Origin of the sequence: Pseudomonas sp. NPDC089752 (assembly GCF_044748725.1) — a bacterium.
Lineage (GTDB): Bacteria > Pseudomonadota > Gammaproteobacteria > Pseudomonadales > Pseudomonadaceae > Aquipseudomonas.
The window spans coordinates 57672-106908 of the sequence record NZ_JBIVGP010000017.1; the positions used below are offsets into that span (position 1 = coordinate 57672).

The 49237-nt window shown below is 62.6% G+C and carries 42 protein-coding genes and 1 other RNA gene (1 of these 43 running past the window's edge); 29 read left to right on the top strand and 14 right to left on the bottom strand.

Annotated features, from left to right (window positions below):
* The 6 genes from ACIPZF_RS22970 to ACIPZF_RS22995 form a co-directional block, all read left to right on the top strand.
* Window positions 1-836, top strand: the final stretch of a protein-coding gene (locus ACIPZF_RS22970) for a heavy metal translocating P-type ATPase (RefSeq protein WP_400803598.1). The gene continues 1609 nt to the left of window position 1, outside the view; only the last 836 of its 2445 coding nucleotides appear in the window; its start codon lies off the left edge, out of view; its stop codon occupies window positions 834-836.
* A gap of 13 nt (window positions 837-849) precedes the next feature.
* Window positions 850-1062, top strand: a complete 213-nt coding sequence (ccoS, locus tag ACIPZF_RS22975) for a cbb3-type cytochrome oxidase assembly protein CcoS (protein ID WP_400803600.1) — start codon at window positions 850-852, stop codon at window positions 1060-1062.
* Window positions 1055-1738, top strand: coding sequence for a sulfite exporter TauE/SafE family protein (locus ACIPZF_RS22980; RefSeq protein WP_400803603.1), 684 nt, complete (start codon window positions 1055-1057; stop codon window positions 1736-1738). Before ccoS ends, ACIPZF_RS22980 begins: the two co-directional genes overlap by 8 nt.
* Before the next feature lie 95 nt (window positions 1739-1833).
* Entirely contained in the window at window positions 1834-3216 is a 1383-nt protein-coding gene (hemN, locus tag ACIPZF_RS22985) for an oxygen-independent coproporphyrinogen III oxidase (protein ID WP_400803605.1), read from the top strand.
* Between the two features lie 187 nt (window positions 3217-3403).
* The gene (gene fnrA, locus ACIPZF_RS22990; RefSeq protein ID WP_400803607.1) at window positions 3404-4138 is read left to right on the top strand and encodes a Crp/Fnr family transcriptional regulator FnrA; all 735 of its coding nucleotides are present in this window, start codon (window positions 3404-3406) and stop codon (window positions 4136-4138) included.
* Between the two features lie 56 nt (window positions 4139-4194).
* A complete protein-coding gene (locus ACIPZF_RS22995; RefSeq protein ID WP_400803609.1) occupies window positions 4195-4743 on the top strand; it encodes an adenine phosphoribosyltransferase in 549 nt (182 codons plus the stop codon).
* A gap of 125 nt (window positions 4744-4868) precedes the next feature.
* On the opposite strand, the gene recR is transcribed toward ACIPZF_RS22995, so the two are convergent.
* Both recR and ACIPZF_RS23005 read right to left on the bottom strand, forming a co-directional pair.
* Window positions 4869-5471, bottom strand: a complete 603-nt coding sequence (recR, locus tag ACIPZF_RS23000) for a recombination mediator RecR (protein WP_400803610.1) — start codon at window positions 5469-5471, stop codon at window positions 4869-4871.
* A gap of 56 nt (window positions 5472-5527) precedes the next feature.
* Entirely contained in the window at window positions 5528-6841 is a 1314-nt protein-coding gene (locus ACIPZF_RS23005) for an MFS transporter (RefSeq protein WP_400803613.1), read from the bottom strand.
* A 349-nt stretch (window positions 6842-7190) separates the two neighbouring features.
* Between ACIPZF_RS23005 and proC the strand changes: the two genes are divergently transcribed.
* A complete protein-coding gene (gene proC / locus ACIPZF_RS23010) occupies window positions 7191-7985 on the top strand; it encodes a pyrroline-5-carboxylate reductase (RefSeq protein WP_400803615.1) in 795 nt (264 codons plus the stop codon).
* An 80-nt stretch (window positions 7986-8065) separates the two neighbouring features.
* On the opposite strand, the gene ACIPZF_RS23015 is transcribed toward proC, so the two are convergent.
* Complete coding sequence (locus ACIPZF_RS23015; protein ID WP_008093501.1) at window positions 8066-8401, bottom strand: YbaB/EbfC family nucleoid-associated protein; 336 nt, start codon at window positions 8399-8401, stop codon at window positions 8066-8068.
* Window positions 8402-8464: 63 nt separating this feature from the next.
* Window positions 8465-10486: a DNA polymerase III subunit gamma/tau gene (gene dnaX, locus ACIPZF_RS23020; RefSeq protein ID WP_400803618.1), complete on the bottom strand. Its 2022-nt coding sequence runs from the start codon at window positions 10484-10486 to the stop codon at window positions 8465-8467.
* A gap of 125 nt (window positions 10487-10611) precedes the next feature.
* Between dnaX and ACIPZF_RS23025 the strand changes: the two genes are divergently transcribed.
* Window positions 10612-11379, top strand: a complete 768-nt coding sequence (locus ACIPZF_RS23025; RefSeq protein WP_400803620.1) for a substrate-binding periplasmic protein — start codon at window positions 10612-10614, stop codon at window positions 11377-11379.
* A gap of 351 nt (window positions 11380-11730) precedes the next feature.
* Here ACIPZF_RS23025 and ACIPZF_RS23030 read toward each other — a convergent pair whose 3' ends face one another.
* The 6 genes from ACIPZF_RS23030 to ACIPZF_RS23055 all read right to left on the bottom strand — a co-directional run bounded on the left by ACIPZF_RS23030 (window position 11731) and on the right by ACIPZF_RS23055 (window position 20312).
* Entirely contained in the window at window positions 11731-12009 is a 279-nt protein-coding gene (locus ACIPZF_RS23030) for a hypothetical protein (protein WP_400803622.1), read from the bottom strand.
* A gap of 346 nt (window positions 12010-12355) precedes the next feature.
* Window positions 12356-12452: signal recognition particle sRNA small type (gene ffs / locus ACIPZF_RS23035), an RNA gene on the bottom strand.
* A gap of 188 nt (window positions 12453-12640) precedes the next feature.
* A complete protein-coding gene (gene ligA, locus ACIPZF_RS23040) occupies window positions 12641-14971 on the bottom strand; it encodes an NAD-dependent DNA ligase LigA (RefSeq protein WP_400803625.1) in 2331 nt (776 codons plus the stop codon).
* 100 nt (window positions 14972-15071) lie between these two features.
* Window positions 15072-15956 (bottom strand): cell division protein ZipA, encoded by an 885-nt coding sequence (zipA, locus tag ACIPZF_RS23045; RefSeq protein WP_400803627.1) that lies wholly within the window; start codon window positions 15954-15956, stop codon window positions 15072-15074.
* A 204-nt stretch (window positions 15957-16160) separates the two neighbouring features.
* Window positions 16161-19649 carry a chromosome segregation protein SMC gene (gene smc, locus ACIPZF_RS23050; protein ID WP_400803630.1) on the bottom strand — a complete coding sequence of 1163 codons (3489 nt, stop codon included), beginning with the start codon at window positions 19647-19649 and terminating at the stop codon, window positions 16161-16163.
* 3 nt (window positions 19650-19652) lie between these two features.
* A complete protein-coding gene (locus tag ACIPZF_RS23055; protein ID WP_400803633.1) occupies window positions 19653-20312 on the bottom strand; it encodes a GntR family transcriptional regulator in 660 nt (219 codons plus the stop codon).
* A 267-nt stretch (window positions 20313-20579) separates the two neighbouring features.
* On the opposite strand from ACIPZF_RS23055, the gene xdhA reads away from it, so the two are divergent.
* From xdhA to guaD, 4 genes are all read left to right on the top strand, one after another.
* Window positions 20580-22034 (top strand): xanthine dehydrogenase small subunit, encoded by a 1455-nt coding sequence (gene xdhA / locus ACIPZF_RS23060; protein ID WP_400803635.1) that lies wholly within the window; start codon window positions 20580-20582, stop codon window positions 22032-22034.
* Window positions 22027-24426: a xanthine dehydrogenase molybdopterin binding subunit gene (xdhB, locus tag ACIPZF_RS23065; RefSeq protein WP_400803637.1), complete on the top strand. Its 2400-nt coding sequence runs from the start codon at window positions 22027-22029 to the stop codon at window positions 24424-24426. Before xdhA ends, xdhB begins: the two co-directional genes overlap by 8 nt.
* Window positions 24427-24564: 138 nt before the next feature.
* Window positions 24565-25410, top strand: coding sequence for a xanthine dehydrogenase accessory protein XdhC (gene xdhC / locus ACIPZF_RS23070; RefSeq protein WP_400803640.1), 846 nt, complete (start codon window positions 24565-24567; stop codon window positions 25408-25410).
* Window positions 25411-25420: 10 nt separating this feature from the next.
* Window positions 25421-26725 (top strand): guanine deaminase, encoded by a 1305-nt coding sequence (gene guaD / locus ACIPZF_RS23075; protein WP_400803642.1) that lies wholly within the window; start codon window positions 25421-25423, stop codon window positions 26723-26725.
* Between the two features lie 49 nt (window positions 26726-26774).
* On the opposite strand, the gene ACIPZF_RS23080 is transcribed toward guaD, so the two are convergent.
* Window positions 26775-27530, bottom strand: a complete 756-nt coding sequence (locus tag ACIPZF_RS23080; protein ID WP_400803644.1) for a GntR family transcriptional regulator — start codon at window positions 27528-27530, stop codon at window positions 26775-26777.
* Between the two features lie 284 nt (window positions 27531-27814).
* On the opposite strand from ACIPZF_RS23080, the gene ACIPZF_RS23085 reads away from it, so the two are divergent.
* Entirely contained in the window at window positions 27815-29164 is a 1350-nt protein-coding gene (locus tag ACIPZF_RS23085; RefSeq protein WP_400803646.1) for an NCS2 family permease, read from the top strand.
* A 229-nt stretch (window positions 29165-29393) separates the two neighbouring features.
* On the opposite strand, the gene uraH is transcribed toward ACIPZF_RS23085, so the two are convergent.
* Window positions 29394-29747 (bottom strand): hydroxyisourate hydrolase, encoded by a 354-nt coding sequence (gene uraH, locus ACIPZF_RS23090; protein WP_400803648.1) that lies wholly within the window; start codon window positions 29745-29747, stop codon window positions 29394-29396.
* Between the two features lie 376 nt (window positions 29748-30123).
* On the opposite strand from uraH, the gene puuE reads away from it, so the two are divergent.
* From puuE to ACIPZF_RS23125, 7 genes are all read left to right on the top strand, one after another.
* The gene (gene puuE, locus ACIPZF_RS23095) at window positions 30124-31050 is read left to right on the top strand and encodes an allantoinase PuuE (RefSeq protein WP_060508235.1); all 927 of its coding nucleotides are present in this window, start codon (window positions 30124-30126) and stop codon (window positions 31048-31050) included.
* Window positions 31050-31565, top strand: coding sequence for a 2-oxo-4-hydroxy-4-carboxy-5-ureidoimidazoline decarboxylase (uraD, locus tag ACIPZF_RS23100; protein WP_400803650.1), 516 nt, complete (start codon window positions 31050-31052; stop codon window positions 31563-31565). Before puuE ends, uraD begins: the two co-directional genes overlap by 1 nt.
* 49 nt (window positions 31566-31614) lie before the next feature.
* Window positions 31615-32118, top strand: coding sequence for an ureidoglycolate lyase (locus ACIPZF_RS23105; protein WP_027592958.1), 504 nt, complete (start codon window positions 31615-31617; stop codon window positions 32116-32118).
* 43 nt (window positions 32119-32161) lie between these two features.
* Window positions 32162-33490, top strand: coding sequence for a urate hydroxylase PuuD (locus tag ACIPZF_RS23110; RefSeq protein WP_400803652.1), 1329 nt, complete (start codon window positions 32162-32164; stop codon window positions 33488-33490).
* Between the two features lie 151 nt (window positions 33491-33641).
* The gene (locus tag ACIPZF_RS23115) at window positions 33642-34997 is read left to right on the top strand and encodes a nucleobase:cation symporter-2 family protein (RefSeq protein ID WP_400803653.1); all 1356 of its coding nucleotides are present in this window, start codon (window positions 33642-33644) and stop codon (window positions 34995-34997) included.
* 138 nt (window positions 34998-35135) lie between these two features.
* Window positions 35136-35921, top strand: a complete 786-nt coding sequence (locus ACIPZF_RS23120) for an outer membrane protein OmpK (protein WP_400803655.1) — start codon at window positions 35136-35138, stop codon at window positions 35919-35921.
* Between the two features lie 355 nt (window positions 35922-36276).
* Entirely contained in the window at window positions 36277-37059 is a 783-nt protein-coding gene (locus tag ACIPZF_RS23125; protein WP_400803657.1) for an outer membrane protein OmpK, read from the top strand.
* 65 nt (window positions 37060-37124) lie between these two features.
* On the opposite strand, the gene ACIPZF_RS23130 is transcribed toward ACIPZF_RS23125, so the two are convergent.
* Window positions 37125-38033 (bottom strand): DUF808 domain-containing protein, encoded by a 909-nt coding sequence (locus ACIPZF_RS23130; protein WP_400803660.1) that lies wholly within the window; start codon window positions 38031-38033, stop codon window positions 37125-37127.
* Window positions 38034-38165: 132 nt separating this feature from the next.
* Between ACIPZF_RS23130 and ACIPZF_RS23135 the strand changes: the two genes are divergently transcribed.
* Window positions 38166-38777 carry a TetR/AcrR family transcriptional regulator gene (locus ACIPZF_RS23135; protein ID WP_400803662.1) on the top strand — a complete coding sequence of 204 codons (612 nt, stop codon included), beginning with the start codon at window positions 38166-38168 and terminating at the stop codon, window positions 38775-38777.
* Between the two features lie 97 nt (window positions 38778-38874).
* Here ACIPZF_RS23135 and ACIPZF_RS23140 read toward each other — a convergent pair whose 3' ends face one another.
* Complete coding sequence (locus ACIPZF_RS23140; protein WP_400803664.1) at window positions 38875-39315, bottom strand: heme-binding protein; 441 nt, start codon at window positions 39313-39315, stop codon at window positions 38875-38877.
* Window positions 39316-39572: 257 nt separating this feature from the next.
* On the opposite strand from ACIPZF_RS23140, the gene gcl reads away from it, so the two are divergent.
* From gcl to ACIPZF_RS23180, 8 genes are all read left to right on the top strand, one after another.
* Entirely contained in the window at window positions 39573-41348 is a 1776-nt protein-coding gene (gene gcl, locus ACIPZF_RS23145) for a glyoxylate carboligase (RefSeq protein WP_400803666.1), read from the top strand.
* A 53-nt stretch (window positions 41349-41401) separates the two neighbouring features.
* Window positions 41402-42184 (top strand): hydroxypyruvate isomerase, encoded by a 783-nt coding sequence (hyi, locus tag ACIPZF_RS23150; protein ID WP_400803668.1) that lies wholly within the window; start codon window positions 41402-41404, stop codon window positions 42182-42184.
* A 138-nt stretch (window positions 42185-42322) separates the two neighbouring features.
* Window positions 42323-43216 carry a 2-hydroxy-3-oxopropionate reductase gene (locus ACIPZF_RS23155; protein WP_400803670.1) on the top strand — a complete coding sequence of 298 codons (894 nt, stop codon included), beginning with the start codon at window positions 42323-42325 and terminating at the stop codon, window positions 43214-43216.
* A 200-nt stretch (window positions 43217-43416) separates the two neighbouring features.
* Complete coding sequence (locus ACIPZF_RS23160) at window positions 43417-44691, top strand: glycerate kinase (RefSeq protein WP_400803672.1); 1275 nt, start codon at window positions 43417-43419, stop codon at window positions 44689-44691.
* Window positions 44688-46103, top strand: coding sequence for a pyruvate kinase (gene pyk / locus ACIPZF_RS23165; protein ID WP_400803674.1), 1416 nt, complete (start codon window positions 44688-44690; stop codon window positions 46101-46103). The genes ACIPZF_RS23160 and pyk overlap by 4 nt, the downstream gene beginning before the upstream one ends.
* 170 nt (window positions 46104-46273) lie before the next feature.
* Window positions 46274-47149, top strand: coding sequence for an urea transporter (locus tag ACIPZF_RS23170; RefSeq protein ID WP_400803676.1), 876 nt, complete (start codon window positions 46274-46276; stop codon window positions 47147-47149).
* Window positions 47150-47193: 44 nt separating this feature from the next.
* Window positions 47194-48018 carry an ion transporter gene (locus tag ACIPZF_RS23175; protein ID WP_400803679.1) on the top strand — a complete coding sequence of 275 codons (825 nt, stop codon included), beginning with the start codon at window positions 47194-47196 and terminating at the stop codon, window positions 48016-48018.
* 92 nt (window positions 48019-48110) lie between these two features.
* Entirely contained in the window at window positions 48111-49109 is a 999-nt protein-coding gene (locus ACIPZF_RS23180) for a sulfate ABC transporter substrate-binding protein (protein ID WP_400803681.1), read from the top strand.
* Window positions 49110-49237 lie beyond the last annotated feature (128 nt).

The following is a 49237-nucleotide window of genomic DNA, read 5'->3' on the forward strand; positions in this document are numbered from 1 at the left end:
TGGCCCTGGCCGCCGCACTGGAAAACCGCTCCGAACACCCCATCGCCCGCGCCTTCGGCCGCAACGCCGCACCTGCGGACGATGTGCAGACGGTGCCGGGCCTGGGATTGGAAGGCCTGGTAGAAGGCGAGCGCCTACGCATTGGCCAAGCCACGTTCGTCTGCGCCCTGAGCGGCGCCGAAATCCCCGGCGTCCCGGAACCGCGCGGCCAGTGGCTGCTGCTGGGTGACCGCCAGGGCCCATTGGCCTGGTTCGGCCTGGACGACCGCCTGCGCGAAGACGCCCCAGCCCTGCTCGCGGCCTGCAAGGCCCGTGGTTGGCGCACGCTGCTACTGTCGGGCGACAGCTCGCCGATGGTCGCCGAAGTGGCCGCGCAACTGGGCATCGATCAAGCCATCGGCGGCCTGCGCCCGGACGACAAGCTGGACCGGCTCAAGGCGCTGCAAGCAGCCGGACGCAAGGTGCTGATGCTCGGCGACGGGGTCAACGATGTGCCGGTGCTGGCCGCCGCCGACATCAGCATCGCCATGGGCAGCGCCACGGATCTTGCCAAGACCAGCGCCGACGCCGTGCTGCTCAGCAACCGCCTGCAGGCGCTGGTCCAGGCCTTCGACCTGGCCCGCCGCACCCGCCGCAACATCCTCGAGAACCTGCTCTGGGCGACCCTGTATAATGGCCTCATGCTGCCGTTTGCGGCGCTTGGCTGGATTACCCCGGTGTGGGCCGCCGTCGGCATGTCGGTCAGCTCGCTGATCGTGGTGCTCAATGCCCTGCGCCTTACCCGGCTCAAGGGCGCTGCGACCACCAGCAGCCCCCCACAACCCGTCATCGCCTGATCAGGAGCCGCCCATGCCAGCCCTCTATGTCATGATTCCGGCCGCCCTGCTGCTTGTCGGCGTGGCCGTGTACATCTTCTTCTGGGCGGTGGACAGCGGCCAGTACGACGACCTCGAAGGCCCTGCCCACAGCATCCTGTTCGATGACCAGGACCCGCGTCACCAGGCGGCGGTAAAACCCGAAGACGCCAAACCGCAAGACAAGGACCCTACCCCCCGTGCCTGACCTGCTGCCCCTGCTCGGCTCGGCGCTGGTCCTCGGTTTGCTCGGTGGCGGCCACTGCCTGGGCATGTGCGGCGGCCTGATGGGCGCGCTGACCCTGGCCATCCCCCCCGAACAACGCGGCCGGCGTGCGCGCTTGCTGTTGGCCTACAACCTTGGGCGAATCCTCAGCTATGCCTGCGCCGGCCTGCTGCTGGGCCTGGCCGGCTGGGCCGTGGCCAGCAGCCCGGCGGCACTGGCGTTGCGAGTGGTGGCGGCGCTGTTGCTGATTGCCATGGGGCTGTACCTGGCCGGTTGGTGGAGTGGGCTGACCCGGATCGAAGCACTGGGCCGAGGCTTGTGGCGGCATATTCAGCCGGTGGCCTCGCGGTTGCTGCCGGTGTCCAGCGTGCCCCGTGCGCTGCTGCTGGGGGCGCTGTGGGGGTGGCTGCCGTGTGGGTTGGTTTACAGCACCTTGCTGTGGGCGGCGAGCCAGGGGAATGCGGGGTACAGCGCGGCGCTGATGCTGGCGTTTGGACTGGGAACCTGGCCGGTGTTATTGGCCACAGGGTTGGCTGCTGAGCGAGTCAACAGCCTGCTACGTCGGCGTAGCGTGCGGATGGCGGGCGGGTTGCTGGTGATCCTGTTCGGCATCTGGACCTTGCCTGGGCCACACCAGCACTGGTTGATGGGCCACTGACAGCGGCCCCTGTCGCTCTTGATACAAATCAACACAGTTTCCTACAGACAGCCCTAGACTCCGGACCATTGCTGCTCATTCCGGGGACCGCCCACATGCTCGAAGATCTACGCTGGGATGCCGACCTGATCCGCCGCTACGATCTGGCCGGCCCGCGCTACACCTCCTACCCGACCGCAGTGCAACTGCACAGCGAAGTGGGGTCGTTCGACCTGCTCCACGCCCTGCGCGAAAGCCGCCGGGCCGTGCGCCCGCTGTCGCTGTACGTGCACGTGCCGTTCTGCGCGAACATCTGCTACTACTGCGCCTGCAACAAGGTCATCACCAAGGACCGCGGCCGCGCCGCGCCTTACCTGCAGCGCCTGGAGCAGGAAATCCAGCTGATCGCCTGCCACCTGGACCCTAAACAGCGTGTTGAACAGCTGCATTTCGGCGGCGGTACGCCGACGTTCCTCAGCCACGTGGAACTGCGCCAGTTGATGGCCACCTTGCGCCAGCACTTCAACCTGCTGGATGACGATTCCGGCGACTACGGCATCGAGCTCGACCCGCGTGAGGCCGACTGGTCGACCATGGGCCTTTTGCGGGAACTGGGCTTCAACCGCGTCAGCCTTGGCGTGCAGGACCTGGACCCGGCCGTGCAGCGCGCAGTCAACCGCCTGCAGAGCCTGGAACAGACCCGTACCCTGATCGAGGCGGCGCGCACCCTGCAGTTCCGCTCGGTCAACCTGGACCTGATCTACGGTCTACCCAAGCAGACCCCGGAAGGCTTCGCGCGCACCGTCGAGGAGGTGATTCGCCTGCAGCCCGATCGCCTGTCAGTGTTCAACTACGCCCACCTGCCGGAGCGCTTCATGCCGCAACGGCGCATCGACAGCAGCGACCTGCCGGCCCCGGCAGCCAAGCTGGAAATGCTCCACGCCACCATCGAACAACTCACCGCCGCCGGCTACCGCTACATCGGCATGGACCATTTCGCCCTGCCTGACGACGAGCTGGCCGTGGCCCAGGAGGAAGGCACCCTGCAACGCAACTTCCAGGGCTACACCACCCACGGCCATTGCGACCTGATCGGCCTCGGGGTTTCGGCGATCAGCCAGATCGGCGACCTGTACTGCCAGAACAGCAGCGACCTCAACACCTATCAGGACACGTTATCCACCGCCCAGCTGGCGACCCAACGTGGCCTGGTATGCAATCACGATGACCGCCTGCGTCGGGCCGTGATTCAGCAGCTGATCTGCCACTTCGAGCTTGAGTTCGAGCCGATCGAAGAGGTTTTCACGATCGATTTTCGTGGGTATTTCAACGATCTGTGGCCCGAATTATTGACCATGCAACGCGACGGCCTGATCCGCCTCGACGACAAAGGTATCCGCATCCTGCCTGCCGGGAGGCTGCTGGCGCGTTCGGTATGCATGGTATTCGACGCCTATCTGGCGATGCACAACCGCCAGCGCTTCTCCCGCGTTATCTAACCCGGCGAGTCGTTTGACCGCATGGACAACTTTCCTTGGCAGGCACATTATTGGGACGAACGTACCCCCGGCATCACGCAGCTTGGGGTTCGGCCAGAGCGCACCACAATAGCGCACGCTGGCCTACACCCTATGCCGTAGGTTACCCTTACGACTTATGTGTGCTTTCCCACAAGGATCGATGAATATGTCCGAGCCAGTCAAACTGCGCGCTCACAGCCAGGCCCATTGCAAGGACTGCAGCCTGGCCCCCCTGTGCCTGCCTCTTTCGCTCAACCTGGAAGACATGGATGCACTGGATGAAATCGTCAAACGGGGACGACCGCTGAAAAAAGGCGAGTTCCTGTTCCGCCAGGGTGACAATTTCGGCTCGGTCTACGCGGTACGTTCCGGCGCGCTCAAGACGTTCAGCCTGAGCGACAGCGGCGAAGAACAGATCACCGGCTTCCACCTGCCCAGCGAACTGGTCGGGTTGTCCGGCATGGACACCGAAGCCTACCCGGTCTCGGCCCAGGCCCAGGAAACCACCTCGGTCTGCGAAATCCCCTTCGAGCGCCTCGACGAGCTGTCGGTGCAACTGCCACAGCTGCGTCGACAGCTGATGCGGGTGATGAGCCGGGAAATCCGCGACGATCAGCAGATGATGCTGCTGCTGTCGAAGAAAACCGCCGACGAGCGCATCGCCACCTTCCTGGTCAATCTGTCCGCGCGGTTCCGCGCCCGAGGCTACTCGGCCAATCAGTTCCGCCTGAGCATGTCGCGCAACGAAATCGGCAACTACCTGGGCCTGGCGGTTGAGACGGTGTCGCGGGTATTCACCCGCTTCCAGCAGAACGGCCTGATCCGTGCCGAAGGCAAGGAAGTGCACATCCTCGACCCGATCCAGCTGTGTGCGCTGGCCGGTGGTGCAATGGAGGCCTGAAAGGCTGGCTGAAACAGGTATACTGGCGCATTCGTTTTTCCAGGATATCTGCACCCATGCACAGCGAAGCCTTCGACCTCAAAGCCCTGATCCGCCCGGTAGTGGACTTCCCCAAACCGGGTGTGATCTTTCGCGATATCACCCCGCTGTTCCAGTCGCCGCGCGGGCTGCGCTACGTCGCCGACCAGTTCATCGAGCGTTACGTGGAGGCTGAGTTCAGCCACATCGGCGCCATGGACGCGCGCGGTTTTCTGATCGGTTCGATCATCGCCCACCAGTTGAACAAGCCGCTGATCCTGTTCCGCAAGCAAGGCAAACTGCCGGCCGATGTGTTGTCGGAGGGGTATCAGACCGAGTACGGCGAAGCTTTCCTGGAAGTGCATGCCGACAGCCTGTGTGACGGCGATTCGGTGTTGATCTTCGATGACCTGATCGCCACTGGCGGTACCTTGCTGGCCGCGGCCAACCTGGTGCGGCGTACCGGTGCGCAAGTGTTCGAGGCGGCGGCAATCATTGACCTGCCTGAACTGAACGGCTCGCGCCGGCTGCAGGAAGTGGGTGTGCCGACCTTCTGCCTGACCGAGTTTTCGCTGAGCGAATACTGAGTTGCATGCTGGGGCTGCTTTGCAGCCCATTCGCGGGCGGTCCGACGCCTCGGCAAGCCCGCTCCCACAGATTCGGCGGTGCACATTACCTGTGGGAGCGGGCTTGCCCCGCGAATGGCCCCAAGTTATAGCGAAATCGGCCTGCGCCCCGCAAAGGCATGCGCCAGGGTTCCGCCATCTACCAACTCCAGCTCGCCGCCCAATGGCACGCCGTGGGCAATCCGCGAAGCCACCAAGCCTTTCTCGGCCAGCAACTGGGCGATGTAATGCGCCGTCGCCTCGCCTTCCACAGTCGGGTTGGTCGCCAGGATCACTTCGGTAAAGCTGCCCTGCTCTTCGATCCGTGCCATCAGCTGCGGCACGCCAATCGCCTCCGGCCCCAGGCCATCAAGTGGCGACAGATGCCCCTTGAGCACGAAGTAGCGACCGCGATAACCGGTCTGCTCCACCGCATACACATCCATCGGGCCTTCCACCACGCACAACTGGGTGTCGTCACGGCGCGTATCGGCGCACTGCGGGCACAGCTCCTGTTCGGTCAGGGTGCGGCACTGGCGGCAATGGCCAACCCCTTCCATGGCCTGGGTAAGCGCCTGCGCCAGACGCAGGCCGCCGCTGCGGTCACGCTCCAGCAGCTGCAGCGCCATGCGCTGGGCGGTTTTCTGGCCGACGCCGGGCAAAGTACGCAGGGCGTCGATCAGTTGGCGGATGAGGGGGCTGAAGCTCATGGTCATGGCCTGATAAATCAATAAGGGGCGGTTTATACCCACCAGTGCCTGTGCCGTCAATTCAACGCTGGCTTGCCGGGCGTGTCACCCTTGCCGGAACGTACGGCCAGCACCGCCACCAGTGAGATTGCCACGGTACCCAGCAGGTACAGCGCGACCGGCTGCCAGCTGCCGTTATAACGGCTGAGCAGGAAGGTGGCGATCAGCGGCGCGGTACCGCCCGCCAATGCGGCGCCCAACTGATAACCCAGTGTAATGCCGGTATAGCGCACACGGGTGGAGAAAATCTCTGAACTCATGGTGCCTAGCACGGCGGTGACCGGCGCCCACAGCACGCCGAATGCGATCACCGTGGCCAGCATCAGGCCCCAGGTGGTACGGGTGTCGAGCAGCATGAAGTACGGCACGATGAATGCCGCAATCAGCAGGATGCCGGCGATGTATACCGCCTTGCGCCCGACCTTGTCCGACAGCCAACCCATCAACGGAATCATCAGCGAGGCAACCGCCGCGCCGATCATCACCGCATTGAGGGTGGTGACCTTGCTGTAGCCCAAGGTCGTGACCGCGTAGCTGACCACGAAGGTGGAGAAGATGTAGAACGGGGCTGTCTCCACCACTTTCAAGCCGGCAGCGATCAACACTTCGCGCCAGTGGTCACGCAGGGTTTCGACCAGCGGCATCTTGGCCACGTTGCCCGTTTCCTTCGCTTTCTTGAAGTCTGGCGTTTCATCCAGGCCATGGCGAATCCACAGGCCAAGGAACACCAGGCCCGCACTGAGCACGAACGGCACACGCCAGCCCCAGCTCATGAACTGCTCTTCCGGCAGCATGGCCATCAGGCTCACCGCCATGGTCGCCAGCAGCATGCCCACCGTCACCCCCACCTGCGGCACGCTGCCGAACAGGCCCTTGCGCTTGGCCGGCGCGTACTCGTAGGCCAGCAACAAGGCGCCGCCCCACTCGCCACCAATGCCCAGGCCCTGAATTACACGCAAGCTGATCAGCAGGATCGGCGCCCATACGCCGATGTGCTCATAAGTGGGCAAACAGCCGATCAGCACCGTTGCGCCGCCCATCAGCGACAGGGTGATGACCAGGGTCTTCTTGCGCCCGATGCGATCACCGATGTGAGCAAACAATACACCGCCAATAGGCCGCACGAAGAAGGTCAGGGAAAACGACAAGTACGCCAGCAACAGGCCGACTACCGGGTCGAAGGTGGGGAAGAACAGCTTGTTGAATACCAGGGCGGCGGCGGTGCCGTAGAGGAAATAGTCGAACCATTCGATGGAGCTGCCAGTAAGGCTGGCGACCAAGGCTCGGCCCCGCCCCTGGGTTGCAGAGGGGGTTGCACTGGATGGCGTCATTCGAGTCTCCGTTTTTTTGATGTTATGTCGGCGAGCACTGCGAGAATAGGCGCAAGAGAGCAACCGGGTTGCACCATTGCCAGCTGATCTTATTCAAACCGTGAAATAAGGTGCAACCCAAGTTAAACGATTAACCATCAAATCAATTAAAGAAATTATGGAAACGCACTCTTTTGATTCGCTTATACAGGATAAACAACTGTACTCACCAAAATGGTGCAACATGACCACAGAGTCACAAGTGCTGATTTTTATTGTTCATGCATTTAAAGTTGCACCTGGTTGCACCCTGAGCGGTAATGCCCTTAATCTAAGAAAACATCACAACAACAAACACTGAGGGCATCCGATGAACGTGCTTTTTATTGGCTATGGGCGCATGGGTGGCGCACTGGGCGCCTCCTGGCTTGCGTCTCGGAAGGTAGAGCAACTGAGCATCGTCGATCCGGGGATCGCGCCTGATGCAGCGGCAGGCCGGTATGGACGCCTGGAGGATGTGCCTGCGGACCAGGCCTTCGACGTGATCGTCCTGGCCGTGAAGCCGGGTTATGCCAGCGAAGCGCTCACCGGCCTGAGTGATCGACACTGCGAGCGGGCGGTGGTGGTTTCGGTGGCGGCGGGCGTCACGCAAGGCACCTTGAACCGCGCGCTCAGCGGACGCTGCCCAGTGGTACGGGCCATGCCTAATACTCCAGTGCTGGTCGGAGCGGGTTGCACCGGACTGTACGCGACCGAGCAGCTGGACGATGCGCGCAGGGTCATCATTGGCCAATTGTTTGAAGCAGTCGGCGCGGCTTATTGGGTGAGCGAAGAAGAACAGCTGGATGCCGTCACAGCCATTAGCGGCAGCGGGCCGGCGTATTACCACCTGTTCAGCGAGGCACTTGCCGAAGCCGGGATAAAGTTGGGCCTGGCACCGGAACTGGCGCGTAATCTGGCAGCGCAAACTGCATTTGGTGCAGCCACATTACAACATCAAGCGCATGCCGATTTCACCGAACTGCGGATGGCCGTTACTTCTCCCAATGGCACCACTGCGGCGGCTATCGAAGTCTTCGAAACACAGAAGCAACTTCGTGAACTGTTAATGGCAGCAACTTGCGCTGCACACCGGCGATCGATGGAACTGTCAGAAGGCGCTTGATTGCCGCCACTTACATCATTCAATTGAGCAATAAAAAAGCCGCCCTGGAACCCAGCGGCGGCTTGTCGGAGCGCAATGCCTCAGAACGGCATCTTGAAGCCCGGTGGCAGCTGCATGCCCGCAGTCATGCCGCCCATTTTTTCCTGGCTGCTCTGCTCGACCTTGCGCACGGCGTCGTTCAGTGCGGCAGCGATCAGGTCTTCCAGCACTTCCTTGTCGTCTTCGTCGGTCGACATCAGGCTTTGATCGATGCTGACGCGCTTGACGTCATGACGGCCGGTCATCACCACGCTGACCAGGCCACCACCGGATTGGCCCGTCACTTCGGCGTTGGCCAGCTCTTCCTGCATCTTGGCCATTTTTTCCTGCATCTGCTGGGCCTGCTTCATCAGGCCGGCCATGCCACCTTTCATCATGGGGTATACCTCGATTGGGTCGTGTGATGCGGCCCGGCACGAGACCGGCCGCATGGTTGTCGATTACTGGCCCTGGCTGACCAGGGCTTGTACAGGCTCAATAGTATCCTGCCGCACGGTGGCGCCGAACTGCTTGATCATCTGCTGGATCAACGGATCCTGCTCGATCGACGTCACGGCATCCTGCTGGCGCTCGGCACGCTTGCGCGACGCCGCCTGGGCCGGGGTTTCCTGCTCGGGCAGGATCAACTCGATGCGCAGGTTCAGGGTACGCCCCAGGTGCTGGTTGAGCGCCTCGTTCAAACGACGCTGCTGAGTGGCGTTGAACAGCGCACCTTGGCCCGGGTCCAGGTGCAGCAGCCAATCGTCACCGTCCGCAGCGATCAGCGTACAGTTTGCCGCGATGTTGCCTGTCATCCCGGACACAGGCAATAGTGGGAATAATTCTAGCCATTGCAGAGCCAGGCCCGTGGCGGGCTTGGCTGCGGGCAGCGGCTCAGGGGGGGCGACGGGGGCGTCTTCCTGGACATGCTCGACCAGTTCGTCCAGATAGCTGAAGCTGGCTGGGTCGCTGTCGCCGCCGTAGTAGTCTTCATCCATTGGCGGCTCGTCATCACGCTCCATGCCCGCTGAGGCGTAGGCGGATGGATCGAATGGTGGCTCGTCGTAGGTAGGCGCGACATTTTGCGGTTCGACTGCTACCGGCGCTGGCTCTGGTTTTGGCGCTGATTGTGGCTCGACAGGCAATGGTGCAGGCTTGGCAGCAGGCTCTTCCCAGGGCAGGTCGATGACTTCCTCCACGGGTGCCGGCTCAGGCTCGACGATCTGCTGCGGCGCAGGCGCAGGCGCAGCCACAGCCTCGACCACCGCTGCGGGCGCCACGGCAACAACGGTCGGCGCCTCGACAGCCACCGCCGGCGCTGCCACCGGGGTTGCAGGATCAGCTGTGGCCTGGCTGATCCCCACCGGCTTTAGTACCGGCTTCGGCGCATCGTCGCTGTCGGCCGGGCGGAACGCCAGCATGCGCAACAGGACCATTTCGAAGCCACCGCGCGGGTCCGGCGCCAGGGGCAGATCGCGACGGCCTATAAGGCCCATCTGGTAATAGAACTGCACATCCTCGGCCGGTAACGCCGCGGCCAGCGCCAGCACTCGGTCGCGATCACCCTGGCCATTGTCCACCGCTTCCGGCAATGCCTGGGCGATGGCCACGCGGTGCAGCACATTGAGCATTTCGGCCAGCACGCCGCTCCAGTCCGGCCCCTGCTCGGCGAGGTTGCGCACTGCTTCCAGCAGCGCCCGCGCATCCCCTTCCAGCAGCGCCTGCAGCACGCCATAGACCTGACCGTGGTCGAGGCTGCCGAGCATCGCCCGCACATCGGCGGCCAACACTTTACCTTCGCCGAAGGCGATGGCCTGGTCGGTCAGGCTCATGGCGTCACGCATCGAACCATCGGCAGCGCGGCCCAGCAGCCACAGGGCGTCCGGCTCGAACGGCACGTTCTCCGCCGCCAGCACGTGGCTGAGGTGCTCTACCACCCGCTCCGGGCTCATGTTCTTCAGCGAGAACTGCAGGCAGCGCGACAGGATGGTTGCCGGCAGTTTCTGCGGGTCGGTGGTGGCGAGGATGAACTTGACGTAGGGCGGCGGCTCTTCCAGCGTCTTGAGCAAGGCGTTGAACGAGTGGGTGGAGAGCATGTGCACTTCGTCGATCAGGTAGACCTTGAAGCGCCCACGGCTCGGCGCGTACTGCACGTTGTCGAGCAGTTCGCGGGTATCTTCGACCTTGGTGCGGCTGGCGGCGTCGATCTCGATCAGGTCGACGAAGCGGCCCTCATCGATCTCCCGGCACACCGAACAGGTGCCGCACGGCGTGGAGGTGATGCTGGTTTCGCAGTTCAGGCATTTGGCGATGATGCGCGCGATGGTGGTCTTGCCCACGCCACGGGTACCTGTGAACAGGTAGGCATGGTGCAGCCGCTGGTTGTCCAAGGCATTGATCAAGGCCTTGAGCACATGGGCCTGGCCGACCATTTCGCGGAACGAGCGCGGACGCCATTTACGTGCAAGAACCTGATAACTCATCGAAAAACCATCGCAGCCTGATCCAGCGGAAGATCGCTAATGCTAGCGGAGCGGGGCCGAAATTGCACCCTGCATGGTTCGTCTACGCTAAGTAACTGGCGCACGTTGTTCAGGGAGGATGTGCCTTGCGAAGATTGCTGGCCTTGTTGCTGCTGTGGAGTGCCCACGGCCTGGCGGAACAGCCCGTGCTGCGTTTCTCCGTCGCCGAGAGCTGGAGCATGCCGCTGGTGCGCGTCGAGGGTGAGCAGCCGGTCGAAGGGCTGCTGTTCGACCTGATGCAGGCCATCGCCCGCGAAGCCGGCGCCCGCCCCGAGTACCACGTCATGGCCCGCCTGCGCCTGCAACAGGCGATGGATGAGGGCGATATCGATGTGCGCTGCTACGTGAGCACGCAATGGTTCAATGATCGGCCGGGGAATTTCGTCTGGAGCATACCGCTGTTTCAGCAGCGCGATGTGCTGGTTGGGCGGGCGGGCGACAGTGATGCCATTGGGCCGGAGCAGTTGTCGCATCAGGCAATTGGTACGGTGCTGGGGTACACCTACAGCACGCTTGAGCCGCTGTTCGCCCGGGGGCAGTTGCACCGTGAGGACAGCCGTAGCCAGGAACTGGCGCTGCAGAAACTGCAGATCGGGCGTTATCGGCATGCGGTGAGCAATGAGCTGTCGTTGCAGTGGTTCAACCGGCGGTTGCCGGCCGAGCAGCGTTTGCAGGTGCTGGCAGTGCTGGAAGAGCAGGCGTTGGGGTGCATGGTGAGGAACGATCCAGCGCTGCCGACGCAGGGGGTGTTGCGGGCGCTGGTGAGGATGAAGGAATCGGGGGAGATCGAGCGGATTACGCGGCGGTATGGGGCGGCGGTTTATTCGGGGGAGGTTTTTGGGGTTCGCCCTTGAATGGATGTGGACCCTGGAGGTGCTCGCCTTGATGGTGATGTCGTTCATCAGATCGAGCGCCGCCCGCGCGGCGCATCGCGGATGAATCCGCTCCTACATTTGTTGCAACGTACCTATGTCTGTCAGGCCATGGTTGATCGCCTTGGCGCATGTCTGAAGATGTGTGGGACGGCGGCAGCGCCAGCCGAAAAATCGCGTCATACCAACAAGGCTGACAACTATGGCCTATCAGGCCATGGCACGTTGCAACAAATGTAGGAGCGGATTCATCCGCGATGCGCCGCGCGGGCGGCTCTCGATCTCAAGAACAAAAAACCCCTCAAGGCAAGCACCTGCCAGCCCTAACGCAATCTAACCCCCAGCCCCCCGCTCAACCGCCATCGCCACCGCATCCGCCTGCCCCCAGGCAATCTGCATCGCGCGCAACCCATGCTCCAGCTGCTGCCGCGCCTCCTCATCCTCAATCCGCTCCAGCGCCCGCCGACTGTCGCTGTAGGCGAACATCAAATAGTGCGAAACATTCATCAACACGAATTCCATCGGCACGATGCCTTCGCTGATGGCGCGGGAGAGGGATTTTCCTGGAGGAAGCTCGAAGGTGTGGGGTGGATCTGGAACAATTTTTTTCATGAAAGCACCGTACCGAATTGAGGGCACCCTTTCGCTTCCACACTTTAGGGTGACAGTTGTACGCGGGGTGGAAGACCAGGGTACGGCGGGCCCGGCAGGCTCGAAGCCTCCCGCGCACAACTGTCATAGCGACAACACCGAACCCCAGGCTTCCACACCCGATCGCTGAACCGACAGCGACCGCAAAAGCCTATAGAGCGAGGTTTCCAGGAACAATCAGACGGGTGTCGACAGGTTGCGTAGGATAATTCACCCGCCCTTCATTTTGGCGTAGGAGAATTCCTAGAATTGAGCAGGCCGATCGGCAAGAGGCAGATAGATTTTCCGACCCCAGAAATGGAGGCGGCCCCACCAGCCACACCCCGGCACTCGATGTTCCCGCTATGGCTGCTCCCTTCCGGGCCTGACCAGGTTAACGGGTAATCAATGCGGGGGGACCGATGGGGCCACCACTACGCGGCTCGCCAAGCAGCGAGCCGCGCCATTGTACCGGTCTGGGGCGAAGTTACAACCTCTGCGGGAGAAAAAGTCATCATTTCTCAATGACTTGTCCAGATTGGTAGGGCTGCACCGGCCTCTTCGCGGGGCAAGCCCGCTCCCACAGGTATCTCAGGGGGCCTGGACACAGCGATCAGACAGTGATGCCCTGCTCGCCCAGGAACACAACGAACGCATCTTCATCCAGCACCTTCACGCCCAGCTCACTGGCCTTGGCCAGCTTGGAGCCGGCGCCTGGTCCAGCTACAACGCAATGGGTCTTGCCGGAAACCGAACCAGCCACCTTGGCACCGAGGCTTTCCAGCTTCTCTTTGGCGATGTCGCGGCTCATGCGCTCCAGCGTGCCGGTCAGCACCCAGGTCTGGCCAGCCAGCGGCAAACCTTCAGCGACTTTCTTCTCGCTGTTCCAGTGCATGCCAAAGGCCAGCAACTGCGCTTCGATGTCACGCGCCAGTTGCTGATTGGCCTCGTCCTTGAAGAACTCGCGCACGGCATCAGCCTGCTTGGCCGCCAGGGCCTGGCGCAAGTCGATACCGTCAGCGGCGATGATCTTGTCCAGGTTGTCGAGCTTGGCCACCAGCTTTTCCGCACCCGTTGGCCCCACCGAGGGGATATCGAGCTTGGCGATCATCCCAGCCAAGGTGGTGCTCGCCGCGAACTCGGCGGCCAGCTCACCTTCATCCTGCAACTGCATGCCACTGGCCAACAATTGCTCGATGACCTTCTGGTTGTGCTCGTCCTCGAAGAAGTTGTGGATTTCGTACGCCACTTCCAGACCGATATCCGGCAGATAGGTCAACACCTGCGGCAATGCCTGCTGCACCCGCGCCAGGCTGCCCAGCGAGCGGGCGAGGACCTTGGCGGTTTCCTCGCCCACGTCCGGGATGCCCAAGGCATAGATGAAACGCGCCAGGCTCGGGCGCTTGCTGGCCTCGATGGCATCCAGCAGCTTCTTGCTGGAAACTTCGGCAAAGCCTTCGAGGCCGACGATCTGGTCGAATTCCAGCTTGTACAGGTCGGCCGGCGATCCGATCAGGCCTTCGTCCACCAACTGCTCGACGCTCTTCTCGCCCAGGCCATCGATATCCATGGCGCGGCGCGACACATAGTGAATGATCGCCTGCTTGAGCTGGGCACCACAGGCCAGGCGACCGACGCAGCGGTACACCGCACCTTCGCTGGTGGTTTCCTTGCCTTTGCTGCGCTTGACCAGCTGGGTGCGCTCGACCTGCGAGCCACAGACCGGGCACTCAGTGGGCACCTGTACCGGGCGGGCATCTTCGGGACGCCGTTCGAGCACCACCTGCATGACCTGGGGGATCACGTCACCGGCACGGCGGATGATTACGGTGTCGCCAATGCGCAGGCCCAAGCGGGCGATTTCGTCCATGTTGTGCAGCGTGGCATTGGATACGGTCACCCCGGCCACCTTGACCGGCTTCAGGCGCGCCACAGGCGTCACCGCACCGGTACGACCGACCTGAAATTCGACATCCAGCACCTCGGTGAGCTCTTCCATGGCCGGGAACTTGTGGGCGATGGCCCAGCGCGGCTCGCGAGCGCGGAAGCCGAGTTCACGCTGGGACGCCAGGCTGTTGACTTTGAACACTACGCCATCGATCTCATACGGCAGGCTGTTGCGCCGCTCGCCAATGTCGCGGTAGTAGGCCAGGCACTCTTCAATGCCGGCGGCGTGCCGAAGCTCACGACTGATCGGCAGGCCCCATGCCTTGAGCTGTTCGAGGATACCGATGTGGCTGTCGCCGATGCTGGCGGAGACCTGCCCCACGCCGTAGCAGCAGAATTCCAGCGGGCGACTGGCGGTGATCTTCGAGTCCAGCTGGCGCAGGCTGCCGGCTGCAGCATTGCGCGGGTTGGCGAAGGTCTTGCCACCGGCTTCGGCCTGAGAGGCATTGAGGCGGTCGAAACCGGCCTTGCTCATGAACACTTCGCCACGCACTTCGAGCACCGCCGGCCAGCCTTCGCCCTGCAGCTTGAGCGGAATGTTGCGCACGGTGCGCACGTTGGCGCTGATGTCTTCGCCCGTGGTGCCATCGCCACGGGTGGCGCCCTGCACCAATTGCCCATCACGATACAGCAGGCTTACCGCCAAGCCGTCGAGCTTGGGCTCGCAGCTGAAATCGACGGCACCCGGCTGGTCCAGGCCATCCACGACACGGCGGCCAAATTCGCGCAGGTCGGCTTCCTCGAAGGCGTTACCCAGGCTGAGCATGGGTACTTCGTGACGCACCTGGCTGAACGCGGCCAGGGCGGTGCCGCCAACACGCTGGGTCGGCGAGTCAGGCGTTACCAGATGTGGATGCTCGGCTTCGAGGGCCTTGAGCTCGTTGAACAGGCGGTCGTACTCGGCGTCTGGGACGCTGGGCTCGTCGAGCACGTAGTAACGGTAGTTGTGCTGATCAAGCTCGGCGCGCAGTTCGTGGATTCGGGATTCGGCGTTCATTCTTCAGGTTCTCTTGCAAAGCAAAAGAGCAGCCCTAGGCTGCTCTTGCGCTTGAAACGAAGCGAGCAAGACCAGGGCATGGTCCGCTCGCTCAATGACATCAGCGTTTCTGGGTCAGCGCACGGCGCTCGAACTCGACGATGCGCTGGCGGTAATGCTCGATGGTCTGCGCGGTCAGCACGCTGCGCTGGTCGTCCTTTAGCTCGCCATCGAGCTCGTGGGCGAGCTTGCGCGCCGCTGCGACCATCACGTCGAAGGCTTGCTTCGGATGACGCGGGCCTGGCAGGCCGAGGAAGAAGCTCACCGCACGGGTGCTGAAGTGGTCGATGTCGTCCAGGTCGAAAATGCCGGGCTTGACCGCGTTGGCCATGGAGAACAGCACTTCGCCGTGACCGGCCATGCTTTCATGGCGGTGGAAGATGTCCATTTCGCCGAAACGCAGGCCACTTTCGAGAATGTTCTGCAGCAGCGCCGGGCCCTTGAAGCCGCCTTCGTCGCGGGAGATCACGCTGATCACCAGCACTTCCTCGACCGGTGGCAGCTCCTTGGCGGCATTGCCGCTGGCGGCGAAACCATTGCTGCGCTTGTCGTCGGCGGCAAAGTCGTCGTCGCTGTCGGCGAACAGGTCCGGCTCGCGTGGCTCGGCCACCAGATCCAGGTTGCCCTGCGGCTGAACTTCGGCGGTACGCTTGCCACGCTTGCTGGCCTTGGCCGGCTTCGGCTCACGCTCGCGCTCACGCACAGGCGCACTGAGCGACGGCAGGTCGCTTTCGTCCAGTTCCGGCTCTTTCTGGGTCTCCAGCACCCGCGACGGGCCGAGCACTTCAGCGCTGCCCTCGTCGTCCGGCACATTGGAGTAGCTGCGATCCAGACGGAATTTCAATTTGCCTTTTCCGCCGCGCATGCGGCGCCAGCCGTCGAAAAGAATACCGGCGATGACAATGATGCCGATGACGATCAGCCACTCGCGCAGACCGATTTCCATGTAATCCCGTGCCTCTATAAAATTATGCTTGAAAACAAAGGCTTCAAAGCCCTTTAACACGTGGCGCCAACTCTATGTTCTGACAGGCGTTTTACCCACGCAAAAAACGAGTGACATTAAGCTAGCACGACCAAAGACAACTTTACACCGTCTGTCGCACATGACGGGGGCATTTCCCTGCGGAATTCGCCCTATCTTCGCTCATCAGGCGTCGACCATGGCCAGCGCCTCCTCAACATCAACTGCAACAAGACGTGAACAACCCGGTTCGTGCATGGTTACCCCCATCAACTGATCGGCCATTTCCATGGCAATCTTGTTATGGGTGATGTAGATGAACTGCACGCTTTCACTCATTTCCTTGACCAGCCGGGCATACCGCCCGACGTTGGCATCGTCCAGCGGTGCATCGACCTCGTCGAGCATGCAGAACGGTGCGGGGTTCAGCTTGAAAATGGCAAACACCAGCGCCAATGCGGTCAGTGCTTTCTCGCCGCCGGACAGCAAGTGGATGGTGCTGTTCTTCTTGCCCGGCGGGCGCGCCATGATCGTCACCCCTGTATCGAGTAGATCTTCGCCCGTCAGTTCCAGATACGCGCTGCCACCACCGAAAACTTTTGGGAAAAGTGCCTGTAATCCGGCATTTATCTGATCAAAGGTATCCTTGAAGCGGTTGCGGGTTTCCTTGTCGATCTTGCGGATGACGTTTTCCAGGGTATCGAGTGCCTCGACCAGGTCGGCGTCCTGGGCGTCGAGGTAGCGCTTGCGCTCGGACTGCTGCTCGTACTCCTCGATCGCCGCCAGGTTGATCGCACCGAGGCGCTGGATGCGCGCATCGATCTGCTCCAATTCCTGCTCGGTGCCCTGCTCGCTGGCCTCGGCCTCGACGGTGGCTAGCACGCCCTGCAAATCGTAGCCGTCAGCCAGCAATTGTTCCTGCAGGGTTTTGCGCCGTATATCCAGGCCCTGGTTCTCCAGGCGCATCTGTTCCAGCTGGCCGCGCAGCAACTGGGCCTGCTGCTCGGCCTGGGTACGACGCTTCTCGGCATCGCGCAGGGCGCGATCGGCTTCATCCATGTGCAGGCGGGCCTGGCGCATTTCCTCATCGACGCTCATGCGCCGCTCCAGCAATTCTTCAAGTTTCAGGCGCAGCTCTTCCTGAGGTGCCTCGCCCTCCTCCAGGTTCAGGCTCAGTTGCTCCTGTCGCTCGCTCAGGCGCGCAGCCTGTTGCTCCAGGCGCTCCAGCGCCTGCTGGGTGGAGTCGTGCTGGGCGCGCAGCGAGCCCAGGCGCACGGCCAACTGGTGGGCGTGGTCCTTGTGCTGGCGGGCTTCCTGGCGGATGCGGTCGAGGCCTTCGCGCAAGGTATCGCGACGGGCCATCAACTGTTCGCGCTGCTCGGTGTCCTGGGCCATCAGGTCCAGGGCCTCCTGCAGCACCAGGCGCGCCTCACCCAGTTGCTCATGCTCCAAGGCACGCTGTTCCTGGAGTTCGGTCAATTCTTCATTTAGACGGCGACGACGGAGCTCGACCTGCTCGGCACGGGCACGGCCTGCCGAAAGACTGGCCTTGAGCTCGCCATGCTGGCGGCCTTCTTCCTGGGTGCGACGGCGCAGCTGTTCACGCTCTTCTTCCAGGCCCAGTTGCTGCTCGCGCAATGATTGCAATTGCTCTTCCAATTGCTCAAGTGCGGCTTCGAGTGTCAGCTGTTCCTCGCCAAGGCGTTCGATTTCCTGACCCCGGGCCAGCAAGCCACCCTGGGCATCGCCACCCCGGCTGACGCGCAGGAAATGCCGGCCGACCCAGTAACCATCGCGGCTGACCAGACTTTGCCCTTCAGCCAGCGATGCGCGCTGGGCCATGGCCTGGGCGAGATCCTCGACTGGCCTGACCTGAGCCAGCCAGGGGGCCAGATCGGTGCGCCCTTCGACCTTGTCGAGCAGGCTGCCGGACTGACGGGTTCCCTCTGCCCCCGGCACCAGCAGGCGCAACTCGCCTTGTTCGAGCTCGGCAAAATCGAGCCCGACGAAATCGTCCACCAGCACGGCTTGCAGGTCGGCGCCCAGCACGGTTTCCACCGCAAGCTCCCAACCTGGCTCAACCCGCAGCCCTTCGGCCAGGCGCGGGCGGTGCTCCAGGCCCTGGCCGCGCAGCCAGTCAGCCGCGCCCGCGCCAGGCTCCAGCGCAGCTTGCTGCAAAGCCTCCAACGACGCCAGGCGACCACCCAGGCGCTGCAGGTCGCCCTGCTGTTGCTGCTGGGCGTGTGTCGCCTGCTGCAACTGCTCGCGCACGCCCTCCAGGCGTTCGACTACCTGTTCTTCCGACAGCTGCAATTCTTCCAGCTGCATCTCGCTGGCGGCCAACTGTTCGGACAGTTCCAGCAAGGCACCATCCTGCGGGTCGGCAGCCATCTGGTCGCGCTCCTCGCCCAGCTTGCGCTGGCGCTCGGCCATGCGTTCCAGGCTGGCTTCGAGTTGCTGCAGGCGCGACTGCTGCACTTCGGCCTGGCGGCGCGGTTCGGCGGAGCGGGTGTTGAAGCTGTCCCACTGCTCTTGCCAGCCGTGCATGCCCAGTTCGGCTTCTTCGAGGGTGGCGGCGGCCTCTTCGGCCGCAGCCAGGGTCATTTCCTGCTCGGGTTCGAGCATGGCCAACTCTTCGCCGAGAGTGGCCAGCAGCGTACGGTCATGGCCCAGGTGCGATTCGGTTTCCAGACGCGTGCGCTCGGCTTCCTTGAAGTCAACCTGCAATTGGCGCAGGCGCTGCTGGCCGTGCTGGATGCTCTGCTCGACCCGGGCGATATCGCCGGCCACCGAATAGAAGCGGCCCTGCACCTGATTGAAGCGTTCGGACAATTCGTGATGGCCATCGCGCAGGCGTTCGATGCTGGCATCGGCGTTACGCTGCTCGGCGACCAGTGCCTCGTGGGCCACGTCCTGATCGCCGATCACCGCTTCGCGTTGGCGCACGCGCTCATCCAGGTCGCGCCAGCGCAGGGCCGACAGGCGCGCCTTGAGCTGACGCTCCTGGGCCTTGTATTCGCGATACTTCTCGGCGGCCTGGGCCTGGCGGTGCAGGCGTTCCAGCTGACGCTCCAGTTCTTCGCGCAGGTCGGTCAGGCGTGCGAGGTTTTCCTGGGTACGGCGGATTCGGCTCTCGGTCTCGCGGCGCCGCTCCTTGTACTTGGAGATGCCTGCGGCCTCTTCAATGAAGTTGCGCAGTTCCTCGGGCTTGGCTTCGATCAGCTTGGAGATCATGCCCTGCTCGATGATCGAATAACTGCGCGGTCCCAGGCCGGTACCGAGAAAGATGTCGGTGATGTCGCGGCGCCGGCACTTGGTGCCGTTGAGGTAATAGGTGTTCTGCCCATCGCGGGTGACCTTGCGACGGATGGAAATTTCCGCGTAGGCCGCGTACTCGCCCAGCAACGTGGTTTCGCTGTTGTCGAAGATCAGCTCGATGCTGGCCTGGCTTACCGGCTTGCGGCTGGTGGAGCCGTTGAAGATGACGTCGGTCATCGACTCGCCGCGCAGGTTCTTCGCAGAGCTTTCGCCCATCACCCAGCGCACCGCATCGATGATGTTGGACTTGCCGCAGCCATTGGGGCCGACCACGGCCGCCATGTTGCTGGGGAAGTTGACCGTGGTGGGGTCGACGAACGACTTGAACCCGGCCAGGCGAATGCACTTAAGGCGCATCGGTCAGCCTCGGGCCAGCGCCGCCAGCACCAGCTCGCAGCTGCGCTGGCAATAGGCGGTCAGTACCTCGCGGATGCGCGGCAGGTCACGGGCGACCACGGCGTCGAGCAGGCTGGCGAACAGTTCCAGGTAATCGATCATGTTGGCCTGGCGCTGGTCCAGGGCCAAGTAGTAAGCGCGGCTCATGGCCGGTTGCAGGTTTTCCACGGTTTCCTGCAGATAAGGGTTGTCGGCGAACGGATAGGCGGCGCGCATCACCGCGAAACTGTCGGCGACAAAGGCTTTGATGTCGGCTTGCTCGCGGGCCAGCTGCAGGCGTTGCTGGATGTCCAGGAACGGGCGCAGGTCGCTGTCGGTGCGCCATTTTTGCGCGACGGCATTACCCAACAGGATGTAGAACTCGCCCATCAAGGCGCACAGACTGCGCACGCTGCGCTCATCGAGCTTGGTCACGTGGGCGCCACGGCGCGGCAGGATCGCTACCAGATGGCGACGTTCGAGGATCAACAGCGCCTCGCGCACCGAGCCACGGCTGACGTTCAGCGCCTGGGTAACCTTCTGCTCCTGGATGCGCTCACCGGGCACGAGTTCGCCACGGATGATGCGTTCGGCCAGGTAGTCGGCAATCTGCTCGGAGAGGCTGTCCGGCGCCTTGAACGTCATGGTTTTCCTTCAAAATCATTGAACTGGGCACAAGTGGGCGATTGTAGCGCACTTGGCCAGCACTCGCGCAGAGGGGCGACGGGCTTTATTTGACCCGCCAGGCAGCCACTTGTACGGCGCGATCTATGCTTGAAGTATGGGTAATTTGGGCAGCCAGATGGGCTCGCGCACAACTTCTTGACCTTTGAGTCAGAAAATTATTGACCAGCGCGTCAGCTCTGCTTATTGTCCGCCCAACAACAATAAAACCATTGCGAGGCCATCCCCGTGATCCAGTTTCTCGTCAACCAGGAGCTACGCAGCGAGCACGCCCTGGACCCGAACATGACGGTGCTGCAATACCTGCGCGAGCACCTGGGCAAACCCGGCACCAAAGAAGGCTGCGCCAGCGGCGACTGCGGCGCCTGCACCGTGGTGGTCGGCGAGCTGACCCAGGATGATGATGGTCAGGACAGCCTGCGCTACCGCAGCCTCAACTCCTGCCTGACCTTCGTTTCGTCCTTGCACGGCAAGCAGTTGATCAGCGTCGAAGGCCTCAAGCATCAAGGCCAACTGCACAGCGTGCAACAGGCCATGGCCGACTGCCACGGCTCGCAATGCGGCTTCTGCACCCCCGGTTTCGTCATGTCGCTGTTCGCCCTGCAGAAGAACAGCCAGGGCCATGACCTGCATCAGGCCCAGGAAGCCCTGGCCGGCAACCTCTGCCGCTGCACCGGCTACCGGCCGATCCTCGACGCCGCCGAGCAAAGCTGCCGCCTGCCCTGCCGCGACCAGTTCGACGCCCAGCAGACGCAGACCATCAGCCGCCTCAAGGCCATCGCGCCGACCCAGACCGGCGAACTCAACAGCGGCGACAAGCGCTGCCTGGTGCCGCTGACCGTCGCCGACCTCGCCGACCTCTATAGCTCGCACCCGGAAGCACGCCTGCTGGCGGGCGGCACCGACCTGGCGCTGGAGGTCACGCAGTTCCACAAGACCTTGCCGGTGATGATCTACGTCGGCCACGTGGCGGAGCTCAAGCGCATCGACAAGACCGCCAGCCACCTGGAAATCGGCGCCGCCACCTCGCTGACCGACTGCTACGGCGCACTCAACGAGGAATACCCCGATTTCGGCGACCTGCTGCACCGCTTCGCCTCGCTGCAGATCCGCAACCAGGGCACGCTCGGCGGCAACATCGGCAACGCCTCGCCGATCGGCGACTCACCGCCCCTGCTGATCGCACTCGATGCGCAGATCGTCCTGCGCCAGGGCGAACGCCAGCGCACGATGCCGCTGGAAGACTACTTCATCGACTACCGCATCACTGCCCGCCAGGACAGCGAGTTCATCGAGAAGATCATCGTGCCACGAGCCAGCAATGACTGGGCCTTCCGCGCCTACAAAGTATCCAAGCGCCTGGACGACGACATCTCGGCGGTGTGCGGCGCCTTCAACCTGAGCATCGAAGACGGCGTGGTCAGCGGTGTGCGCATCGCCTTCGGCGGCATGGCCGCGATCCCCAAGCGTGCCCGCGCCTGTGAAGCCGCGCTGCGCGGCAAGCCCTGGAACCAGGCCAGCATCGAGCGTGCCTGCCAGGCCCTGGCCGAGGACTTCACGCCGCTCAGCGACTTCCGCGCCAGCAAGGAATACCGCCTGCTGACCGCGCAGAACCTGCTGCGTAAATACTTCATCGAACTGCAAACGCCGTACATCGAAACCCGGGTGACCGACTATGTCTAACCATCACGTCGTCAAGAGCCAGGCCGAGATGGCCGAACTGTTCAGCCAGGACCTGACCACCGGGGTCGGGCGCAGCGTCAAGCACGACAGCGCCGACAAGCACGTGGCTGGCGAGGCGGTATACATCGACGACCGCCTGGACTTCCCCAACCAGCTGCACGTCTATGCGCGCACCGCCGACCGCGCCCATGCGCGCATCACGCGCATCGACACCACGCCGTGCTATGCCTTCGAGGGCGTGCGCATCGCCATCACCCACGAGGACATCCCCGGCCTCAAGGACATCGGCCCGGTGGTCGCCGGTGACCCGCTGCTGGCCATCGACAAGGTCGAATTCTTCGGCCAGCCGGTGCTCGCCGTGGCCGCACGCGACCTGGAAACCGCACGCGGCGCGGCGATGGCCGCGATCGTCGAGTACGAAGACCTGGAGCCGGTACTGGACGTGGTCGAGGCGTTTCGCAAGAAGCACTTCGTGCTCGACAGCCACACCCACCAGCGCGGTGATTCGGTAGCGGCCCTGGCCAGCGCCCCGCACCGCCTGCAGGGCACCCTGCACATCGGTGGCCAGGAACACTTCTACCTGGAAACGCAGATCTCGTCGGTGATGCCCACCGAAGATGGCGGCATGATCGTCTACTGCTCCACGCAGAACCCTACCGAAGTGCAGAAGCTGGTCGCCGAAGTACTCGACGTGCCGATGAACAAGGTGGTGCTCGACATGCGCCGCATGGGCGGCGGCTTTGGCGGCAAGGAAACCCAGGCTGCAAGCCCGGCATGCCTGTGCGCGGTGATCGCGCGCCTGACCGGCCAGCCGACCAAGATGCGCCTGCCGCGCGTCGAAGACATGATGATGACCGGCAAGCGTCATCCGTTCTACGTGGAGTACGACGTCGGCTTCGACGACGATGGCCGCCTGCATGGCGTCAACTTCGACCTGGCTGGCAACTGCGGTTACTCGCCCGACTTGTCCGGCTCGATCGTCGACCGCGCCATGTTCCACTCCGACAACGCCTACTACCTGGGCGATGCCACCGTGCACGGCCACCGCTGCAAGACCAACACCGCCTCCAACACGGCCTACCGTGGCTTCGGCGGCCCACAGGGCATGGTCGCCATCGAGCAGGTGATGGACCACATCGCCCGCCAGCTGGGCCGCGACCCGCTGGCCGTGCGCAAGGCCAACTACTACGGCAAGACCGAGCGCAACGTCACCCACTACTACCAGACCGTCGAGCACAACATGCTCGAGGAAATGACCGCCGAACTGGAGGCCAGCAGCGACTACGCCGAGCGCCGCGAGTCGATCCGCCGCTTCAACGCCAACAGCCCGATCCTGAAGAAAGGTCTGGCGCTGACTCCGGTGAAGTTCGGCATCTCGTTCACTGCCACCTTCCTCAACCAGGCCGGTGCGCTGATCCACATCTACACCGATGGCAGCATCCACCTGAACCACGGCGGCACCGAGATGGGCCAGGGTCTGAACACCAAGGTCGCGCAAGTCGTGGCAGAGGTGTTCCAGGTCGATTTCAGCCGCATCCAGATCACCGCCACCAACACCGACAAGGTGCCCAACACCTCGCCGACCGCTGCATCCAGCGGCGCCGACCTGAACGGCAAGGCCGCGCAGAATGCGGCCGAGATCCTCAAGAAGCGCCTGACCGAGTTCGCCGCGCGGCATTATCAGGTGACCGAGGAAGACGTCGAGTTCCGCAACGGCCATGTGCGCGTGCGCGACCAGATCGTCAGTTTCGAGCAGCTGGTGCAACAGGCCTACTTCGCCCAGGTGTCGCTGTCGACCACTGGCTTCTACCGCACGCCGAAGATCTTCTACGACCGCAGCCAGGCACGCGGCCGGCCGTTCTACTACTACGCCTTCGGCGCCGCTTGCGTCGAGGTGATCGTCGACACCCTGACCGGCGAGTACAAGATGCTGCGCGCCGACATCCTGCACGACGTCGGTGACTCGCTGAACCCGGCCATCGACATTGGTCAGGTCGAAGGCGGCTTCATCCAGGGTGCGGGCTGGCTGACCACCGAAGAGCTGGTGTGGAACGCCAAGGGCAAGCTGATGACCAACGGCCCGGCCAGCTACAAGATCCCGGCCGTGGCCGACATGCCGCTGGACCTGCGGGTGAAGCTGGTGGAAAACCGCAAGAACCCGGAAGACACCGTGTTCCACTCCAAGGCCGTGGGTGAACCGCCATTCATGCTCGGCATCGCCGCCTGGTGTGCGCTCAAGGATGCCGTGGCCAGCATCGCCGACTACCGCGTGCAGCCGAACATCGACGCGCCGGCGACCCCGGAGCGGGTGTTGTGGGGCTGCGAGCAGATGCGCAAGGAAGTGGCTGCGGCGCAGCCGGCCTCGCCCGAACTGGAAACCGTAACGCAGTAACCGGTGCACCACCGAACCCTGTGGGAGCGGGCTTGCCCGCGAACAAGGGCGAAGCCCTTGCCATGCACCGCGGTGTGTTCTTCGCGGGCAAGCCCGCTCCCACAAGGACCGCGTGCATCTTTGTAGAGAGGTTGAATCATGCACCAATGGATCAACGCCCTCGCCGACCACCAGTCCCGCGGCGAACCCTGCGTGCTGGTGACCATCATCGAGGAACGCGGCTCGACCCCGCGCAATGCCGGTTCGAAAATGGTCGTCAGTGCCAGCGCTCTATATGACACCATCGGCGGCGGCCACCTTGAATTCAAGGCGCTGCACATTGCCCGACAGATGCTCGAAGAGCACCGCAGCACCCCGCACCTGGAGCGCTTCAGCCTGGGCGCGAGCCTCGGCCAATGCTGCGGTGGCGTCACTGTGCTGCTGTTCGAGCCGATGGCCGCCGTGCAGGCGCAGATCGCCGTGTTCGGCGCGGGCCATGTCGGCCGTGCTCTGGTACCCTTGCTCGCCGCGCTGCCCTGCCGGGTGCGCTGGATCGATTCGCGCGAACAGGAATTCCCCGAGCTCATCCCCAACGGGGTGACCAAGGTGGTCAGCGAGGAGCCGGTCGATGAAGTAGCCGAGCTCCCGGCGGGCTGCTATTGCATCGTCATGACCCACAACCACCAGCTCGACCTGGAACTGACCGCCGCCATTCTCAAGCGCAACGATTTCACCTGGTTCGGCCTGATCGGCTCGAAGACCAAACGGGTCAAGTTCGAGCACCGCCTGCGCGAGCGCGGTTTCGATGACGCCGTAGTGGCGCGCATGCGCTGCCCGATGGGCATCGCCGAGGTCAAGGGCAAGCTGCCCATCGAGATCGCCGTGTCCATCGCCGGCGAAATCATCGCCACCTACAACGCCTGCTTCGGCCAGCACGACGCTGGCGTCAACGCCGGCCCCATTGCCCAGTTGCTGCCGCCCTCCCGGCGCAGCCAAGCCCTATGACGAGTGTGTTATGACCGTTACCCGCAAAGCCTACCGTGCCGCCATTCTGCACAGCATCGCCGACCCGGCCGAGGTCGGCCTGCAAGCCTCCCATGAGTACTACGAGGACGGCCTGCTGGTGATCGACGACGGCCGCATCAGCGCCCTCGGCCACGCCAGCGAGCTGCTGCCGACGCTGGACGCCGACATTGAAGTGGTGCATTACCAGGATGCCTTGATCACCCCAGGCTTCATCGACACCCACATCCACTTCCCACAGACCGGCATGATCGGCTCCTACGGCGAACAGCTGCTGGACTGGCTCAATACCTACACCTTCCCCTGCGAAAAGCAGTTCGCCGACAAGGTTCACGCCGACAAGGTGGCGAAGATCTTCCTCAAGGAACTGCTGCGCAACGGCACCACCACAGCGCTGGTGTTCGGCAGCGTGCACCCGCAATCGGTCAATGCCTTGTTCGAGGAGGCCGAGCGCCTGGACCTGCGCATGATCGCCGGCAAGGTGATGATGGACCGCAACGCACCGGACTACCTGACCGACACCGCCGAAACCAGCTACACCGAGAGCAAGGCGCTGATCGAGCGCTGGCACGGCAAGGGCCGCCTGCACTACGCGGTGACCCCACGCTTTGCGCCAACCAGCACGCCGGAACAACTGTCGGTGGCCGGCCAGCTGCTTAAAGAGCACCCGGGCGTGTACATGCACACCCACCTGTCCGAGAACCTCAAGGAAATCGACTGGGTCAAGGAACTGTTCCCTGAGCAGAAAGGCTACCTGGACGTCTACGACCACTTCGAGCTGCTCGGCGAACGCTCGGTATTCGCCCACGGCGTGCACCTGTGCGACGACGAATGCCAGCGCCTGTCCGAGACCGGTTCGGCCATCGCCTTCTGCCCGACGTCCAACCTGTTCCTCGGCAGCGGCCTGTTCAACCTGCCGCAAGCAGAGAAATTCAAGGTCAACGTCGGCCTGGGCACCGACGTGGGCGCCGGCACCAGCTTCTCGCTGCTCAACACCCTGAACGAAGCGTACAAGGTGATGCAGCTGCAAGGCGCGCGCCTGCACCCGTACAAATCGCTGTACCTGGCCACCCTCGGCGGCGCGCGTGCGCTGCGCCTGGATGACCGCATCGGCAGCCTTCGCCCGGGCAACGATGCCGACTTCGTGGTGCTCGACTACAAGGCCACGCCGCTGCTGGACTACCGCATCCAGCAGTCCAAGAACATCGAGGAGACATTGTTCGTTCTGACGACCCTTGGTGATGATCGAACAGTGCGTGAAACATACGCTGCGGGGCGCTGCGTGCACCAACGCTGATAACTGAAAGGGGCCGCTTAGCGGCCCCTTCATTCATTCAGGCAAACGATCAACCCTTGGCTGCAGCCTTCGGCTTTTTTAGCAGGTGGGAGAACACCGCATGCAAATCATCCGAAGCACTTTCTTCGTCCAGGTTGAGTTTGCTGTCGATGTGATCCATGTGATGCATCATCAGGCTCACGGCCTGTTCGGCGTCACGCGCCTCGATGGCATCGATCAGCTGCATGTGCTCGTCATACGAACAGTGTGAGCGGTTACCGCTCTCGTACTGGGCAATGATCAGCGAAGTTTGCGACACCAGGCTGCGCTGGAAACTGACCAGCGGCGCATTGCCGGCAGCTTCCGCAAGCTTGAGGTGGAATTCGCCGGAAAGGCGAATACCGGCACCGCGATCGCCGCGCGAGAAGCTGTCGCGCTCTTCGCGCACCATCTGACGCAGCTCGTTGAGTTGCTCCAGCGTGGCGTGCTGCACGGCCAGTTCGGTGATAGCGCGCTCGACCATGCGCCGCGAGAAGAACACCTGGCGCGCTTCTTCGACCGTTGGGCTGGCCACCACCGCGCCGCGGTTGGGCCGCAGCAGCACCACGCTTTCATGGGCCAGGCGCGATAACGCGCGGCGGATGATGGTGCGGCTGACGCCGAAGATCTCGCCCAGCGCTTCCTCGCTCAACTTGGTGCCCGGCGCCAGGCGCTGCTCGAGGATCGCCTCGAAGATATGCGCATAGACGATGTCGTCCTGGGTACCACTGCGGCCAGCCTTGCCAGCACGTGAAGGTTTCTTCAGAGGTTGCAGCTGTTCGTTCATGAGCTCTCGAAGCGCGAAGGAAAGTATGGCGCCATTGTACACAGGCTGAGCCGTTTCTGCAGGTAGGCTTTTACCTATATAGCCGTTGCGCGGCAGATTGTGCGCACAAAACATAAAACATTATTTGCTTTCTTTGTACACAAAAGCATAATCCATCGGGCAACTTCTTGACCCGTGAGTCAACTAAGCGCGTCAGACGTCTGCCAATCCCTCGCGGAGCCACCAAGTGCATTGCGCAGGTCACTGGCTCCAAGAACAACAAGAAAGACTTGAGGAGTATCGCTGTGGAAAGCCGCAAATCCGACGCACCTACGCTGGATCTCGCTCCACCGCTCGAAACGAGTTGGCTGGAACGGATTTTCAAACTCAAGCAACACGGCAGCACTGTCAGAACCGAGCTGATCGCCGGGGTGACCACCTTCATCACCATGGCCTACATCATCTTCGTCAACCCCAACATCATGGCCGACGCCGGCATCGATCACGGGGCGGCATTCGTCGCCACCTGCATCGCCGCCGCGCTCGGCTGCCTGTTGATGGGCCTGTACGCCAACTGGCCGGTGGGCCTGGCACCGGGCATGGGGCTGAACGCCTTCTTTACCTACACCGTGGTCGGGACCATGGGCTACAACTGGGAAACGGCACTGGGCGCGGTATTCGTCTCGGGCGTGCTGTTCATGTTCCTCACCTTGTCCAAAGTGCGCGAGTGGCTGCTCAACAGCATCCCGGTGAGCCTGCGCCATGCAATGGGGGCTGGCGTCGGATTGTTTCTCGGGCTGATCGGCCTGAAGACCGCCGGCATCATCGTCGACAGCCCGGCCACGCTGATCAAGCTGGGCTCGCTGCATGAGCCTGGCCCGCTGCTGGCGGCGATCTGCTTCCTGCTGATCGCCATCCTCAGCTACAAGCGCGTGTTTGGCGCGATCCTGATCAGCATCATCGGCGTGACCTTGGCCGGCTGGGGTCTGGGCCTGGTGAAGTTCGGCGGGGTGATGTCGATGCCGCCGAGCCTGGCGCCGACCTGGATGGCCATGGACGTGGCTGGCGTGTTCAACGTCAGCATGATCAGCGTGGTGCTGGCATTCCTCTTCGTGCACATGTTCGATACCGCCGGCACCCTGATGGGCGTGGCCCAGCGGGCCAACCTGGTGGCGCCGGACGGGCGTATCGAAGGCCTGTCGAAAGCGTTGAAGGCAGACAGCGCATCGAGCGTGTTCGGTGCGGTGGTCGGCGTGCCGCCGGTGACCAGTTACGTCGAGAGTGCTGCCGGTGTGGCTGCGGGGGGGCGTACTGGCCTGACGGCGGTCGTGGTCGGCCTGTTGTTCGTCGCAGCGATGTTCTTCGCCCCACTGGCCGGGATGATTCCTGCCTACGCCACTGCCGGTGCGTTGATCTACGTGGCCATGCTGATGATGGGCAGCATGGCGCACATCCACTGGGACGAAGCCACCGACAGCATTCCGGCGATCGTCACGGTGATCATGATGCCGCTGACTTTCTCGGTGGCGGATGGTATTGCCCTGGGCTTCATCAGCTATGTGGCGTTGAAGGCCGGTACCGGCAAGTACAAGGAGATCTCGGCCAGCCTGTGGGTGCTGTGTGCGATCTTCATTGCCAAGTTTGTGTTCCTCTAATTCCCCTTGCACCAACAAAGGGCGCCTCGGCGCCCTTTTGTTTTGTTCTGAATCTGCCGGCCTCTTCGCGGGGCAAGCCCGCTCCCACATACAGAGTTGCTCATAATCTGTGGGAGCGGGCTTGCCCCGCGAAGAGGCCGGCCCAGACAGCCCAAAAAACAGCAGACGAAAAAAAGCCCGCCAGTGTGAGAGCGGGCCAAGGACCTACGAAGATTCTTCTAGCGACCAACTAGCTCCCGCGATAGGTCGAATAGCTATACGGCGAAATCAGCAGCGGCACGTGGTAGTGCTCCTGCTTCTCGTCGATGCCAAAGCGCAGCACAACAACATCCAGAAACGCCGTGTCCGGCAGCTGAACGCCGCGCGCACGGTAGTAGGCGCCAGCGCTGAACTGCAGCTGGTAAACGCCGGTACGGTAATCGTCACCCTGCAGCAGCGGCGCGTCGACGCGGCCATCGCTGTTGGTCAGGGCAGTGTTCACCAGCTCGAGCTGCTGGCCTTCGACACGGTACAGCTCGACCTTGATCGCGCTGCCCGGGCAGCCGTGAGCGGCATCCAGTACGTGTGTAGTCAAACGTCCCATTGCTTGTCGCCTCTTGTTCAATCTGTGGGCAAAAAATACACAGCCATCGGCACGGCAAAGGGCCTGCGATGGGCGGGAATGACGTTATTAAGACATTCCATCGCCAAATTGTACACAATTTTTTAAGCCCTTCTGTCGCTCACTACCCGCACTGCCTAAAAGACGCAGATTCACGCCCTGTGCCGAGGCCAATGTCATTTACTGACCAACTGGGCAGGTTTCTTGCAATACGTTCTTATGCGACAAAAGGGAAGAAATGCGGAAAAACAGGCTTACAAAAGATTTCAGAAGTTGTATACAATCAGCCCATCCGGTGGTGCGACATCCCGACGCGGCCCGCCCACCCCCGCACAAACGCACAAGAAGGAAGACTGCAGTGAGCGCTGACTACCCTCGCGACCTGATCGGTTACGGCAACAACCCTCCTCACCCGCAATGGCCGGGCAACGCGCGCATCGCGCTGTCCTTCGTGCTCAATTACGAGGAAGGTGGCGAGCGCAACATCCTGCACGGTGACAAAGAGTCCGAAGCCTTCCTGTCCGAGATGGTCGCTGCCCAGCCACTGCAGGGCCAGCGCAACATGAGCATGGAATCGCTGTACGAGTACGGCAGCCGCGCCGGTGTCTGGCGCCTGCTCAAGCTGTTCAAGGACAGCGGCGTCCCGCTGACCATCTTCGCCGTGGCCATGGCCGCCCAGCGCCACCCGGACGTGATCCGCGCCATGGCCGAAGCCGGCCACGAGATCTGCAGCCATGGCTACCGCTGGATCGACTACCAGAACATGGACGAGGCCCAGGAGCGCGAGCACATGCTCGAAGCCATCCGCATCCTCACCGAACTGACCGGCGAGCGCCCGGTGGGCTGGTACACCGGCCGCACCGGCCCGAACACCCGCCGCCTGGTCATGGAGGAAGGTGGCTTCCTCTACGACAGCGACACCTACGACGACGACCTGCCCTACTGGGAGCCGAACAACCCGACCGGCAAGCCGCACCTGGTGATCCCGTACACCCTGGACACCAACGACATGCGCTTCACCCAGGTGCAGGGCTTCAACTGCGGCGAGCAGTTCTTCCAGTACCTGAAAGACGCCTTCGACGTGCTGTACGCCGAAGGTGCCGAAGCGCCGAAGATGCTGTCCATCGGCCTGCACTGCCGCCTGGTCGGCCGCCCGGCGCGCCTCGCTGCGCTGAAGCGCTTCGTCGACTACGCCAAGAGCCACGACCAGGTCTGGTTCGCCCGTCGCGCGGACATCGCCCGCCACTGGCACGCCACCCACCCGTACAAGAAAGAGAACGCCTGATGACCGCTTTCAAGACCCTCAAGCCATCGTCCCTGAGCCGCGACGCGTTCGTCGAGGCCTTCGCCGACATCTACGAGCACTCGCCGTGGGTCGCCGAAAAAGCCTATGACCTGGGCCAGCTGGCCGAGCTGGACGAGATCGAGGTGCTGCACCAGCGCATGAGCGACATCCTGCTCAGTGCCAACCACGCAGACCAGCTGGCACTGATCAACGCTCACCCGGACCTCGCCGGCAAAGCCGCCGTCCAGGGCGAGCTGACCGAATCGAGCACCAACGAGCAGGCCGGCGCCGGTATCCACCAGTGCACCGCCGAAGAGTTCGCCCGCTTCACCGAGCTGAACGATGCCTACAAGGCCAAGTTCCAGTTCCCGTTCATCATGGCGGTGAAAGGCAGCAACCGGCACCAGATCCTCGCCTCGTTCGAAAAGCGCATCCACAACGATGCCGATGCCGAATTCAAGGAAGCCTTGGCGCAGATCAACCTGATCGCCCTGTTCCGCCTGCTGCAGCTGTAAGCGACAGCCGAACATATTTAAAAAAACGAATAACAGAAGAGATAACCGCATGCGCACCCTGATGATCGAGCCCCTGACCAAAGAAGCCTTCGCCCCGTTCGGTGACGTGATCGAAACCGATGGCAGCGACCACTTCATGATCAACAACGGCTCGACCATGCGCTTTCACAAGCTCGCCACGGTCGAGACCGCCGAGCCCGAAGACAAGGCGATCATCAGCATCTTCCGCGCCGACGCGCTGGACATGCCGCTGACCGTACGCATGCTGGAACGCCATCCGCTGGGCAGCCAGGCTTTCATTCCGCTGCTCGGCAACCCCTTTCTGATCGTGGTCGCGCCCGTTGGCGATGCACCTGTATCAGGCTTGGTCCGCGCCTTCCGCAGCAACGGCAGGCAGGGCATCAATTACCATCGCGGCGTTTGGCACCACCCGGTGCTTACGATCGAAAAGCGGGATGATTTCCTGGTGGTTGATCGCAGTGGTTCTGGCAACAACTGCGATGAGCATTACTTCACCGAGGAACAGATGCTGATCCTCAATCCCCACCAATAAGAAAAGGTCCGTCATCGTTTGGTGACTGGCAGAGGTACATACTGTGGAAGCTCATCTTCACGAGTGGCTGAACCTCAGCATTCGCTGGGTTCACATGATCACCGGTGTCGCCTGGATCGGTGCATCGTTCTACTTCGTCTGGCTGGAAAACAACCTGAACCGGAGCAATCCGCGTGATGGGCTGTCGGGTGACCTCTGGGCCATCCACGGCGGTGGTATCTACCACCTTGAAAAGTACAAGCTGGCGCCCCCGAAAATGCCCGAGAACCTGCACTGGTTCAAATGGGAAGCCTACTTTACCTGGATGTCGGGTATCGCCCTGCTGTGCGTGGTGTTCTACTGGAATCCGACCCTGTACCTGCTGGCCCCTGGCAGCACCCTGAGCGGTGCCGAGGGCGTGGCCATTGGTATCGGTTCGCTGGTGGCCGGCTGGTTCATCTACGACCTGCTCTGCGATTCGCCACTGGGCAAGCGCCCGGCGCTGCTTGGCGGCGTGCTGTTCGTGCTGATCATTGCCGCCTGCTGGGGCTTCAGCCTGGTGTTCAGCGGCCGTGGCGCGTACCTGCACACTGGCGCGATCATCGGCACCATCATGGTCGGTAACGTGTTCCGCATCATCATGCCGGCCCAGCGCCAGCTGGTGGCAGCGATCGAAAGCAACACCACCCCCGACCCACGCCTGCCGGCCAAAGGCCTGCTGCGTTCGCGTCACAACAACTACTTCACCCTGCCGGTGCTGTTCATCATGATCAGCAACCACTTCCCGAGCACCTACGGTAGCCAGTACAACTGGCTGATCCTGGCCGGCATTGCGGTAGCTGCGGTACTGATCCGCCACTACTTCAACACCCGCCACGACAGCAGCAAGTACGCCTGGACCCTGCCGGTCGGTGCCCTGGCGATGATCTGCCTGGCCTACGTCACCGGTCCCAAGCCGATGGCTGTCGCGCCTGAGCAGGCGGCGGCGAAGGTCGAATACCAGCCACTGCCAGCGACCGCTGTAGGTGGCAAGACTGCAGCCGAGCAGCGCGCCGAAGACGCCGCCAAGGCAGCTGAAGCCCCTGCCGCACCGGCCGAAGCTCCGGCACAAGCCACCGCTCAGGTGGGTGGCGGCGCGTTCGACAAGATCCACACCGTCATCCAGGAACGTTGCACTGTGTGCCACTCGTCGAAGCCGACCAGCCCACTGTTCAGCGCCGCCCCTGCCGGCGTGATGTTCGACACCCCGCAGCAGATCCAGGCCCAGGCCGCGCGCATTCAGGCGCAAGCGGTCGCCAGCCAGATCATGCCGCTGGGCAACATCACCCAAATGACTGCCGAAGAGCGCAAGCTCGTCGGTGACTGGATTGCCAAAGGCGCCCAGGTCAACTGATACACACTCTCCTTGTGGGAGCGGCCTTGCGCCGCGAAAGGGCCGGCACTGCCGGCCCTCGTTACAAGAAACACGCAACAAGCAAGCATCGAGCGTTCAGCCACGAACTGGCGCTTGGATCCGAGAATAAAAACAAAACTCGAGGTGCTGCATGTCCGAGTCACGCAAGGCGTACATTCCCGTTGCGCCGCCGCGAGAACCTCTGCCCCTGTTCCAATTGATCCTGGTTGGCCTGCAACACGTTCTGCTGATGTACGGAGGCGCGATTGCCGTGCCTTTGATCATTGGCCAGGCAGCCGGATTGTCCCGTGAAGAAGTCGCCTTCCTGATCAACGCCGACCTGCTGGTCGCCGGTGTCGCCACCATCATCCAGTCGTTCGGTATCGGCCCGGTCGGGATCCGCATGCCAGTGATGATGGGCGCCAGTTTCGCTGCCGTTGGCAGCATGGTGGCCATGGCCGGCATGCCTGGCGTGGGCCTGCAAGGGATCTTCGGCGCGACCATCGCCGCCGGGTTCTTCGGCATGCTGATCGCGCCGTTCATGTCCAAGGTCGTGCGCTTCTTCCCACCGCTGGTCACCGGTACCGTGATTACCTCCATCGGCCTGTCGCTGTTCCCGGTGGCGGTCAACTGGGCCGGCGGCGGCCATGAAGCCGAAGCCTTCGGCTCGCCGATCTACCTGATGGTGGCAGGCCTGGTGCTGGCCGTGATCCTGTTGATCAACCGCTTCATGCGCGGCTTCTGGGTCAACGTGTCGGTGCTGGTGGGCATGGGCCTGGGTTACATCCTGGCCGGTTCCATCGGCATGGTCGACCTGTCCGGCCTGAACGAAGCGCCCTGGGTGCAAGTGGTCACACCGCTGCACTTCGGCATGCCGACTTTCAGCCTGGCGCCGATCCTGTCGATGTGCCTGGTGGTGGTGATCATCTTCGTCGAGTCCACCGGCATGTTCCTCGCCCTGGGCAAGGTCACTGACCGTGAAGTCACCCCAGGGATGCTGCGCCGGGGTCTGCTGTGCGATGCCGGTGCCTCGTTCATCGCCGGGTTCTTCAACACCTTCACCCACTCCTCGTTTGCGCAGAACATCGGCCTGGTGCAGATGACCGGCGTGCGCTGCCGCTTCGTCACCATCGTCGCCGGCGGGCTGTTGATTCTGCTCAGCCTGCTGCCCAAGGCAGCCTTCCTGATCGCTTCGATCCCGCCTGCGGTACTGGGCGGCGCGTCCATCGCCATGTTCGGCATGGTCACCGCCACCGGGATCAAGATCCTCCAGGAAGCGGACATCGGCGACCGTCGCAATCAGCTGCTGGTCGCTGTCAGCGTCGGTTTCGGGCTGATCCCCGTGGTGCGCCCTGAGTTCTTCGCGCAGATGCCGCAGTGGATGGAACCCATCACCCACAGTGGTATCGCCATGGCGACGGTCAGTGCCCTGGTGCTGAACGTACTGTTCAACATCCTCGGTGGCGCCGAACGCGCCGTGCATAACGACGTCTGCCACGAGCATTGAGTTGCAGGGCGGCGCAACGCCGCCCGTTCTCCCCTTTCGCAGTAATCGCTGTGCCGTCGGCCCGCCGGAATGGGCCGCCCGGGGCGCCTGCGCGCCGAATAAACCGCCAACAAAAACAATAAGTCCGGGAATCACAACATGAAGCGCATCACATCGAGCTTGCTGCTGGGCAGCAGCCTGCTGGCCACCCTCCCCGCCCATGCAGGCGAATGGCTGCTGTGGCATGGCGAAAGCCTGACGTACTTGTACGGCAAGGACTTCAAGGTCAACCCTGATATCCAGCAGACCATCACCTTCGAGCACGCCAACAAATGGAAGTACGGCGACACCTTCATGTTCGTCGACAAGATCTTCTACAACGGCAAGCCCGACGCCAGCAAAGGCGTGACCACCTACTACGGTGAGTTCAGCCCGCGCCTGTCGTTCGGCAAGATCTTCGACCAGAAGCTCGCCTTCGGCCCGATCAAGGATGTGCTGCTGGCCATGACCTACGAGCGTGGCGAAGGCGACAACGAGGCCTACCTGATCGGCCCCGGCTTCGACCTGGACATTCCCGGCTTCAACTACTTCACCCTGAACTTCTATGTGCGCAACACCGAGGGCAGCCGCCCCGGTGACAATGTCTGGCAGATTACCCCGGGCTGGTCCTACACCATCCCCTTGGGCAGATCCGACATTCTGATCGACGGTTACATGGACTGGGTCACCGACAACGACCAGACCCGCCGTGGCACCTACCACGCCAACCTGCACTTCAACCCACAGGTCAAGTACGACCTGGGCAAGGCCCTGAACCTGGGCGCCAAGCAGCTGTACGTGGGCTTCGAGTACAGCTACTGGAAGGACAAATACGGCATCGACAGCCGCGGCAACCTGGAAACCAACCAGAGCGTGGCCAGCGCGCTGGTCAAGGTGCATTTCTGATAACCTGACCAAACGCCCAAGTTTGAGACACCGTGCTCCAGGACGGAGCACTTGAGGCCAGGCGCGCAAGCCAGTAATCTGCGCGCCCCCTCGATCAGGGCAGGACGGATCCTGCCTGCGTTTACTGACCGCTCAGTCAATGAATTCGGGCGGTTGGCCAACGTGTTGCCAGCCAGAAACACCCATTTTCATCCGTTCAGAACGAGTCGAGCAGGAAGGTTGTAGCTAACCCGGAAAAAGTTGGCGCAGCTCTTGCCAAACAGCTGTGGCCTATCGAAAAAAGCTGACTCAAAAGACAAAAACAGCGCCAACACCGAGCGCTGACAACAGATCAACCAAGGGAGCGACACTTGCAATGCGTACCATCAATAGCCTGATTCTCGCGGGCGGCCTGCTGGCCTGCGGCGCCACCCAAGCCGACGACCTGCTGCAGTGGCAGAACAACAGCCTGACCTACCTGTGGGGCAAGAACTTCAAGGTCAACCCGGCGATCCAGCAGACCGTGACCTTCGAGCACGCCGATGGCTGGAAGTACGGCGACAACTTCATCTTCGTCGACAAGATTTTCTACAACGGCAAGAAGGACGCGGGTAACGGCGACAACACCTACTACGGTGAAATCAGCCCGCGTTTGTCGTTTGGCAAGATCTTCGACCAGAAGCTGGCCTTTGGTCCGGTCAAGGACGTGCTGCTGGCCATGACCTATGAATTTGGCGAGGGTGATACCGAGTCGTACCTGATCGGCCCAGGTTTCGACCTGGACATTCCGGGCTTCGATTACTTCCAGCTGAACTTCTACCAGCGCACCACCGATGGCAGCCGCGCCGGTGACAACGTCTGGCAGATCACCCCGGTGTGGTCCTACACCATTCCTGTGGGCTCGTCCGACATCCTCATCGACGGCTTCATGGACTGGGTAGTCGACAACGACGAGAATCGTCGCGGCACCTATCATGCCAACCTGCACTTCAACCCGCAGGTCAAGTATGACCTGGGCAAGGCGTTGCACCTGGGCGAGAAGCAGTTGTACGTGGGCTTTGAGTACGACTATTGGAAGAACAAGTACGGGATCAAGGATTCTGACGGGTTTACCACTGACCAGAACACTGCGAGCTTCCTGGTCAAGGTTCACTTCTGATTTGCGTCAGGGGCCGCTTTGCGGCCCATCGCGGATGAATCCGCTCCTACACTGTGGGAGCGGCTTCAGCCGCGAAACGCCCGCCACAGCTTCCCTGCCACTGCTACTACCGCCAACACCACAGCCCCGGCCAACACACCTACACCACCGTTGAGCAACGCGCTGGTGACCACCCCACCCCGCCCTTCACTGAACGCCTCGATGGCATGATGCAGCGGCGCAACGCCATGCACCAGAATCCCACCACCCACCAAAAACATCGCCGCCGTCCCGATCACCGACAGGCTCTTCATCATGTAAGGCGCCGCCCGCAGGATGCCATTACCCACCGCCTGAGCGACCTTCGACGCCTTCTGGGTCATCCACAACCCCAGGTCATCGAGCTTGACGATACCGCCCACCAGCCCATACACACCCACGGTCATGACAATCGCAATGCCCGACAGCACGATGATCTGCTGGGTCAGCGGCGCATCGGCCACGGTGCCCAGGGTAATGGCGATGATCTCGGCCGAGAGAATGAAGTCCGTGCGCACGGCACCCTTGATCTTGGCCTTCTCAAAAGCCACCAGGTCGACATTGGCATCCGCGACCGCCTCGCTGCGCGCAGTGTGCTCGGCGGCGTCCTCTTCCTTGCTGTGGAGGAATTTGTGCGCCAGTTTCTCGAAGCCTTCGAAGCACAGGTACGCGCCGCCGATCATCAACAGCGGCGTCACCGCCCAGGGAATGAACGCGCTGATCAGCAGCGCCGCCGGCACCAGGATCGCCTTGTTGACGAACGACCCCTTGGCCACCGCCCACACCACCGGGATCTCGCGCTCGGCGCGCACGCCGGTGACCTGCTGGGCATTGAGCGCCAGATCGTCACCCAGCACCCCTGCGGTCTTCTTCGCCGCGACCTTGGTCATCAACGACACGTCGTCGAGCACCGTGGCGATGTCGTCGATCAACACCAGTAGACTGCTTCCTGCCATGTTTGCCTGTATCCAAATAATTCAATTTGCCGGATTCTAGCCCAAAGCCGCTGCCTTGAGCCCCCATCGGGGCCGGTGCTACCATGCCCGACCCCTCTTAGAGGTGGCCAGACACGAGGAAGATCCCTGACCATGAGCACCATTCGCGAGCGCAACAAGGAACTGATCCTGCGCGCGGCCAGCGAGGAATTCGCCGACAAGGGCTTCGCCGCCACCAAGACCAGCGATATCGCGGCCAAGGCCGGCCTGCCCAAGCCGAACGTGTATTACTACTTCAAATCCAAGGACAACCTCTACCGTGAGGTCCTGGAGAGCATCATCGCGCCGATCATGCAGGCGTCGACGCCGTTCAATGCCGACGGCGACCCCAAGGAAGTGCTGAGTTCGTATATCCGCTCGAAGATCCGCATCTCGCGCGACCTGCCGCATGCGTCGAAGGTGTTCGCCAGCGAGATCATGCACGGCGCGCCGCACCTTTCGCCGAAGCAGGTCGAGCAGCTCAACGAACAGGCTCGCCATAACATCGAGTGCATCGAGCGCTGGATCGAGCGTGGGCAGATTGCCAAGGTCGATGCGCATCATCTGATGTTCAGCATCTGGGCAGCGACCCAGACCTATGCCGATTTCGATTGGCAGATTTCGGTGATCACCGGCAAGGACAAGCTCGCCGACAGTGATTATGAAGCGGCAGCCGAGACCATCATTCGGCTGGTGCTCAAGGGCTGCGAGCCTGAGGCGGCCTGAAGATCAATTCGCGGGGCAAGCCCGCTCCCACAGGGTTGGTGTGGTACCTGTGGGAGCGGGCTTGCTCCGCGAATAGGCCGGTTCAGTCAATAGAGATTTAGGCAGCCACCCCCGCATCCGCCTTCAACCCCACCTCCTCGATCGCACTGATCGCGCACTGCTCGTCAATATCCGACGTATCGCCGCTGATCCCAACCGCACCCAGCACTTTACCGTCCTGATCGCGAATCAGCACCCCGCCCGGCGCCGGCACCACCGGCCGCTCACCCAACCCATTCAACGCAGCAAAAAACGCCGGCCGCTGCTGCGCATCCAGCGCCAGCAGACGCGAGCCCTTGCCCAGGGCAATCGCCCCCCAGGCCTTGCCCTGGGCGACTTCCGGACGAATCAGGCTGGCGCCATCCTCGCGCTGCAATGCCAGCACATGCCCACCGGCATCCAGCACCACCACCGTCAACGGCGCGGCATTGATCTTGCGGCCCGCCGCCAGCGCGGCGTTCACCAGGCTGACAGCGACTTTCAGGTTCAAAGCGTTCATGGAAAGGTCCTCTTCTTGTTGTGAGAAGCCCTGAGGGCAGGTGAAAAATGGATAAGCCAATAGAACACAACTGAAACTGTTTTTGTATACAATAAATTGAAACGATCGTATGCGAGATCGCAAACAGCCGTTTTCACGGGCGCTCGAACGAAAGCATCCTTGCCCGACGAAAACCCGTTGACCTGAACCGCCAGCCGTGAATACACTCTGGCACAAAGCAAGTTGTATACAATTACAAAATCGATGAGGCACAACCCATGAGCAAAATGAGAGCAATCGATGCAGCCGTTCTGGTCATGCGCCGTGAAGGTGTAGATACCGCGTTCGGCATTCCAGGGGCTGCCATCAACCCGTTGTACTCGGCCCTGAAGAAAGTCGGTGGCATCGATCACGTCCTCGCTCGTCACGTTGAAGGCGCCTCGCACATGGCCGAGGGTTACACCCGCGCCAACCCAGGCAACATCGGCGTGTGCATCGGCACCTCCGGCCCTGCCGGCACCGACATGGTCACCGGCCTGTACAGTGCGTCGGCCGACTCCATTCCAATTCTCTGCATCACTGGCCAGGCGCCGCGCGCCCGTCTGCACAAGGAAGACTTCCAGGCAGTCGACATCACCAGCATCGTCAAACCAGTCACCAAGTGGGCAACCACCGTGCTGGAGCCGGGCCAGGTGCCATACGCCTTCCAGAAAGCTTTCTTCGAAATGCGCAGCGGCCGCCCAGGCCCAGTGCTGATCGACCTGCCGTTCGACGTGCAGATGGCCGAAATCGAATTCGACATCGACGCCTACGAGCCGCTGGCCATCAACAAGCCGGCCGCCACTCGCGTGCAGGCTGAAAAAGCCCTGGCCATGCTCAACGACGCCGAGCGCCCACTGCTGGTTGCCGGTGGCGGCATCATCAACGCCGACGCCAGCGACAAGCTGGTCGAGTTCGCCGAACTGACCGGCGTACCGGTAGTGCCGACCCTGATGGGCTGGGGCATCATCCCGGACGACCACGCACAGATGGTCGGCATGGTCGGCCTGCAGACCTCGCACCGCTACGGCAACGCCACCCTGCTGAAATCCGACATGGTGTTCGGTATCGGCAACCGCTGGGCCAACCGCCACACCGGTTCCGTCGATGTCTACACCGAAGGCCGCAAGTTCGTGCACGTGGACATCGAACCGACCCAGATCGGCCGCGTGTTCACCCCGGACCTGGGTATCGTTTCCGATGCCGGCAAGGCGCTGGACGTGTTCCTTGAAGTGGCCCGCGAGTGGAAAGCCGCTGGCAAGCTGAAGTGCCGCAAGGCCTGGCTGGAAGACTGCCAGCAGCGCAAGTCGAGCCTGCAGCGCAAGACCCACTTCGAAAACGTGCCGGTCAAGCCGCAGCGCGTGTACGAAGAAATGAACCAGGTATTCGGCAAGGACACCTGCTACGTCAGCACCATCGGCCTGTCGCAGATCGCTGGCGCGCAGTTCCTGCACGTGTACAAGCCACGCAACTGGATCAACTGCGGCCAGGCCGGCCCGCTGGGCTGGACCATCCCTGCCGCCCTGGGCGTGGTCAAGGCCGACCCGAAACGCAAGGTTGTGGCGCTGTCGGGTGACTACGACTTCCAGTTCATGATCGAAGAGCTGGCGGTGGGCGCGCAGTTCAACCTGCCTTACGTCCACGTACTGGTGAACAACGCTTACCTCGGCCTGATCCGCCAGGCGCAGCGTGGCTTCGAGATGGATTACTGTGTACAACTGGCGTTCGAGAACATCAACTCGACCGACGCCGCCACCTACGGTGTCGACCACGTCGCCGTGGTCGAAGGGCTGGGCTGTAAAGCCATCCGCGTGTTCGAGCCAGGCGAGATCGCCCCTGCCCTGCTCAAAGCGCAGAAGATGGCCGAAGAGTTCCGCGTGCCGGTGGTGGTCGAAGTGATCCTCGAGCGTGTGACCAACATTTCCATGGGCACCGAGATCAACGCGGTCAACGAGTTCGAAGACCTGGCCCTGGTCGGCAACGACGCGCCAACCGCCATCTCGCTGCTGGACTGATCGCCTGACGCCCCCAGGCTTGCCTGGGGGCCTTCATCGCAAGGAGACACCTCATGCCTCGCTTCGCTGCCAACCTGTCCATGCTGTTCACCGAACAGGACTTCCTGGCCCGCTTCAAGGCTGCCGCCGATGCTGGTTTCAGCGGCGTCGAATACCTCTTCCCGTACGATTTCAGCGCCGCTGAAATCAAGCAGCAGCTCGATGCCCACGGCCTGACCCAGGTGCTGTTCAACCTGCCGGCCGGCGACTGGGCCAAGGGTGAACGCGGTATCGCCTGCCACCCCGACCGCGTCGAAGAATTCCGCGCCGGTGTCGACAATGCGATCGAATACGCCAAGGTCCTGGGCAACACCCAGGTCAACGCCCTGGCCGGCATTCGCCCGCAAGGCTTGCAGTGCGCCGACGTGCGCAAGACCTTCGTCGACAACCTCAAGTTCGCCGCCGAAAAACTGAAGGCCGCCGGGATCCGCCTGGTCATGGAAATGATCAACACCCGCGACATCCCGGGCTTCTACCTGAACACCACCCAGCAAGCGCTGGAAATCCAGGCCGAAGTCGGCAGCGACAACCTGTTCCTGCAGTACGACATCTACCACATGCAGATCATGGAAGGCGACCTGGCTCGCACCATGCAAGCCAACCTGAAACTGATCAACCACATCCAGCTGGCCGACAACCCGGGCCGCAACGAGCCGGGTACTGGCGAGATCAACTACCGCTTCCTGTTCGAGCACCTGGACCGCATCGGCTACCAGGGTTGGATCGGCGCAGAGTACAAGCCGCTGACCACCACCGAAGCGGGTCTGGGCTGGCTGAAAACCCACAATGCAATCTAAAGGCTGAACACCGAACCTGTGGGAGCGGGCTTGCCCGCGAATGCAATAGTGGCTTCACCGCCGCTTTCGCGGGCAAGCCCGCTCCCACAAGCTCCGGGTCGTACTTGAGATTCTATAAATACAAAGAGGTAAATTCTCATGGCTAAAATCGGTTTCCTCGGCACCGGCATCATGGGCAAACCCATGGCCCAGAACCTGCAAAAAGCAGGTCACAGCATCTTCGTTTCCACCCACCACGACGCCGCCCCGGCCGACCTGATCGCCGCTGGCGCAGTGGCCCTGGCCAACCCTAAAGAGGTTGCCCAGGAAGCCGAGTTCATCATCATCATGGTCCCGGACACCCCGCAGGTCGAAAGCGTCCTGTTCGGTGAAAACGGCGTCGCCGAAGGCGTGGGCCCGAACAAGGTGGTGATCGACATGAGCTCGATCTCGCCGACCGCCACCAAAGCTTTCGCCGAGAAGATCAAGGCCACTGGCGCCGCCTACCTGGACGCCCCGGTGTCCGGTGGTGAAGTCGGTGCCAAGGCCGCGACCCTGAGCATCATGGTCGGTGGTTGCCCGAAAGCCTTCGAGCGCGCCCAGCCGCTGTTCGAAGCCATGGGCAAGAACATCACCCGCGTCGGTGGCAACGGCGACGGCCAGACCGCCAAAGTGGCCAACCAGATCATCGTCGCCCTGAACATCCAGGCCGTCAGTGAAGCCCTGCTGTTCGCCGCCAAGAACGGCGCGGACCCAGCCAAGGTGCGTGAAGCCCTGATGGGCGGCTTCGCCTCGTCGAAGATCCTCGAAGTGCATGCCGAGCGCATGATCAAAGGCACCTTCGACCCAGGCTTCCGCATCAACCTGCACCAGAAGGACCTCAACCTGGCCCTGCAAGGCGCCAAGGAACTGGGCATCAACCTGCCCAACACCTCCAACGCCCAGCAAGTGTTCAGCACCTGCGTGGCGCTGGGCGGCGGCGACTGGGACCACTCGGCGTTGATCAAAGGCCTGGAGCACATGGCCAACTTCTCGATCCGCGGCGACAAATAAAAATCTTCCGGCCTCTTCGCGGGCCAAGCCCGCTCCCACAGGATTTTTGCTGACCTCAGGTCTTGCGCAATACCTGTGGGAGCGGGCTTGCCCCGCGAAGAATCCGACACAGAGCAACACCCGCCCCTGGTTCGGCCTGCACGGAGGCAGTTCCAGGGGCGTTTTTGATTCTGTAGAACAACAATAATTGGGAGCCTGCCATGTCGGTCGATCCGCAAAAACTTCTCCGCGACCTGTTCGACACAGCCATCGCCGCCGCCCACCCGCGCCAAGTCCTCGAACCCTACCTGCCCGCCGACCGTAGCGGCCGGGTGATCGTCATCGGCGCCGGCAAGGCCGCAGCCGCCATGGCCGAAGTGGTCGAGAAAAGCTGGCAGGGCGAAGTCTCCGGGCTGGTGGTCACCCGTTACGGTCATGGCGCCAACTGCCAGAGGATCGAAGTGGTCGAAGCCGCCCACCCGGTCCCTGATGCCGCTGGCCTGGCCGTGGCCAAACGCGTGCTGGAACTGGTCAGCAACCTCAACGAAGACGACCGCGTCATCTTCCTGCTGTCCGGCGGTGGTTCCGCCCTGCTGGCGTTGCCGGCCGAAGGCCTGACCCTGGCCGACAAGCAACACATCAACAAAGCGCTGCTCAAATCCGGCGCCACCATCGGCGAGATGAACTGCGTGCGCAAGCACCTCTCGGCGATCAAGGGCGGCCGCCTGGCCAAGGCCTGCTGGCCGGCCACCGTCTATACCTACGCAATCTCCGATGTGCCTGGCGACCTCGCCACGGTCATCGCCTCCGGCCCCACCGTGGCCGACCCGAGCACCTCGGCCGACGCCCTGGCGATCCTCAAACGCTACAACATCGAAGCGCCGAAAGCGGTCATCGACTGGCTCAACAACCCGGCTTCGGAAACCGTCAAGGCCGACGACCCGGCTCTGGCGCGCAGCCACTTCCAGCTGATCGCCAAGCCCCAGCAGTCGCTGGAAGCCGCCGCGGTGAAAGCCCGCCAGGCCGGCTTCAGCCCGCTGATCCTGGGTGACCTGGAAGGCGAATCGCGCGAAGTAGCCAAGGTGCACGCCGGCATCGCCCGGCAGATCGTCCTGCACGGCCAGCCGCTCAAGGCCCCTTGCGTGATCCTCTCCGGCGGCGAAACCACGGTCACCGTGCGCGGCAATGGCCGTGGCGGACGCAACGCCGAGTTCCTGCTCAGCCTTACCGAGAACCTCAAGGGCCTGCCGGGCGTGTTTGCCCTGGCCGGTGACACCGACGGCATCGACGGCTCGGAAGAAAACGCGGGGGCCTTCATGACGCCCGACAGCTACGCCCGCGCCGAGGCCCTGGGCCTGTCGGCCAGCGATGAACTGGACAACAACAACGGCTACGGCTACTTCGCCGCGCTCGATGCGCTGATCGTCACCGAACCGACCCGCACCAACGTCAACGACTTCCGCGCCATCCTGATCCTCGAGACTGCACAATCATGACGCCTGATAAAAAAGTCAAAATCCTCGCCACCCTCGGCCCTGCGATCAACGGCATCGACGACATCCGCCAGCTGGTCGAAGCCGGGGTGAACATCTTCCGCCTCAACTTCAGCCACGGCGAACACGCCGACCACGCCCTGCGCTATCAGTGGATCCGTGAAGTCGAGCAGCAACTGAACTACCCGCTGGGCATCCTCATGGACCTGCAGGGGCCGAAACTGCGCGTCGGCCGTTTCGCCGAAGGCAAGGTCCAGCTGCAACGCGGCCAGGCCCTGCGCCTGGACCTGGACAAGACCCCCGGCGACAGCCGCCGGGTCAACCTGCCGCATCCGGAGATCATCGCCGCGCTGGAACCGGGCATGGACCTGCTGCTCGACGACGGCAAGCTGCGCCTGCGGGTGACCGCCAAGCACAGCGACGCCATCGACACGCAAGTGCTGAACGGTGGCGAGCTGTCCGACCGCAAAGGCGTCAACGTGCCACAAGCGGTGCTCGACCTCTCCCCGCTCACCGAGAAAGACCGCCGCGACCTGGCCTTCGGCCTTGAGCTGGGCGTGGACTGGGTAGCCCTGTCGTTCGTGCAGCGCCCCGAAGACATCGTCGAAGCGCGCCAGCTGATCGGTGACCGCGCCTACCTGATGGCCAAGATCGAGAAGCCTTCGGCGGTCGAGCAACTGCAAGCCATCGCTGAACTGGCAGATGCGATCATGGTGGCCCGTGGCGACCTGGGCGTGGAAGTGCCGGCCGAAAGCGTGCCGCAGATCCAGAAACGCATCATCGGCACCTGCCGCCAGCTCGGCAAACCGGTGGTGGTGGCCACGCAGATGCTCGAATCCATGCGCTTCTCGCCAGCACCGACCCGCGCCGAAGTCACCGACGTGGCCAACGCCGTGGCCGAAGGTGCCGATGCGGTGATGCTGTCGGCCGAGACCGCCTCGGGCGACTACCCGCTGGAAGCCGTGCAGATGATGAGCAAGATCATCCGCCAGGTCGAGAATGGCCCGGACTACCAGGCCCAGCTCGACGTTGGCCGGCCAAAAGCCGAGGCCACCGTGTCGGACGCCATCAGCTGCGCGATTCGCCGTATCAGCGGCATTCTGCCGGTGGCGGTGCTGGTCAACTACAGCGAGTCGGGCGCCTCGACCCTGCGCGCCGCCCGCGAGCGACCACGCGCGCCGATCCTCAACCTGACGCCGAACCTGGTCACCGCCCGCCGCCTGAGCGTGACCTGGGGCGTGCACTCGGTTGTCAACGACCGCCTGCGCCAGGTCGACGAGATCTGCTCGACGGCGCTGGAGATTGCTCAGGCACAAGGCATGGCCAGCCGCGGCGACACGCTGCTGATCACTGCCGGTGTGCCTTTCGGCAAGCCGGGTTCGACTAATACGCTGCGGATCGAGACCTTGATCTGATCCAAAGGCCTCTTCGCGGGGCAAGCCCGCTCCCACAATGGTTCATGGTGACTTTGTGGGAGCGGGCTTGCCCCGCGAATGGAGGGCAAAGCCCTCCCAATACACCGTACCTGCGGAAAACCGAGGCCCAAAGAGGCCCACCGCTCTTCCATCAACCTTACCGACTGCCCATGTACACCAAAAATTTCGTCAACCCGTGCCCCGACTGGGCCACGGCGCTGCTCAACGGTTTCAGCCAGGTGCTGCTGCTGCGCAACCCCTTGTGCGGCCTGTGCTGCCTGCTAGCCATCCTGCTGACCGCCCCCAGCCTGGTCGGCGGCGCCCTGCTCGGCGCGCTGGCGGGCCTGCTCACGGCCCAACGCCGCAACTACGACCGCACCGACCGCCAGGCAGGCCTGTACTGCTACAACGGCGTGTTGATCGGCATCCTGATCAGCGCGGTGCTGCCCTGGTCGGCGATCATGCCGCCGCTGATCATCGCCGCAGGCGGCCTGTCCAGCATCATTACCCACCAGTGGCGCAAGCGCGGCGGCAAGCTGCTGATCGCCTATACCGCCCCCTTCGTACTGCTGGGATGGGCGACGCTGCTCGTGGCCGAACCCGGCGCATCGGTATTTGCTGAAGCAGAACCGCTCTACGCCCTCGCGCGCGGCGTCGGGCAGATATTCCTGCTCGACCATCCCCTGGCCGGGCTGCTGATCATCATCGGCATGTTCATCGCCAACCCTTACGCCGCCATGTGGGCGGTGCTTGGTTCAGCCATCGGCGGTGGCGTGGCGCTGCTTACCGACCAGGCGCCAGCAGCCTGGATGGGGCTGTACGGCTTCAACGCTGCGCTCGCGGCGCTGGCCTTCAGCCGCCAGGGCGAGCGGCCTTGGGTGACCCTGCTGGCCATCGCCCTGGCGCTGCTGCTGCAGCCGCTGTTCAAGCTGATGCCGATTGCCGGGCTTACCGCGCCGTTCGTGGTAGCGTGCTGGTTGATGCACCTGGGCAAACACCTGTGGTCGCTGAACCAAAACGGCAATACCAGCCGCTTGCACAGCTGAAAGCCAGCCCCTAGGCTCTGCCCATCGCACAACGGACCGAGCCCATGAACAACCCTGCGAGCCTGCGCGAGCGGCTCTACGTCATCGTCTTCCAGACCGATACCGAGGCTGGAAGACGCTTCGACAAAATCCTCCTGCTGATCATCCTGGCCAGCCTGGTCACGGTGATCCTCGACAGCATCAATGAAATCCATCAGAACTACGCCGGGCTGCTGGCGGGCATCGAGTGGGGCTTCACGGCGATTTTCCTGGCCGAGTACATCACGCGCCTTTACTGCTCTCCCAAACCCTTGCGCTATGCCTTCAGCTTCTACGGCCTGGTCGACCTGCTGGCAATCGTGCCGGGGATCATTGCCCTGTACTACAGCGACGCCCAGTACCTGCTGATCATCCGGGTGGTGCGGATGCTGCGGATCTTCCGTGTGCTCAAGCTCAGCCCCTACCTCAAGCAGGCCCACTACCTGCTGGAGGCACTGCGCGGCAGCAAGCAGAAGATCATCGTGTTCCTGGTCAGCGTATCGACGCTTGTCACCGTGTTCGGCACCCTGATGTACGTGATCGAAGGCCCCGAGCATGGCTTCACCAGCATCCCCAAAGGCATCTACTGGGCCATCGTCACCCTGACCACCGTGGGTTTTGGCGACATCGTGCCGAAGACGCCGCTGGGCCAGGTGCTGTCGTCGCTGGTGATGATCACCGGTTACTCGATCATTGCCGTGCCTACCGGGATTTTCACGGCGGAGCTGGCCAATGCCATGCGCGGTGAACAGCTGCAGCATGACTGCCCGACGTGCCGCAAAAAGACCCACGAACACGGCGCCGCATTCTGTTCGCGGTGTGGCAATGTACTGTTCCCGAAAACCGAATAAGCAAAGAGCCATTTGGTCTTTAAGCGCCCAAGAACGAAACGCTATAGTCGCTGGCAAATTGCCAAACACTTGAACTAGAACAAGGAAGCATCGTGAAAAAACTTTTCAGCGCCTCGCTGCTCGCCGCAGGCCTCGCTCTGGGCAACCTCGCCCAGGCCGCCCCGACTCTGCTCAACGTGTCCTACGATGTGATGCGCGATTTCTACAAGGACTACAACCCAGCGTTCCAGAAGCACTGGGAAGCCGAGCACAAAGAGAAGGTCAATGTGCAGATGTCCTTCGGCGGTTCGAGCAAACAGGCGCGTGCAGTGATCGATGGCCTGCCGGCCGATGTGATCACCATGAACATGGCCACCGACATCAATGCACTGGCCGACAACGGCAAGCTGGTGCCGGACAACTGGGTCACGCGCCTGCCGAACAACAGCGCGCCGTTCACTTCGGCCACCGTGTTCATCGTTCGCAAAGGTAATCCCAAGGCGCTGAAAGACTGGCCAGACCTGCTCAAGGACGGCGTGCAAGTGATCGTACCCAACCCAAAGACATCGGGTAACGGGCGCTATACCTACCTCTCAGCCTGGGGCTACGTGCTCAAGCAGGGTGGTGACGAGACCAAGGCCAAGGACTTCGTCGGCAAGCTGTTCAAGCAGGCGCCGGTGCTCGATACCGGTGGCCGCGCCGCAACGACTACCTTCATGACCAACCAGATCGGCGACGTACTGGTGACCTTCGAGAACGAAGCCGAGATGATCGCCCGCGAGTTTGGCCGTGATCAGTTCGAGGTGGTCTACCCGAGCGTGTCGGCCGAAGCCGAGCCGCCGGTAAGCGTTGTCGACAAGGTGGTGGCGAAAAAAGGCACCCAGGCCGTGGCCGAGGAATACCTGAAATACCTGTGGTCGCCAGCGGCCCAGGAAATCGCCGCGCAGAACTACTTGCGCCCGCGTGATGCAACGGTGCTGGCCAAGTACACCGACCGCTTCCCGAAAGTCGATTTCCTGTCGGTGGAGAAGACCTTTGGTGACTGGCGCACCGTGCAGAAGACCCACTTCAATGACGGTGGGGTGTTTGACCAGATTTATACCGGGCAGTAATTGATGTAATCAGTCCCGGCCTCATCGCGGCTGAAGCCGCTCCTTGTATCTCGACTTTCGCCTCCCAAGAGGCGAAAGTTCTCGACTGATCATCGAGGGAAGGTCTTGAAGCGGAGCCGCTCCTAGGG

Coding starts and splice junctions, on each gene's coding strand:
- hemN (WP_400803605.1), top strand. CDS start 1,834: ATGCTCGAAGATCTACGCTGGGATGCCGACCTGATCCGCCGCTACGAT.
- xdhB (WP_400803637.1), top strand. CDS start 22,027: ATGTCTAACCATCACGTCGTCAAGAGCCAGGCCGAGATGGCCGAACTG.
- recR (WP_400803610.1), bottom strand. CDS start 5,471: ATGAGCTTCAGCCCCCTCATCCGCCAACTGATCGACGCCCTGCGTACT.
- xdhC (WP_400803640.1), top strand. CDS start 24,565: ATGCACCAATGGATCAACGCCCTCGCCGACCACCAGTCCCGCGGCGAA.
- ACIPZF_RS23170 (WP_400803676.1), top strand. CDS start 46,274: ATGTACACCAAAAATTTCGTCAACCCGTGCCCCGACTGGGCCACGGCG.
- proC (WP_400803615.1), top strand. CDS start 7,191: ATGAACGTGCTTTTTATTGGCTATGGGCGCATGGGTGGCGCACTGGGC.
- ACIPZF_RS23160 (WP_400803672.1), top strand. CDS start 43,417: ATGTCGGTCGATCCGCAAAAACTTCTCCGCGACCTGTTCGACACAGCC.
- fnrA (WP_400803607.1), top strand. CDS start 3,404: ATGTCCGAGCCAGTCAAACTGCGCGCTCACAGCCAGGCCCATTGCAAG.
- zipA (WP_400803627.1), bottom strand. CDS start 15,956: ATGGAAATCGGTCTGCGCGAGTGGCTGATCGTCATCGGCATCATTGTC.
- uraD (WP_400803650.1), top strand. CDS start 31,050: ATGACCGCTTTCAAGACCCTCAAGCCATCGTCCCTGAGCCGCGACGCG.
- ACIPZF_RS23055 (WP_400803633.1), bottom strand. CDS start 20,312: ATGACGTTCAAGGCGCCGGACAGCCTCTCCGAGCAGATTGCCGACTAC.
- ACIPZF_RS22995 (WP_400803609.1), top strand. CDS start 4,195: ATGCACAGCGAAGCCTTCGACCTCAAAGCCCTGATCCGCCCGGTAGTG.
- uraH (WP_400803648.1), bottom strand. CDS start 29,747: ATGGGACGTTTGACTACACACGTACTGGATGCCGCTCACGGCTGCCCG.
- smc (WP_400803630.1), bottom strand. CDS start 19,649: ATGCGCCTTAAGTGCATTCGCCTGGCCGGGTTCAAGTCGTTCGTCGAC.
- ACIPZF_RS23105 (WP_027592958.1), top strand. CDS start 31,615: ATGCGCACCCTGATGATCGAGCCCCTGACCAAAGAAGCCTTCGCCCCG.
- ACIPZF_RS23125 (WP_400803657.1), top strand. CDS start 36,277: ATGCGTACCATCAATAGCCTGATTCTCGCGGGCGGCCTGCTGGCCTGC.
- pyk (WP_400803674.1), top strand. CDS start 44,688: ATGACGCCTGATAAAAAAGTCAAAATCCTCGCCACCCTCGGCCCTGCG.
- dnaX (WP_400803618.1), bottom strand. CDS start 10,486: ATGAGTTATCAGGTTCTTGCACGTAAATGGCGTCCGCGCTCGTTCCGC.
- ACIPZF_RS23080 (WP_400803644.1), bottom strand. CDS start 27,530: ATGAACGAACAGCTGCAACCTCTGAAGAAACCTTCACGTGCTGGCAAG.
- ccoS (WP_400803600.1), top strand. CDS start 850: ATGCCAGCCCTCTATGTCATGATTCCGGCCGCCCTGCTGCTTGTCGGC.
- guaD (WP_400803642.1), top strand. CDS start 25,421: ATGACCGTTACCCGCAAAGCCTACCGTGCCGCCATTCTGCACAGCATC.
- ACIPZF_RS23015 (WP_008093501.1), bottom strand. CDS start 8,401: ATGATGAAAGGTGGCATGGCCGGCCTGATGAAGCAGGCCCAGCAGATG.
- gcl (WP_400803666.1), top strand. CDS start 39,573: ATGAGCAAAATGAGAGCAATCGATGCAGCCGTTCTGGTCATGCGCCGT.
- hyi (WP_400803668.1), top strand. CDS start 41,402: ATGCCTCGCTTCGCTGCCAACCTGTCCATGCTGTTCACCGAACAGGAC.
- ACIPZF_RS23005 (WP_400803613.1), bottom strand. CDS start 6,841: ATGACGCCATCCAGTGCAACCCCCTCTGCAACCCAGGGGCGGGGCCGA.
- ACIPZF_RS23030 (WP_400803622.1), bottom strand. CDS start 12,009: ATGAAAAAAATTGTTCCAGATCCACCCCACACCTTCGAGCTTCCTCCA.
- ACIPZF_RS23140 (WP_400803664.1), bottom strand. CDS start 39,315: ATGAACGCTTTGAACCTGAAAGTCGCTGTCAGCCTGGTGAACGCCGCG.
- ACIPZF_RS23135 (WP_400803662.1), top strand. CDS start 38,166: ATGAGCACCATTCGCGAGCGCAACAAGGAACTGATCCTGCGCGCGGCC.
- ligA (WP_400803625.1), bottom strand. CDS start 14,971: ATGAACGCCGAATCCCGAATCCACGAACTGCGCGCCGAGCTTGATCAG.
- ACIPZF_RS23175 (WP_400803679.1), top strand. CDS start 47,194: ATGAACAACCCTGCGAGCCTGCGCGAGCGGCTCTACGTCATCGTCTTC.
- ACIPZF_RS23115 (WP_400803653.1), top strand. CDS start 33,642: ATGTCCGAGTCACGCAAGGCGTACATTCCCGTTGCGCCGCCGCGAGAA.
- ACIPZF_RS23120 (WP_400803655.1), top strand. CDS start 35,136: ATGAAGCGCATCACATCGAGCTTGCTGCTGGGCAGCAGCCTGCTGGCC.
- ACIPZF_RS23155 (WP_400803670.1), top strand. CDS start 42,323: ATGGCTAAAATCGGTTTCCTCGGCACCGGCATCATGGGCAAACCCATG.
- ACIPZF_RS23130 (WP_400803660.1), bottom strand. CDS start 38,033: ATGGCAGGAAGCAGTCTACTGGTGTTGATCGACGACATCGCCACGGTG.